The sequence below is a fragment of the Acinetobacter sp. 1125_18A genome (genome assembly GCF_052824985.1).
On sequence record NZ_VTDG01000004.1, the window covers coordinates 346,030 to 403,700 of the forward strand.

Here is a 57,671-nt window from a genome sequence, read left to right on the forward strand (position 1 = left end):
GAAACATCGATATCTGTTCTATAGGCATCCCAAGAACCAGCACTAGCACTTACAGAAGCTTTAAAGTCTTGTAATGGTTTTTTTCGAACCATATTAATACTAGCACTTGCAGAACCAGCACCAGTCATTAAACCATTTGCACCACGCACAATCTCTATTCTGTCAAAGAGTGCAGTGTCTTGACTTTGAAAAATACTAGAATATGAGTTCAGTAATTTCACACCATCTAATAAATAGTTGTCTACAGTTTGACCTCGTGCATAAATTGGTGAGTTATCTGAGCCAATATTTCCACCTTGATTAATTGTTAATCCAGCAGCTTGTGTTACGACATCAGTTAATTGTGTTAAGTTTTGATCCTCCATTTGCTGACGTGTGATTACACTGACTAATTGCGGTGTTTCTTTTAGGCTGAGTGCCAAGCCTGTTGATGCTGTGGTGGCTTTAGCAGTATATAAACCAGAGCCTTCAGTTGTAAGGCTATTGGTATTATTGGCAGATACAGTGATGGTAGGAAGTTGTGTAGAATTTTGTTCTTGACCATCAGATGGGTTCGGTGCTGCGAATATAGATCCATTTATTAAAAAAATAGATCCGCCCCAAAGTGCAGTTCGAATTGCAATTGCTAATGCATGTTTGCTTTGATGTTCCTTCATTAGATTCTCGTATGAGTCATATTCATGTACTTAGTCGTTTATGTTTTAAAAAAAGCTCATTTTTTATGATTTAAATGCTGGGCATGTTGTTGGATGTAACAACAGTAGAGAACAAGCGCGAATAGAGGAGAGCAACTATTTGTATGATCAATAGATCGATGTCATGTAAGTTTGAGATGGATTTTTAAATATGCCTAATTGGGTTTATATAATTGTTTTATTTAATGGGTTGTTTTATAAGTAAAAAATATTATGAATTAAAGGTTGTGTTATAAATACTGGAACAGGCAACAAAAGCTTGTTTCATATCTCGTTTTACTGTGGCTTCAGAAATATTAAGTTTTTCACCGATTGCGCGGTAGGTCATACCTTCCATTTGTGATAATAAAAAGACCTGTGCTACGCGTTCGGGTAGCCTTTCTAGTGTTTGATGAACTTGATACAAACTTTCTCGAATACATATTTCATGTTCTACAGATGGATAGCCATCCTGTGGTGTATGTATTAACGCATCTAAATATAAGTGTTCAACTTGTTGGTGGCGCCAATGATCAATAATTACATGTTTCGCAATTCCCAATAACCATGCTTTGGGTTCTTTAATATTTTCAAAACAGTAATTACTTTTTAATGCACGATAAAAAACCTCCTGACTAAGATCTTCAGAGTGATGATGGTTGTGAAGTTTATGTTTGAACCACAAAAGTAAAGTATTTTGATGGTCTTGATAAATATGATCAAACCATTGCTGCTTTTGTACGTTCAAATGCATAAGAGTTGCCTGTTTAAAAAGCGAACTACATGGAGTTTTGCTGGAGGAAGAAAGTGTTGAAAATAATGATAGTGATAATGATTATTAAATGCAATAATAAAGATTACAAAATGCAACATGATAATTAGCGAAGCTAACCTTTATTTATTCTTGATTATTAATGAGATGAACAATGGATATCTGTGAAATTTCACTTTAATTATTTCGCAATTGTAAATTTTGATCGTTCTGCGACTTTATGAATAAGAGTTTTTATGAGTAAGCCATCTGTAAATGTAAACCCCAAAAAAAGTTTTATTGGCCGTAAATTTAAATATTTAATTGGATTTATGCTGCTGATTATTTTCGGACTAGCAGGCTTCTATTGGAAAAAAACCTCATCCAAACCCGCAGAGGAATATAGCCAATGGAGTAAACCTGTACCCGTGCGAACTGTGCCAGTACAACGACAAGATTTACAGGTTGAAATCAAAGCAATTGGTACAGTCATTCCTACGCATATTGTGAATGTACAAAGTCAGGTTTCCGGGGTTCTACAGCAGATTTATTTTAAAGAAGGGCAAACCGTAAAAAAAGGTCAGCTCCTTGCACAAATTGATCCAGCGCCGTTTCAGGTCTCACTTGCACAGGCTGAAGGAACACGGCAGCAGAATTTAGCACAATTGCAAAATGCTGAAACAGAGTTGCAGCGTTATCAATTGCTGTTTAAACAAGATTCAATTGCAAAACAACAAGTAGAACAGCAATTGGCGCTGGTCAACCAGCTTAAAGGTCAAATACAGGCGAACAAGGCGCAAGTAGATGCTGCAAAACTACAGCTGTCTTATACTAAAATTTATGCGCCTATTGAGGGGCGGGTTGGATTTAGACAGAAAGATGCTGGTAACCTTATTCAAGCCAATGAAAGTGCTGGTTTAGTCAGTATTACTCAAGTTCATCCAATTTTTGTGCAATTTTCAGTGGCAGAAAACTATTTAGCAAATCTGCGTCAATCATTAAAAAATGGCGATAAAGTGTTGGTAACTGCTTGGGATAAAACAGAGCAAAAACAACTTGCGCTGGGGCATGTACAAGCAATAGATAATCAGATTGATATCAGTACAGGGACTTTAAAAATAAAAGCAATTTTTGATAATTATGATGATGCCTTATTCCCAAATCAGTTTGTCAATGTGCGTTTAAATACTCAAACCATTCAAAATGCAATCAGTATCCCGAGTGATGCTGTACAACATGGTGCAAAAGGCAGCTATGTTTATATTATCAATCCGCAAAACAAAGCCGAAATTCGCATGTTAAAACTGGGGATGACCTCGAATGGTCAAATTGAAGTTTTAGACGGATTAAAGGGGAGCGAGAAAGTAGTACTTGAAGGAATTGATCGTCTTTCGGAAGGCAAAGAAGTTCAAATTGTTGTAGAGAATCAACAGTCAATTTCTACGGCCAAGCCAACTGCTGGATAAATCATGAATATTTCACGGTTCTTTATTTTACGTCCAGTCGCAACCACATTATTGATGTTAGCACTGTTGTTGAGTGGCTTCTTGGTTTGGCGGTTGTTGCCTGTCTCTGCTTTGCCACAGGTCGATTATCCAATTATTCAAGTCTATACTTTTCAACCTGGCGCCAATCCCGATACAGTACAACGCACAATCACCGCACCACTCGAACGAGAAATGGGAAAAATTGCTGGTTTAAAGCAAATGTCTTCTAGTAGTTCAGTGGGGGCATCCGTTATTACCTTGCAGTTTGAACTGAGCGCAGAACTTGGTGTCGTTGAACAAGAAGTACAGTCAGCACTCAGTACCGCCAGCAGTAAATTACCCAATGATCTACCAGCACCACCGATTTACCGTAAAGTAAATCCTGCTGATGTTCCTGTGATTACCCTTGCCATCAGTTCAGAAACTTTACCTTTAACAACAGTCTACGACATGGTGGATACCCGAGTTGCACAAAAGCTTTCTCAGCTTTCAGGTGTCGGGATGGTCAGCCTTGCGGGGGGGCAACGTCCAGCAATACGCGTGCAAATGAATGCTACGGCACTTGCTGCCTATAAAATGAGTGCTGAGGATGTGCGTTCTGCAATTAATTCTGCCAATGCAAATCAACCCAAAGGCAGCTTTGATGGACCATATCGCACCACCATGTTGGATGCCAATGATCAGATTCGCTCGATTGCAGATTATGAAAATCTAATTTTACGTTGGAACAATGGCGCACCGATACGTCTTAGAGATGTGGCAAAAGTCATAGAAGGGAGCGAAGATCGCTATATGGCGGCTTGGGCAGACAGTCAAGCTGCAATCTTGGTTAATGTACAGCGCCAACCGAATGCCAATGTGATTCAAGTTGCAGATCAGATTAAGCAAATATTGCCTGAGCTACAAAAAAATCTGCCTGAAAATGTCAAAATTCGAGTGTTAACCGATCGAACTGAGAGTATTCGTAGCTCCATTGATGATGTGCAAAAAGAATTGGTTTTTGCCGTGTGCTTGGTGGTGATGGTGACTTTTTTATTTTTAAGAAATTTATCCGCTACGATTATTCCTAGTATTGCCGTACCACTGTCGATTATTGGTACTTTTGTCGTCATGTATTTTTTAGGCTTTTCTGTCAATAACCTGACTTTAATGGCACTCACCATTGCGACAGGTTTTGTAGTCGATGATGCAATTGTGATGTTGGAAAATATTGCACGACATCGTGAGGCAGGAGAAAGCTTATTACAAGCCGCACTTAAAGGATCTAAAGAAATCGGCTTTACCTTAATTTCCCTGACGATTTCACTGATTGCAGTATTAATCCCATTACTGTTTATGGGGGATGTGGTTGGGCGACTGTTCCATGAATTTGCTGTCACTTTAGCAGCAGCAATCGCAATTTCATTGGTGGTGTCGCTTACATTGACGCCAATGATGTGCGCATATTTATTAAAAAATGCCAAACATTCAACTTCTCACAGTCGCTGGAGTCTAGACCGAATTATCCAGCAATACGGTAAAGCTTTACAGTGGGTTTTTCGGCATCAAGTACTGACTCTTGCGGTGATGTTGAGTACCGTCATTTTAGCGGGTCTGCTGTATTGGATGATTCCCAAAGGCTTTTTCCCTGTACAGGACAGTGGTGTCATACAGGTGGTGACTGAAGCGCCTGATGATATTTCATTCCAAGCCATGAGTGAGCGTCAACAAACACTCGCGGGGCAGATCTTAAAAGATCCTGCTGTGGAAAGTTTGTCTTCATTTATTGGTATAGATGCCAATAATCCAAAACTAAGTAATGGACGTATTTTAATTAATCTAAAGCCGCATGCTGAAAGAGATCCTGTAGATCAAATTATGGCACGACTTAGAGGACAGTTCGCTCAAGTTGAAGGGATTCAAGGCTGGATGCAACCAGTACAAGAGCTGAGTATTGAAGATAAAATTAGTCGTACTCAATATCAACTGAGTATAAGCGCTGCTAAAACGACAGATTTAGCCGAATGGACTCCTATATTTGTTGATGCTTTACGACTACAACCTGAATTTGCACAAGTCACCAGTGAAGAGGGTGGACAAGGCTTACAAGCATTTATTGATGTCAATCGAGATGCCGCAGCACGTTTGGGTTTAAACATTGAAGATATCAGTTTAGCTTTACAAAATTTATTTGCGCAGCGCCAGATTGCAACTTTATACACGCAATCTAATCAATATCGTATTGTTTTAGAACTGGACCCAACATTCACTCAAGGTATAGATGCTTTAGGGCAAACCTATATTCATAATAAAAGTGGAGAGCCGATATTACTCAGTTCTGTTGCCAATATTGTGCAAAAACGCGTGCCTATTATTCTGCAACAGCAATCACAATTTCCAGCCAATGGGGTATCTTTTAATCTTGCATCAGGGGTCGCGCTCGGGGATGCGATCAAAGCGATTGATCGTGTACAACAGCGTCTAAATCTACCAACAGAAGTCAAAGTCAAACTGCAAGGTGCAGCTGCTGCTTATGAGAACTCGCAACAACATACGTTCTGGTTGGTGATTGCAGCAATAGTGACCATGTACATTGTGTTGGGCATTCTGTACGAAAGTTTTATTCACCCGATAACCATTCTTTCTACCTTGCCATCTGCAGCAATTGGTGCTTTGTTGGCACTGTTTATGGTTAATCGGCCGTTGGACATGATTGCCTTGATTGGGATCATTTTATTGATTGGTCTGGTCAAGAAAAATGGCATCATGATGGTGGATTTTGCTTTGGCTGCACAACGTAATGACGGATTGTCACCACAGAAAGCGATTTATCAAGCCGCACTGATGCGTTTTCGCCCAATTTTAATGACCACACTTGCGGCACTGGTTGGGGCAATTCCATTGATGCTTGCATCGGGTTCAGGGGCTGAATTACGTCAGCCTCTTGGGATCGTCATGGTGGGTGGTTTGATTTTAAGTCAAGTCCTCACGTTATTTACTACACCAGTGGTTTATTTATTTTTTGATCGTCTGCAATATTCATTGCAACATACCAATTCAGATTTATCTGTAGATGATTTACCCACAGATCATGATACGACAAGGAGAGAGTTTTGACCTTTCTCTCGACCTTTATTCACCGACCTGTTGCCAGTATTTTACTGGGAATCGCAATTGTATTATTGGGTATACTGGCCTATTTCCGCTTACCTGTAGCCGCGTTACCACAGGCAGATATCCCAACGATTGTGGTGCGAGCAAGTTTACCAGGTGCAAGTCCTGAAAGCATGTCTGCCACCGTGGCGACGCCATTAGAGCGTGCCATGATGGGCGTTTCAGGGGTAAAAGCGATTAATTCTTCAAGTAATCAAAGCGCAACCCAAGTGGTTTTGCATTTTGATTTAAATACTGACATCAATGAAGCCGCCAGAGCGGTCCAAGCTGCAATCAATGCTGCGATGTCACAGCTGCCTTCTGGAATGCCAAGCCCTCCTGAATATTTCAAGATCAATCCAAGTCAGAGTCCAATTTTTTATTTGGCATTGAGTTCAGAACATCTTTCTGCGGGCAAACTCTATGAAATTGCCAGCAATCAGCTGCAGCCAAATATTGCGCAAATTAATGGGGTTGGGGAAGTTGTCATTGACGGGGCATCTATGCCAGCTGTGCGAATTCAACTCAATCCAAATGCCTTGATTTCACAAGGGGTGTCTTTGGAGCAAGTTCGTGAAGCGATTGTAAAAAGTAATACAGTACAAGCCTTAGGGGTAATTGAAACTGAACAGTTACGTTGGCAAGTTGAGCTTCCAAGTCGTTTAAAAAAAGCGGATGATTTTGCCAATTTGATCATACATCAAAATGGTCAGACAGTTGTCCGTTTAAAAGATGTGGCTGAGGTACAGGATTCGGTCGAAAACCGTTATGTAAGTGGTTTTCACAATGGCAAACCAGCGGTTATTATTAAAATCAGCCGTCAACCCAATGCAAATACCGTTGCCACAATTGAAAAGATCAAAGAAAAACTACCAGAGTTAAGCAGATTAATTCCAGCAGATTCACAACTGACCACAGTGATGGATGGATCGGAAATTATTCGGGCGGGCTTAAATGAGGCAAGGGATACTTTATTATTTTCCATGCTTTTGGTGATTATTGTGGTCGCACTGATGTTAGGTCGTCTGCAAAGTGCTCTTGTTCCAAGTATTGCTTTGCTGGTGACTTTGATTGGCGCATGCAGCCTGGTTTATCTCGCTGGATTTTCATTGAATAACTTGTCAATTATGGCAGTCATTGTTGCGATTGGGCTCGTGGTTGATGATGCAATTGTGGTTTTAGAAAATATTGAACGTCATATAGAACAGGGTGAACAGCCTATACAGGCTGCCTTAAATGGTATTCGAGAAGTCGGTCTGACCTTGCTGGCAATGAATTTGGCTTTGGTGGTGATCTTTATTTCCGTGCTATTTATGGGAGGTGTAATCGAACGATTGTTTAGAGAGTTTTCTTTAACACTGATTTTTATTATTATTTTATCTGTATTTGTCTCCCTAGTCCTTACGCCAAGCTTATCTGCACGCTGTTTAAAACCATTAGAGAGTTATCAACATCAGGTTTTGTATCGCTATAGCCATCGCTTGATGCAGGGTTTGAGTCAGCTCTATTTGCATTCGCTGAAATGGATGATTAAACACGGTTATTTGGTCATTTTGCTATGGGGCGGTGCAATCGCTGCCTCCGTATATGTCTATCAAACATTACCCAAACGGGTATTACCTGAGCAAGATACCGGACGGGTTGAAGCTTTTATTCGAGGGGATGATGGCTTCTCCTTTCAAATTATGCAACCCAAAATCGCCACCTTTAGTGAAAGTGTATTAAAGGATCCCGCAGTCAAAGATGTGATTGGTACGTCTGGTGGTGCTGGCGGAATCACCAATTCTTTTTTAATGGTGAGTTTAAAACCCAAAGCAGAGCGAGATGGCAAATCTTCACATGAAATTGTAGATAGAATTAAAAAAAATGCCCCATGGCTGGCAGGTGCGATTTTTTCTGCACAAGTCAAACAGGAACTAGAATTGGATGATCCATTTTCAAGTGGAAGTGGGCAAGATTATTTGTTGTTACTGCAATCTGATGATGTTGCGTTGCTACGTCAGTGGGTGCCTAAAGTTGCTCAGGCAATGCAGAAGCTTCCAGAGTTAGAAGAAGTTGAAACCATGGGCGATGAAGGTGCCCAGCATGTGACTTTAGACATTGACCGTGAAGCAGCACGTCGTTTGGGTGTGGACATAGAAAATATTTCAAGTGTACTCAATAACTCATTTTCGCAGCGCCAAATTTCGACTATTTATGATCAAACCCAACAGTTTTATGTGGTGATGGAAGTCGATAAACACTTTACTGAACATCCTGAAGCGCTGGCAAATGTACGCATTCCAAACCAACAAGGGATTGCTGTACCACTCAGTAATTTTGCCACATGGTCTTATGGTATTACCAATGATCGGGTTTATCGACGCAACCAATATGCCGCAATGGGGATTGGTTATGTGGTTAAACAAGGCTATAGCTATGAACAAGCGGATGCAGCTATTCGTAGTGTTTTACCCGAAGTGATGTTACCCAATGAAATTTTTATCATGACAGATAAAGATGTCGAGGCGGAAAGTTTGCAGGCTGGTTTATCGACCCCGTTACTTGTCTGTGTGGTGATCTTACTTATTTATATCGTTCTTGGGGTTACCTATGAAAGTCTGATTCATCCATTGACGATTTTATCGACAGTACCCGCAGTGGCTTTGGGGGCTTTGTTGACCTTATGGTTATTTAATTTCCAATTCACCTTAATTGCACTTTTGGGCATGTTTTTATTGATCGGAATTGTTGTAAAAAATGCCATTCTTTTAATTGATTTTACTTTATTAGAAAGAAGAGCAGGCAAGACTGCATATCAGGCTATTTTGTCTGCCGCAGCTCTCCGTTTTCGTCCAATTCTGATGACCAATACCGCAGCGTTGCTCGGTGCAATTCCACTGGCACTTAGCTGGGGAGAAGGGGCAGAGTTACGTCAGCCTTTGGGTGTTGTCATTGTGGGTGGTTTAGCCTTGGGTCAATTATTGACGTTGTATACAACGCCTGTCTTGTATTTGGTGTTGGAAAAATGTGCTGAATCTTGTTTGAAATTGAAAAATAAATATGCACTTCATTGAGGTAAATAGGAAAATATAATGCAGAGTTTAATCGTTAAAAATGTCATGTGCCTTAGTGTGTTATTGATATTGACTGCATGCAATTCTACTGTTGTGTTGCATCCGCCTGAATATAAAGTGCCAGTCCTTCAAACGGATGATCATTATAAATATGCTGTTTTAAATTGGAAAAAAACCTCAAGCTTAGAAGTCAATGCCAACACTTGGTGGGAAATTTTTCAAGATCCTATTCTTAGTCAATTGATGCAACAATTGAATCAAGAAAATTTGAGTCTGAAACAAGCGGAAGCACGATATCAACAAGCCAATGCCTTACTTGAGCAGCAACGCGCTAACCGTTTGCCAAGTTTAAAGTTAAATGGTTCTGCACAACGTAGTGGAACAAAGGACAGTACGCCAAATAACCAATTTACAACGGGTGTTCAGGTCAGTTGGATTCCTGATTTATGGGGCAGGGTCGCCAAAGCAGTTGAAGGGCAACAGGCAAATTTAGAGGCTTCACAGGCTGACTTAGCTGCAGTTAAACTCAATCAACAATTATTGGGCACAGAAAGCTATTGGAATATCCGAGTACTGGATGCGCAGTTGGATGTTTTACGACAAACCCAACACAGTTATCAGCGTTCCGTCAAAATTTTAAATAACCAATATATTGCAGGGATGATCGCGAGAGCGGATGTGATACAGGCTGAAACGCAACTCAAGCAAGTGCAAATCCAGCAGATAGAAACCCAGCGAGAACGTGATTTACAAGAAAATATTTTAGCTGTGGTACAAGGTAAAACGGTTGCTCAATTTCAATTGGCCAAACAGAAACAGCACTTTCAAGTTCCAATATTACCAGCTCAGCTACCAAGTCGGATGCTTATCCAACGCCCTGATGTGATACGTGCTGAACGTGAATTGGCTGCAACACATGCCCAATTGGGCTTGGCTCAAACGGCATGGTTACCCGATCTCAGTATTGGTTTAACGGGTGAAGTAAATAGTCGTGTGTTGAGTCAACTGTTTCAAGCACCACAGTACTTGTGGTCGACTGGATTACAAACAACGGCATTGATATTTGACGGTGGAAAACGTAAGGCTGAGATTGCACAAGCACAAGCGAGTTATGCTGAAAAAGCAGCAGCGTATAGACAGGCTGTTTTAACGGGTTGGAAAGAGGTTGAAGACGCGCTTTTACAGTCATCCAGTTTTAAACAGCAACAATCTGAACAAGCTCAACTATTTAAACTTGCTTTAGAAAATGAACAAGTTGTAACTCGACGCTATAACGCTGGCTTAGTCAGTTATTTAGAAGTGATCACAGCACAGAATTTAACCTTACAGGCGGAACAGGCAACTTTACAGCTCAAGCAGTTGCAGTTAAAAAATACAGCCCAACTGATTGCAGCCTTAGGTGGAATCAGTTGAAGGCCCTATGTAAAACTTAAGTGAGTTGGCTTAAATCTTTGAATAGTGTATTTAAATCTTATTGATTTAAAAGCTTACATGCTTTTAAAAGTGTGTAAGCTAAGCTGTCTAAACTCTTGTTGTTAAAAATTTTATGTATTTAAAGATTGCCTATGATTCATCAAGTTTCATGTTGTTTTTTTATCATCATTTAAAACAAATAGCACCATTTTAGATGTATAGCAGGATTTAAAGCCTGATATGCACTATGAAAGCGCAAGTTAATACTTGTGATTTGTCGGACAATTTTATTGTTAAAGTGTTATTTGTGTCACATTTATGTGTATAATCAGCGAAATTTATACCCTGATTTGATTTTGAAATGGTAAAGCTTGTAACTTTTTTCGTGTTTAGTAGTGTGATATTTCTAGGCTATTTTTCTTATGTCGATTCGCAACAGAAAAAACAACAAGAAATGCAAAATATTATCAAAGATGCGAATTTAACCATTCGGAAAATTGAGTCTAATCCTAATAATCACAATCATTTAAAAGTAAGTAATACGGTGATTTGATTTACGTACTGTATATCCTTAAAGCACTAAACTTCTGAGTTCACATGAATTGGATGACTAAAAGCATCAGATTGATAAAATTATTTAAACTGTATGTTATAATTTGTAATATGTAATCGATAACGACCGTTAAACCTTCTAGAAAATGAAAGCTGCTAATCTGCAGCTTTTTTAATTCAAGTTTTTTATCGGAAATGTCATTTTGGTATGTTTATTGAATGCTGAATTATGGCCTTAATTGACGGCATTTAGCATTTTTTTTAAATGAACTCGATTTTATCAACGAATAGCTCAAACTTAACAGGGGCTCAACAATGACGAATCCAAATCCTTCAGCGGGTTTGCTTGAACGCTTATTTAAACTGAGCGAAAACAAAACAACGTTTAGAACCGAAATACTGGCAGGTTTAACGACATTTTTAACAATGTGCTACATCATCATTGTTAACCCATTGATTCTTTCAGAAACAGGTATGGATCATGGCGCCGTATTTGTGGCAACGTGTTTAGCCGCTGCGATTGGTTGTTTGGTCATGGGGGTTGTTGCAAACTATCCGATTGCACTTGCACCAGGTATGGGGCTGAATGCTTATTTTACCTATTCTGTTTGTTTAGGTATGGGCGTTGAATGGCAAACCGCTTTGGCTGCTGTATTTGTTTCCGGACTTGTCTTCATCGCAATTAGCATGTTTAAAATCCGTGAAGCCATTGTCAATGCGATTCCAATGTCATTGAAATTTGCAATCGGTGGTGGTATTGGATTATTCCTTGCACTGGTTGCATTGAAAAACTCAGGCATTATTGTTGCAAATCAAGCAACTTTGGTGGGTCTGGGGGATTTAAAACAACCTACAGTCTTACTGACTTTATTGGGTTTTTTCCTGATCGTGATTATGCACCACTATAAAATTCGTGGCGCAATTATTATCAGTATTTTAGCAATCACTGGTATTGCAACAGCTTTAGGTTTAAATGAATTTAAAGGGGTTGTTGGTTCGATTCCTTCTATTGCACCGACATTCATGCAAATGAATTTTGAAAACTTATTTACGGTAAGTTTAGTCGGCGTGATTTTCGTATTTTTCTTGGTTGATTTATTTGACTCAACCGGAACATTGGTCGGGGTTTCACATCGTGCTGGTTTATTGAAAGATGGTAAATTACCACGTTTGAAAAAAGCGCTATTTGCAGATTCTACTGCAATTGTTGCTGGTGCTGCTTTGGGTACATCATCAACAACGCCTTATATTGAGTCATCTGCGGGTGTTGCTGCAGGCGGTCGTACAGGTTTAACTGCAGTTGTTGTCGGTATTTTATTTTTAGCGTGTTTATTTTTAGCACCATTGGCTCAATCTGTTCCCGGATTTGCGACTGCTCCAGCATTATTATTTGTTGGTGTGTTGATGATTCAAGGTATCATCAATATTGAATGGGATGATATTACTGAAGCAGTTCCAGCATTTTTAACCATTGTATTTATGCCATTTGCTTATTCTATTGCAGACGGTATTGCAATGGGCTTTATCAGCTATGCATTGGTTAAATTATTTACAGGTAAAGCGAAAACAGTTCCATATATGGTTTGGATCATTGCTGTGCTCTGGGTGATTAAATTCGTTGCATTTGGTGGTTAATAAATTTAAATAAGAAAAGGGTGTAAACTCAAGTTTGCACCCTTTTTTGTTTTAATCAGATTGAAATGAATCCAAACGATTTGGATGATTGAAATTTAATTTAATAAGTTTGAGGAAAAACGTGAATAGATTAGAACTTATTCGTGCCTTACCTAAGGCGGAACTCCATGTACATATCGAAGGCACGTTTGAGCCTGAGTTGATGTTTGCAATAGCTCAGCGTAATCAAATTGATATCCCGTATAAATCTGTAGAAGAAGTCAAACAAGCGTATAACTTTCATAATCTACAGTCTTTCCTTGATATTTATTATGCAGGTGCAAATGTACTGATCAATGAACAAGACTTTTATGATTTAGCTTGGGCATATTTTGAAAAATGTGCAGAAGATAAAGTTGTACATACTGAAATGTTCTTTGATCCACAAACACATACTGACCGCGGGGTTGCCTTTGCAACGGTGATCAATGGTCTACAACGTGCATGCGATGATGCTCAAACAAAGTTGGGTATAAGCTCTCATTTGATCATGTGCTTCCTGCGTCACTTAAGTGAAGAAGCAGCATTTGAAACGTTAAAGCAAGCTTTGCCGTATAAAGATCAAATTATTGCTGTAGGTTTAGATTCAAGCGAAGTTGGGCATCCACCAGCTAAGTTTGAACGAGTTTTTGCTCAAGCACGCAAAGAAGGTTTCTTGGTGGTTGCGCATGCGGGAGAAGAAGGGCCTGCTGAATATGTTTGGGAAGCTTTAGATTTATTAAAAGTAAACCGTATTGACCACGGTGTACGTTCAGAAGAAGACCCAGCACTGATGCAACGTTTAATTGCAGAAAAGATGCCTTTGACTGTTTGCCCACTGAGCAATTTAAAATTGTGTGTGGTGGATGATATGGCACAACATAATATTCACCGTTTATTGCAAAAAGGTGTGCATGTGACTGTCAATTCAGATGACCCATCTTATTTTGGTGGCTATATGAATGATAATTTTATTTCGATTGCTGAAGCACTAGATCTTTCAAATACAGAGTTAAAGCAATTGGCAAAAAATTCATTTGAAGCGTCATTTATTTCAAATGAAGAAAAGCAAAAATGGAACAATCAAATTGATCAATTGGCTTAAATCAAGCTATATTCTTTAAGCATATAAAAGCAGTGTGTGAACACTGCTTTTTTTTTCATGAGGGAAATAGAATGAAATTTTTAACAACATGTTTAACCTTATTCATTATTTTACCTGTGACTGTTGCATGTGCAGACTCAAGCACAGAAACGATTACGCAGAAAATGCTAAAGCCTTTAATCGAACAGCAGTGTGCCAGTGAGTTAAAAGCGTCAAAGATTTGGCAAGCATCCTCATTTTTATGGACAGCTGCACAACAGCAACATGCACAGCAAAAAATCTGTGGCTGTGTCAGTGAGAATGCTTTGAACGATGTACCAGCTAAACAGCTGGTGATGGCAACTTTTAATGAAGCTGCAAAAAATAAGCTGATTCAACAAGCAGTGATGAATAGTTTAAAAGGTTGTGCAAAAGAAGCATTAAAGTAAAGATCTAGGATTTAAAGCGCCATAAATTTAAACCACAATAAAAATATAAAAAAAGCACACCGTTTTGATGTGCTTTTAATAGGCTTTTTAATCTGTATATGGTTAACCTTGTCCTGTCATACTTTTCAATACATTGTCTTTATCAATAAAATGATGTTTGAGCGCAGCGAGAACATGTCCGACAAGAAGTAAGCCAGCAGCCCATGAAATATAAATATGTAAAGGTTTAACAATCGCTGTTAAATCGGGATTATCTTGTACAAGTCTTGGAATCTCAAATAAGTACAATACAGGCACGGGATGACCAGCACTCCAGCTAAATAAACATCCTGTGATTGGCAATGCCAATAACATGAAATATAAACCCAAATGACCTAAATGAGCCAAAGTTTTCATCAATGGTGACATGGTTTCAGGTAGTTCAGGGGCAGGGTGAGTGTAACGCCAAAAGATACGGATAATCACCAAAAAGATAATCACCGATGCAATATTCTTATGTAGGGTAATGACATCGCCTTTAAACGGTCCATCGACATCATAGCTTAAAAAATTGCCACTATAAAAACCAATGACCCAAGCGGTAATAAAGATGATTGCCATAATCCAATGCAACCATTGTGCTGTCCTTGTATAGTATTGTGATTTTTGTTGCATGACACAGATTCCAATTTAATTTAGTGCTTATAATATGGATTTTATTAAAAGAAATCAGTTCTAAAAACTCAACGTATTGTTTTAAATTTGCAACGCTTAAAGCAATAATTGTGAAATATTTATCCATTTAGCGTCTAATGAGGTGATTATTCAAATTTTTAGTTTAATCCAAGTGTTAGTTTAGGCAAAATAGCCTAGCTTTATCTCATAAAAAGGAAAAAATTGTGAAAAAACGCGTTGTCTTTCTTGCTTCAATCGCTTTAGCTCTAACGGCTTGCGCGACCAATGATCCAACAGGTGCTGCAGCAGCGTCAACAACTCAGCAGTTAGGTGGTGTTGCGCTTAAAATCGCGATAAATGCGAAATGTACAACTGAACTGAATAATTTACCTGCTTGGAAGACTGCAACAAAAGTCATGACTGCAGACCAGAAAAACAATGTACAAAGTGAAATTTGTGGTTGTGTCAGTGAAAAGGCACCCCAAAGTGTTAGCACTGTAGATTTAGCAACAGCTGCTTTAGATCCTCAAGCGCGTGCTACGATTGTTTCAAATGTGGTGACAAAAACAATTAATGCATGTGTTGCAGAAGCGATGAGATAGTTGCATTAAAGCATCAAAGACATATGAATTTATTGATACAGTTTTTTGTATATTGATAAATTCATGGTCTTAGGACTGATGCTCTTTTCTTTAAATGGCGTCTTTCACGCTAAGCAAAATATTCTAAATTTTGATCAGTCGATTGAAGTTATGTAGAAAGAAAAGGGCTTTCGATCTGTCATCATCTCAAGATGATGATCTATGAACTCAGATAAAACCTGTTGAGCTTCTTTTAGGATAGGAAAGAAAATGTTAGTTGCTGGTGTAGATGAAGCAGGACGAGGTCCATTGGTTGGCTCTGTGGTTGCAGCTGCAGTTATTTTAGATCCAAACAACCCAATTCAAGGGTTAAATGATTCTAAAAAATTAACTGAAAAAAAACGTGAAAAGTTATTCATTGAGATTCAGGAAAAAGCGATTGCTTGGGCAATTGCTGAAGCAACACATCAAGAAATTGATGAGCTGAATATCTTGCAAGCTTCATTATTGGCGATGCGACGTGCTGTAGAGGCACTTAAAACGCGACCAGAACATGTGCTTGTAGATGGCAATAAAGTTCCTAAAGGCTTAAGCATGAGCTGTGATGCGGTCGTAGGCGGGGATGCTTTACATGCTGAGATTAGTGCGGCAAGTATTTTAGCCAAAGTAACGCGTGATCATGAAATGGTTGAGTTAGACAAGTTGTATCCGCAATTTGGTTTTGCTAAACATAAAGGTTATCCAACCAAAGCACACTTTGACGCCATCGCTGAACATGGGGTGATTGATCAACATCGCCGTAGCTATTCGCCAGTCAAAAAAGCACTGGGTCTTGAATAAAAGGGATGATGTTTTTTACTGATCAATAAAAATTTAAAGCGGCTTAAAAGCCGCTTTAGTTTCCAAAACCACTATAATCTTAACGATTATAGGTGTTTTGCGAATTATCATCTTCAAAAGAAGGTTGATAATCTTGATCAATATGTTGCAAATGCTCGTGCATAGCACGCTCATGTTGAATACGTTGATAAATTTCTTCGCGATGTACAGAAACTTCTTTTGGGGCATTTACACCAATACGAACTTGGTTGCCTTTAACACCAAGCACAGTAACACTGACTTGATCCCCAATCATCAAAGTTTCTCCGACACGGCGGGTCAGAATCAGCATGTTTATCTCCTTGCTTAAACGCTAAACCTGCGATGAATTTCTAAAAACTAGAAAACACAACTTTAAATAGCACCGATAATTTTAACAGAATAATGTGACAAATTTTTCATTTTCACATTGCTCTATTGAAATTTCTCTAAAACCTCAAAAACTAATATAACAGAGCCACTATAGAAAACACTATAGTGGCTCTGATTTTTTCTTGGTCAAAACAGCGAATAAGTTGCTATATTTGATCAAAAATTATGCACGCGCACTCGATTCGCCATGTTCACGGTCTAAACCGAAGGCTGTATGGAGTGAACGAACTGCAAGTTCTAAGTAATTTTCTTCAATAATCACAGAAATTTTGATTTCAGAAGTCGAGATCATCAAGATATTGATCCCTTCATCTGCAAGTGCAGTAAACATTTTACTTGCAACACCTGCATGAGAACGCATGCCAACGCCAACAATCGACACTTTAACAATGTCATCACGCGTAGCAACTTCACGCGCACCAATCGCTGTAGCCGTTTCTTCTAGGATTGCTTTGGCTTTTTTAAGTTCACCACGATTCACGGTAAAAGTGAAGTCAGTTGTGCCATCTTCTTCAACGTTTTGGATGATCATATCCACTTCAACGTTTGCAGCACCAATAGGCGATAAGATTTTAGACGCAATACCTGGTTCATCAGGTACACCTAAAATTGTTAATTTAGCTTCGTCACGGTTAAATGCGATACCAGAAATAATTGGCTGTTCCATATTGTCTTCCGCTTCAGTAGTGATTAGTGTTCCGACATTGTTTTTGAAATCTTCGTCGAATGCGCCATCATTGTCATTATCAAAACTTGATAATACGCGTAAAGGCACTTGGTATTTTCCTGCAAATTCAACAGAACGAATTTGCAATACTTTAGAACCGAGAGATGCCATTTCAAGCATTTCTTCAAATGAAATACGATCAACTTTTTTCGCTTTAGGTGCAACACGAGGATCAGTGGTATAAACCCCATCCACATCTGTGTAAATCTGACATTCATCTGCTTTTAATGCTGCAGCAAGTGCAACACCAGAAGTATCAGAACCGCCACGGCCTAAAGTTGTTGTATTGCCATCAATGTCGAAACCTTGGAAGCCTGCAACAACAATGACACGACCTGCATCCAAGTGATTTGTCATCACATCTGTATCAATAGATTCGATACGGGCTTTGGTAAACGCGCTGTCAGTTTTGATACCAACTTGACGACCTGTGAGTGACTTAGCTTCAACACCAATTGAATTGAGCGCCATTGCTAACATTGAAATCGTTACCTGTTCACCCGTAGACACCATTTGGTCTAGTTCACGAGGATCAGGGGTTTCGGTAATGGCTTTCGCTAAAGCCAATAAGCGGTTTGTTTCACCACTCATTGCGGATACAACCACTACAACCTTGTGGCCGTGGTCATGCCAACGCTTTACACGACGAGCAACATTTAAAATGCGCTCGGGAGTACCCATAGAAGTACCGCCATATTTTTGAACGATTAATGCCATAGTTGTTCCATATAAGCCATGACCCTAATCGGCATTAGGGTCAGTTACACAAAAGGTGAAGTATTATTTTTGAGCAAGCCAAGCAGTTAAATCTGCCATCACTTGTTCAAACTTCTCGTTTAGTGGCGCGCCACCTTGTGCTAAGTCAGGTTTACCACCACCTTTACCACCAAGCTCAGTTGCTAAGTGTTTGATGATGTCACCCGCTTTTAGATTTGCAGTGAAATCTTTAGCTACAGATGCGATAAGACTAACTTTGTCACCTTCTACAGCCGCAAGCACAATCACTGCATTATCTAATTTTGATTTGACACTGTCATGAAGATGACGAACAGACTTCGCATCTTGTCCTTGAACTGTGGCAATAAGTGTTTGGCGACCCGCAATTTCCGTCACTTGACTGATTAAATCAGAGGCTTGGAAATTCGCCAATTTTTGATTCAATTGCTCAATTTGTTTTTGCAATTGATGTGCTGTTTCTAGCGTTGATTGAACTTTTTCAACAGTTTGATCTTTCTGTGCTTTTAATAAATCGTTGATATGCAAAATGTCTGCATCAAATTTTTGAACGATTTCAAGCGCTTTGGTACCAGTAACAGCTTCAATACGACGAACACCTGCTGCAACACCACTTTCAGAGGTGATTTTAAACAGACCAATATCGCCAGTACGTTTTACATGGATACCACCACAAAGTTCGATAGAGAAATTTTTCTCATCTTGGATTGAACCCATAGAAAGTACACGAACTTCATCACCATATTTTTCACCGAACAACATCATTGCGCCTTTTTCTTTTGCAGCATCAATGTCTAAAAGTTCAGTAGAAACTGCGGTGTTTGCAATCACTTCACGGTTTACAATACGTTCAACCTGTTGAATTTGTTCAAATGTCACCGGTTGGTCATTGGCAAAGTCAAAACGTAAAATGTCAGAAGCGACCAAAGAACCTTTTTGTTGTACGTGCTCGCCCAATACTTGACGTAGAGCAGCATGTAAAAGGTGAGTTGCAGAGTGGTTGCGTGCAGTTGCTTCACGAAGATCTGCTTTTACAATTGCTTCAACATTTTGAGTCGCTTTTAGGCTTCCCATTGTCACGATACCTTGATGGACAAAAGCGCCACCAGATTTTTTAGTATCTTGAACTTCAAAAATACCAGTATCGTTTTTGAACAGACCTGTATCACCAATCTGACCACCACTTTCTGCATAGAACGGTGTTTGGTTCAATACGATTAGTGCTTCATCGCCTTCAACGACTTCATCAACTTGTACGCCATCTTTATAGATCGCAATTATTTGACCTTGACCTTGAATTGCTTCATAGCCATCAAATTGAGTTTCGCTATCTACTTTCACAATGCTGTTATAGTCAACAGCAAACTTGCCTGCATCACGTGCACGTTGACGTTGTGCAGCCATTTCAACTTCAAAACTAGCTTCGTCAATTTCCAGTTCGCGTTCACGTGCGATATCTGCGGTTAAATCAGCAGGGAAGCCATAAGTGTCGTAAAGTTTAAAGACGGTTTCGCCTGGAATGGTTTTACCTTTGAGGTTGGCTAATTCACCTTCAAGCAGTTTTAAACCTTGTTCAAGCGTTTTGGCAAACAATTCTTCTTCACGAATCAAAGCTGCTTCAATCACATTACGACGTTGTTCAAGCTCAGGATAAGCAGTGCCCATAGCATCGATTAATGGTTGCAACATCTTGTAGAAGAATGTACCCGTTGCGCCCATTTTATTACCATGACGTACTGCGCGACGAATAATACGACGCAATACATAACCACGACCTTCATTTGAAGGGTTAACGCCATCTGCGATCAGGAAGCAGCATGAGCGTGCATGGTCTGCGACCACTTTAAGTGAAGCAGAGTATTCAATAGGTTTATTGTTTGCTTGTGCGGTTGCAACCGCTTCAGATGTATCAACACCAATAATTTCAGCAGCAGACTTTAATAGGTCTTGGAACAGGTCAATTTCATAGTTTGAATTGACATGTTGTAAAACAGCAGAAATACGTTCCAAGCCCATGCCTGTATCTACAGATGGTGCAGGAAGATTATGCAGTACGCCATCAGCAGTACGGTTAAACTGCATGAAAACGTTGTTCCAGATTTCAATAAAACGGTCGCCATCTTCTTCTGGTGTGCCTGGTAAACCACCCCAAATATGATCGCCATGGTCAAAGAAAATTTCAGAACAAGGACCACATGGGCCAGTATCACCCATTGCCCAGAAGTTATCAGAAGCGTATTTTTCGCCTTTATTGTCACCAATACGGATAATACGATCTGCAGCTAAGCCAATTTCTTTGTTCCAAATGTCAAACGCTTCATCATCTGTATGATAAACAGTAGCATATAATTTATCTTTAGGTAGAGCTAACCATTCTTCACCAGTAAGGAAATCCCAAGCAAAACGAATCGCGTCACGCTTAAAGTAATCACCAAAAGAGAAGTTACCTAACATTTCAAAGAATGTATGGTGACGTGCTGTATAACCGACATTATCTAAGTCGTTGTGCTTACCGCCTGCACGGACACACTTTTGCGACGTTGTTGCGCGAACATAGTCACGTTTTTCTAATCCAAGGAAACAGTCTTTAAACTGGTTCATCCCTGCGTTGGTAAAAAGCAGAGTAGGGTCATTGGCAGGTACAAGTGAACTTGACGCGACACGTGTATGTCCTTGCGATTCAAAGTAGCGCAAAAATGCTTCACGTATTTCAGCAGTTGTCATAAAACGAGTACTCACAACCAAGTCACTCCTTAATTTTCGTATTGGCTAAAAGTGTGTTGCTGAGTCTGATTTTGGCGCTCAGTCACCACACGGGCTTATTTTTAAAAACGCCAAAGTATAACGGAAAATGTAGTGTCCACCAATGATTTTAAGGTGAATTATTGGTATTTCTATACATTTTCAACTTTCGTCTGGGGTAAATTTTGGTTGTATAAATTTAAAACATAGCCACATTGCCATTATCGGATTTAAGCTTGCTTAAAAAGGATCAATACTTAAAAAGTTATGATGCTGAAATTTATATACTTGACCATTAAATTTAAGCGTTTGTTGTTGCTTATATTGTTTTTTCACAGAAGTGCAGGTTTTATAGTTGGTTTTGGTCTGGTTTTTGGTTTCTTTTAAAATCATGTCCTGTAAGCCATGTGTCGTTTTATTTGATAAAATGAGAATAGTTCTGACCTCTGAATTACTATTCTCTGGACAGTTTCCAATTCGTTCATCGCCGCTATCATTCATACTGATACCGCCAATTTCTTTGATGGGTTGTCTAGGATTAACTTTAAATAAAGTTAAATTACTGTGACTATAAGTGAAACCACCTTGATGCGACGATGAAGTTTCAATACCCACGACATCAATATCAGTTAATGTTGAAAAACGGGTCGTATGGAGTTTTGCTCCATCATAATGATCTGCATCTGAGTAAAAAGTTTCTGGTGCTTTATACTTTTGCAGAATTTTATGCTGAGAAGAGTCAATTAAGTATAAATTTAGATCATGTTCCATTTCATCATAAGATTTATAAGCAATCGGTTGGCTAATGGCAATCAACTGAATTTTTTGTTGATTGTCTAAATGGATACAGCTTTGATATGTTTTGGCTTCAGTATTGGCAAAACGTGGGTTGGTTAGTTTAAATTTTTGAATTAAAGAATCTTGTAATTGTTCTGAGCAAGTTTGATAAGGTGCTGCAAAACTATTTCCAGCAATCAAAAGCAGTGCAGTGTTGAATACAATTTGTAATCTTTTCATGATCTAACCTTTTTAATTGCAAAATTTAATCAAATTCCAAAGTCTAAAAAATTAAGATGTTCAAAACGATATTTTTTCCCATCAAATTTCATGATATGACGTTGCTTTTTGACAATACGGTGGGTACTACAGTTTTTTTCGTTAAGTGTTATACGCTCTGTTTTTTCCGTTAATTGAATATCTGCTAAACCATGACTGTTCTGTTTTAAGGGGTGAAGTAAAATTTGAGTCTCAGTTTGTGCATTATTTTCACATAGAGACGGTCTTTTGCCAGCTGAGTAATTCGTCATAAATTTATCTAAAACCAATTGCATTTGTTGATTGCTGATTTTGAATAACTTTATTTCACGTATTGTATAGTCAATTCTACCTAAATGCCCATAGGTTAAGACCAATCCAATAACATGAGTATGGGGAGTTTTAGAGTAAGGATTGATATCAAATTTTAAATTTTCAAACTGATGGTTATCTGAAGAAATCTTCATGGGATAATGATAGTGATTTAGAATTTTTTCAGATGTGTTGTCAATCAAATAAAGATTTAAGTCGTAATCTGCATACCCAGACGGCATATGAAGTGGTTGACTAATTGCGATCAATTTCCGATTTTGATCCAGCTTTATACAGCGCTCAAATGTTGGATAGCGTGTATCTCTCTGTTCAGGGGAAATCAATTTAAGTTTATCAATAAATTGCAGAGTTTGTGTTTCGCTGCATCGTGAATAATTATTTTGAATATTCTTCTGTTGGGCATAACTGAAAGGAAGAAATATAAAAATACATATCGCAATACAGCAAAAATAAAATAGGCGCCGCATAAATGTCATTGTGAGCAAAGATGAATACATTTTTTTATCCAATGATGTTTTAAATTCTATTGTTTTCGAATTTTTTCTTGCTAAAGTCAGCTATATATTAACAGTAGTGATCATAAATCTTATACCATATAACTGATTATGGTAATTTGGCTGTAAAAGGACATCTGATGCAACGTGTGGCAATAAACGGATTCGGGCGAATTGGACGGAATGTATTACGCGCTTGGTTTGAAAATCCGAAAAACTTCCATTTTGAAATTGTTGCCATTAACGATATTGCAGATGTTGAAACGCTGGTTCATTTATTTAAATATGATACTACACATGGTCGCTTTGACGGTGCGGTGAATATCGCTCAAGAAAATGGACAGCTTTATATGTCGATTGACGCACGGCAAATTAAACAGAAAGTTCAAATTTTAAGACAAGCCAATCCTGAATTATTGCCTTGGGAAGCGCTTAACATTGATGTTGTTTTAGAATGTACAGGGCTGTTTCGTTCAAGAGCCGCTGCAACACAACATATAACAGCTGGTGCAAAACGCGTCATTATCGGTGCTGCACCTTTTGATACTGTTGATGCTGCCATTGTTTATGGGGTAAATCATCATGATGTTAAAGCTAGTGATCAAATTATTTCGGGTGTGTCATGTACCACACAAGCTTTAGTCCCTTTGGTCAAAATTATTGATGATGCATTTGGAATTGACAGCGCATTAATGACTGAAATTCATGCGGTCACAGCAGATCAATCTGTACTGGATCATGCACATCGAGATTTACGCCGCGCACGTGCCTCAGGACAAAATATTATTCCAACTACATCTTCTGCTTTGGGTGCATTAAAACAAGTCATGCCCAAAATGGAAAACCGTATTGATGGTTTTTCAATCCGTGTACCAACAATTAATGTTGCCGCCATTGATTTAACATTTATTGCTAAAGCGCCTGTAACAGCTCATTTAATTAACCAAACCTTAATTCAAGCAGCAAAATATGATTATGCTGAGATTATGTCTGTTACAGATGAGCAATTGGTTTCAAGTGACTTTAATCATTCACCTTATTCACTGATTGTTGATCTGACTCAAACTATGGTCGTGGGTCAACAGGCGAAAGTGTTTGCTTGGTATGATAACGAATGGGGCTATGCAAATCGCTTGTTAGATTTGTGTGAATCATTTTATTAATCTAGTATTTATCACTTAAAAATAACTTTAATGACTTGAGTTTAATCAAGACGAAGATTGACATGTTTTGTTGGGGGGAATGATGTTTTTCATATATTTGGTTATTGTGATTCTTTATCTGGCCTTGATGTTTGTGATTTGGCAAATGGGAAAGTTAAAGAAAGAAAACCTTGAATGGCTTAAGCATGTGCAGAATCATGAGCAACAGATCCATGCACAAGAGCAACATCTCAAACAAACCTTACAAATTATGCAAGATTTGGCTAAAAAAATGCATGTACAGCAGGAAGTTTTAGACAATACCTCAACACGTTTGACTCAAGTTGAGTTTCAAAATGCTGAATTAATTAAAATATTACAGCAAAATTCAAAACCTTAATTGAGGTTTTGAATTGCATCAAGTCAGGGATATTGGCTATTCAGATCACTTAAAGCATAAAGTATCTCAAAATCCCTGTTGCAATGATGCTGATCAGTACAGTGGGTAATAATGAAAAATAACAAGCTGCGAACAGTGTGATGATAATTGCAATCAAGTTGGCTGGTTGATCCGTAACAAAGTAGGGTGCAATCACTGATATCAAAACACAGCCGGGGATAACCTGTAAAATTCGCGTGGTTCTTTTGCTGAGGTGTTTATTTTTTAACAGTAAATAACCTAAGGTTCGAGTTAAGTAGGTTGTTAATCCCACACAAACAATGGCGATGAATGTCGTCATATGAATCATTCTTCATCTCCAATCAGTAAAAAAGCAGCGATAATTCCTGAAATAGAACCAATCAATACATACCAGCCTTTGGGTAGATAATAATAGGCCAGTGCGGCCGCGATCAGACTTATCAGCCAAGGCAGTGCGGGTTTAAAGCCTTTCCACATTCCGCGTAAAAGCACCAGAAAAACTGCGGGGAATGCCATGTCAAAACCAAACTTTGTGACATCACCAAGGAAAGAACCAATGCCGACTCCCATCGTGGTAAAAACCACCCACATAACATATAACGCAAAACAAAGGCCGATATAAAAAAACACACTAAATCCTGCATAGGGATTGCGAGGGTTTTGTTTGTGTGCATCCGTAATGCTAAGGGCCCAACTCTCATCACACATAAAAAACAATAATGGAAGGGCTTTGCGATTGGGCAAATGTCGAATATAGGGTGCTAAACTTGCACCCATTAAAATATGGCGACTGTTGACCAGAAAAGTGATCAGAATTAAAAACAACAATTGAGGTGGCTGCGTCCAGACTTCAATAATGGCGAACTCAGAACCACCAGCAAAATTGAGTCCTGTTAACAATGGAACTTCTAAGGCAGAAAATCCTTTTTGTGCTGCTTGTGTTCCTAAAACCAGTGCAAAAGGGATAATACCCAGTAGCATGGGAATAGAGGTTTTAAGCCCACGTACAAACTCTCTAAATTCAATTGAATAGGTCAGTTCAGTCGTAGTGTTCTTAAAACTTAACATGAGTCGCTCAATGGTCGCTAAAACAAGGTGATTTTTATTTTATGCCAAATGATTCGCTATATTTCGCTAAACTTGCTGCCTGTAAAATAATTTTTGCAATATTATTGCTGGAATATGTTATTTTTTGGTTTTATCTACTAGAAATAATTTTATGAAATTGGATCAGATAGATCGGCGTATTCTGTGTGCATTACAACGTAATGGAAAACTACAAAATAATGAATTGGCAGAACAGATAGGTTTATCCGCTTCACCTTGTTTAAGACGAGTAAAGCAACTGGAGGATGAGGGGATCATTGACCAATATGTTGCATTGGTCAATCCACACAAAGTAGATCTTAGTTTGACAGTCTTTGCACGAATTTGGTTAAAGAGTCAGGATGAACAAGCGGTCAATCGATTTATCGAAAGCATTATGAATATTTCTGAAATTGTTGAATGTCAACTTATGGCAGGAGATTGTGATTTTTTCTTACGTATTGTGGTTTCTGATTTAGAGGCATATCGTAAATTTCAAATTAATCATTTAAATAAAATTCCAGGGATCCAGAATGTCAAAACTGAAATCCCTTTACAGAAGATTAAACAGACCACAGCCTTACCACTGGATTAGTTTTTTTGATTCGCTTTCGAATAACTTTAAATATTTTATCGGCACTTGTTCAGTCAACCAAACCCCATTTTCAGCACAATAAAATTGGAAACCATCTTGGTGCATCTGTTTGGTGTCTAATATGAAAATGATGACTTTGCCATGTCGTTGTCCCACTTTCTGGGCTGTGACTAAATCAGCAGATAAATGTACGTGATGACGTTCACCTGAAATTAAGCCTTTTTCTAAAATACTGTCGACAAACCGAGTTGCTGTTCCATGAAAAAGTGTATCGGGTGGCGTAATAGCAACATACTCACGTTGAACCTGAGCACTAGAGTGACCTTGTACTGCGCGGATTTTGTTTTGATCAGGTGAAAGTTGGAAGCGTTTTTTATGACTGCTTTCAACGACCTCAATCAACTCTACCAGTTTAAGTGGTCTTCTGTGTTTGATCATTTGCTGTAAAAGGATGTGTACATCCGTCCAGCCTTCAGAATCGAGTTGGATTGCAATGGTTTCTGGTTGATGTCGAAGTACTAAACTTAGAAATTTACTATGTTCGCGTAATGTTTTTTCTGAAGATTTCATTTGTTATTCTTACATGATATGGATTTGGATATAAAATTAAGGCTGAGTTTCAATTGCTCTTACGACACTATCTACTGAATATTGTCCCCATTCAGAGAGTTGCTCGATAAATAGATTGATTGCATGACTATCAAAATGCGCAACCAGCATATAGCAAGCGGAACCACAGACTTTATAGCAACTTTCAATTGACTCAAATTGAGCGATAAATGCTTCAAACTGTTCAAATTCATTAGTCTGCATCATCACACGTATAAATTGTGTTGATTGGTTCTGTAGCGTAATCGTATATTTCTGAATTGTGCCTTCATCTTGCATTCGAGCAATGCGACTTCCTACAGCTTGGCCTGTACGGTGTACTAATTTTCCGATCTCTTTATTGCTTAACCGAGAATCAGTTTTTAGTATTTTTAAAATTTTGAGGTCAATTGGGTCATTTGGCAACATAGTGAATTGAACAAATTTTCAGTTTGAAAGTTTCTAATCGATTATTCTTTCATGAGTGACTGCAAATCGCCAGTTGTTTTGATTAATCTTATAAAAACATCAACACAAGGGTTAGGGAAACACCATGAGTCAAACAGCATTATTAGTGATAGATGTACAAAACGATTATTTTCCTCAAGGGAAGATGGAGTTGTTCTGTGCGGAACAGGCTTTAAAACATATCAATCGATTGGAAGATCTATTTATAAAGCGTGAGCAGCCGATTATTTATATTCAGCATATTGCCAATCAACCCAATGCTACATTTTTTGAAGCAGGAACGCAGGGTGTAGCACTACATTCGGGTTTACGTGTTAAGACCGATTCAATTGTGATTGAAAAACATTATCCCAATAGCTTTTTTCAAACCACTTTAAAAGCAGAATTAGAGCGACTCAATGTTGATAAATTGGTGATTAGTGGCATGATGACGCATATGTGTGTTGATGCGACGTCACGTGCAGCAGCAGAATTTGCTTATCAACCGACAATCATTGCAGACGCTACAGCGACGCGTCAATTGAGCTATTCAGGCAGAACAGTTGAAGCAGAAGATGTACAAACAGCCTGTTTGTCAGCCTTTCAAATGTTTTCACAAGTAGTCAGTATCGAGGACTATTTAAAATAGCTGAAAGAGTCAAAATAACAGGGAAGTACAGCGATTCGATTTTGTACTTCCCTTTAAATCTGAATAAAAATTTATTCTTGGTTTAAGAAACCTTCTTTGATTTTTTCAGGTAAACCTGTATGCCACCATGTATAAATGGAAGATTTTATTTCGTCATCTTGTTCAGGATCATTGAAAGGTTCATCATCTTCACGAATCAACTCATCGCCTTCAAATTTAAACCAGAATTCCCACGGGTCATCATCCCCACAACCCCAAGCCAGAGTGTGAATTTCAGGGAGTAATGCTTTTAAGAAAAGTAGGATTGCTTCGATAAACTCATCACCCGAAGAACCATGCACAAAATGGGCAACTGAATAGCCTGCAATAGTGTGTAATGATTCAGGACCCAAATCAAACTCAATATTGTCAACTGTATTTAAAAGATCTTCTGCAAGTTCTTGCCCCAATTGTGAATTGAGCTCAACTGCAACAGCAATAAATTTGTCTTGTTCACCGCGATGCTCTTGAAATAAACGGCCTAGCTTTTGCATGATTTCCGTATTTGGATGCGTGTAATATAAGTTGCTATGTAGTTCCATACTTCCCCAGTTTTTAGTATTTCAGTTGCTTTAAATAGATGCTGTTTTTCTAAACGAATAAATTATATTTTCAACAACGCAAATAGCAATCAACACTTGTGTGAAAAGTTAAATAAATACAAAGAATTGAAGTGGGGTAATGTGTAATAGATAGTTTTTTGCCTAAATTATGTATAAGTGGTCAAATTATCTAGGCATCAAAAGTTATTTTATTAATGCATGGCGCAGATGATCGTGCTAAAATAAGAGAAATCGGGTGTGTTCCCGATTTTTTTATGCGGATTACTTCCGCGCTGACAGGATTTAGGTTTACAACATGCCCATTTCAGAGACATGGTTATTACCTGATGGTGTAGCTGATGTATTACCAGAGCAAGCGCAAGTAATTGAAAAATTGCGCCGTGAAGCTTTAGATTTCCTCGCATCACGAGGTTATCAGCTGGTGTATACGCCATTCATCGAATACATCGAATCTCTTTCTTCTCTCTCCGAATCGAATCAAGATTTAGACTTAGCCACTTTTAAAGTCATCGACCAACTTTCAGGTCGTTTACTTGGTGTGCGTGCCGATATGACACCACAAGTGGCTCGTATTGATGCCCATGTACATCAAGTACAAGGTGTGGCGCGTTACTGCTATGCAGGAACTGTACTTCATACTAAACCACAAGGTTTTAATACCACGCGTGCACCACTTCAGTTAGGTGCAGAGTTATTTGGTTCAGACAGTATTGACGCAGACGTTGAAATGATCGACGTGATGCTCAATCTGCTTAATACCGCGGGTTTAGCTGATGGTATCCATCTTGATTTAGGGCATGTAGGACTGTTTAGAAGTCTGGTAAAACATGTGGGTTTAAACAAATCAACAGAAAGCCATTTATCTGATTTGTATCAGCGCAAAGCACTACCAGAACTTGCTGAATTCACTCAAGATTTAGAGTTTGGTTCTGATTTTTATGCTTTAGGTCGTTATGCAAGTGATCTGGATGCATTGCAAGCGAATATTAGCGCAGAAATTTTTGCTGATGAAGCATTTAAAAATGCTTTTGAGGTACTTAAAACAACATATACAGAAATTCAAGCACGTTGGCCAAAACTCAATATTGGTATCGATGTTGTAGAGCTTCGTTCGTACCATTACCACACTGGGTTAATGTATGCCGTGTATGCACCAAACCGTGCTGCACCGTTGGCACAAGGTGGTCGTTATGATGGTATTGGTGAACACTTTGGACGCGCGCGTCCTGCAACAGGCTTTTCTTGTGACTTGTATTCCTTAAGTGCGGGTCAACGTCAACAGATTGAAAAAGTAGTTGCACCGAAAGGTACCGAATCCACTTTGCTGGATGCGATTGCCGTAGCACGTCAACAAGGTTTAAGTGTAATTCAGTTATTGGGTAATGACGATTTAAACTCAGTTCCAAATGCAACCCACCAGATGGTGAATGTTGCCGGTGAGTGGAAAATCGAAACAATTTAAGTATCAGATTGAATGTTCATGTCATTCGATTTGGTTTTCTATTTTAACAGCATGATGTAATGAGGCTATTATGGGCAAAAGTGTTGTGGTACTCGGTACCCAATGGGGCGACGAAGGTAAAGGTAAAATCGTTGACCTGCTCACAGATCAAGCAGCTGCGGTAGTACGTTATCAAGGCGGACATAACGCAGGGCATACGCTCGTCGTTGGTGGTAAGAAAACAGTTCTTCACCTCATTCCATCAGGTATTTTACGTGAAAACGTACTTTGCTTAATTGGCAATGGTGTTGTACTTTCACCTGAAGCATTGATCAAAGAGATGGATATTCTTGAGAAAGAAGGCGTACCCGTTCGTGAACGTCTGCGTATTTCTCCAAACTGTCCGTTGATTCTTCCTCACCATATTGCACTTGATCAAGCGCGTGAGAAGAAACGTGGTAATGCGAAAATCGGTACAACGGGTCGTGGTATTGGTCCTGCTTATGAAGATAAAGTAGCTCGTCGTGCCATCCGTGTTGCGGATTTAGTTCGTGGTGGCGAACATCTTAAAGCACAGCTTGAAGAGCTTCTTGAATACCATAACTTCCAATTGACTCAATTCTTCGGTGTTGAAGCAGTTAAAGTTGAAGATGTATTGGCACTTTGTGATCAATGGCGCGAAGTGGTTAAGCCATTAGTTTTAGATGTGATTACAACATTGCATGACTATCGTAAAGGTGGTGCAAACATCATGTTTGAAGGTGCGCAAGGCTCACTTCTTGATGTCGATCATGGTACATATCCGTATGTAACTTCATCGAACACTACCGCTGGTGGGGTAAGTTCTGGTTCAGGTCTTGGTCCATTGCATCTTGACTATGTTTTGGGAATCACCAAAGCCTATACAACTCGTGTAGGTGCAGGTCCATTCCCAACTGAGCTTGTTTATGATGCTGCCAATGATGTTGGTGATGCAGTTGGTAAACATTTGGGTACTGTGGGTTCAGAATTCGGTGCGTCGACTGGTCGTCAGCGTCGTTGTGGTTGGTTTGATGCTGAAATCTTACGTCGTTCTGTAGATGTAAACTCATTATCAGGTATTTGCTTAACTAAACTTGATGTTTTAGATGGTTTGGAAGAAGTAAAAATCTGTATCGGTTATGAAGCTGCAGATTCAGGTTGTGTAGGTTCTACAGATGCGCTTGCATTTGAAACATTAAAACCAATTTATGAAACTATGCCTGGTTGGTCTGAGTCTACGTTTGGTGCGAAATCATTGGATCAATTGCCACAAAACGCAATTAACTATGTAAAACGTATTGAACAGTTGATTGAATGTCCTATCGACATCATTTCAACAGGTCCAGATCGTGATGAAACAATTGTGATGCGTCATCCATTTGATGCTTAATTGATTCAATCTTTAAAAAAGCTCCTACGGGAGCTTTTTTATTGTTGTTATTTTTAGGTGTTCTAAATAAAGTGTGATTATATTTTGATTTTTTTTGTAAAATACAACATAATTCAGTCGCTAAGAGCTGAGCTTCGTTTTGAAGCTTGCAATAAGATCTATGAAATTTGGTGAAAATAATGATTAACAAGAAACTATTACTAGGTTTAGGGTTGGCTATAGGCTTAACAGGGTGTACGACTGTTGCTGAATTAACGGGTAATGATTCTGCGACTTTAAACCTCAATGCCGCAGCAGATTATAAACTTCTTGTTGAAGATGCAAAGGCACAAAAAGCACTTGATACAACATCTGCAACATATAAACGAGTCAATGCTGTTTTCTTAAAGATGAAACCTTTTGCTGATCAAGCAAATCAAACGGGTCAAAAATTTGACTGGCAATTGAGCGTGCTTAAATCCAATGAACTCAATGCATTTGTCATGCCTGGCGGTAAGGTTGTGTTCTTTACAGGTATCGTCAATCAATTGAAACTGACTGATGCTGAAATTGCTGCCATTATGGGACATGAAATGACCCATGCCTTAGAAGAGCATTCTAAACGTGGTGCTGGCGCAACTGCAATTACAGATTTTGCTGTGAAAATGGGCAAAACTTATGCAGGCGATAAATTGGGCTCAGTCGGCACTCAAGCTTTAGATATCGGAAGTAAATATGGTGTAGGTTTGCCATATTCACGTAGTTTAGAGTCGTCTGCTGACCGTGGTGGATTAATGCTTATGGCGAAAGCTGGCTATAATCCTGAAGCAGCAATCAGCGTTTGGCAAAAAATGAACAAGATTGATGGTGGTAGTAATAATGGGGTACAGAAGTTCACTTCAACGCACCCATCAAATAACGACCGTATTTCAGATTTAAACAAAAACATGGTTGAAGCAAAGCAAATCTATCAATCTGTGATTAAAAAGTAATTTGATCGCAGAACGCTAAGCCCGATGTAAATCGGGCTTTTTATTTACAGCTAAAAAAGACTAAAGTCGATATCAATTAGACTAGGTTTTCAAGCTTAGCTTGTTAAAATGTATTTTTAGACACACATTGAGTTTGTAGGATGCAAAAGAATATATCGAGTATGATATTTTATTCTCTGATTTTCGCAATGGGCGGTGCTCCAACGATCGCAATGCTGATTATTCAGGCACAAACCAATGATCTGAATATCATCAATAATGCATTGGTTGGTTTGAGTGTGATGGTTGCATGTGTACTGGTTCCTATTATTTTGATCCAGAATGCATTTTTGTTTATCAAAAGAAATGATCAACATTTAGAACAAAAGATTATTCCATTGAAAACCATATATTTGACCCTGAATGTAATTTGTCTCATATATTGGTTGGCGATTCAATTTTTGTGATATGTCACTTACATAATTAATATGAATTAATGGATTTTATTGATTTATCCTTATGTAACATTTGCATATAATCCACAATGCTTTTATTTGTTCTCCATGGAGTTGATTATAATGAACAATAAATTAATGCTTAGTCTTTGTGCGGCGACTGCCATTTCAATTTCAGGGTGCTCAACTATCGCAGATATGGCAGGTGCTGATTCTGCAACGCTTAATTTAAATGCAACACAAGGCTTTAATAAAACAGTGCAAGAAGCACGTTTGAATAAGACTTTAGATACAACTTCTGCAACTTATAAAAAAGTAAATGCAGCATTTATTCGATTAAAACCTTTTGCTGATCAAATGAACCAAACGGGTCAAAGATTTGATTGGCAATTGGCGGTACTTAAGTCAGATGAAATCAATGCTTATGTTGCACCCGGTGGTAAAGTGGTTTTCTACACAGGGATTGTAAATCGACTTAGTCTATCTGAAGCTGAAGTTGCTGCGGTGATGGGCCACGAAATGACCCATGCTTTAGAAGAGCACTCGAAACAAAAATTAGGTGCGCAAGCGTTGACCAATCTTGCAGTTGGTATTGGTAAATCTTATGCAGGCAGTCAAATTGGTGAATTAGGCAATGCAGCGCTCGATTTGGGAAGTCAAGTCGGGGTAGGCTTACCATACTCACGTAGTTTAGAGAGTCGTGCGGATGAGGGTGGCTTAATGATGATGGCGAAAGCTGGCTATAATCCTCAAGCGGCAATTACCTTGTGGGAAAAAATGGCGAAACAGGGTGGAGGAAAAGGTTCTGCATTACTGTCAACACATCCATCTGATGTCAATCGTATCAATGCAATGAAAAAGAATTTACCTGCTGCAATGGCAGTTTATACTGCGCGAGGCGGAAGATAAGTTTTTTGATAAAACCTATCGAATAGAAAAGGATGCTTATGCATCCTTTTTCATTGAAAACAACGTAGAACAACGAGCGTTTCAAAAATAGCGTTTAAGGTGCAGGGTTTGGCTGCTGCTGATGAATCGCATCTATTTCCAATAAGATTTCTTCAGACAATTGGGTATCAAAGGCCTGAATATTCTCTTTCAGTTGGTCGAGCGTAGTCGCACCAATAATGGTACTACTCACAAAAAATTGTTGTTTAATAAATGCCAAAGCCAATTGGGTAAGGCTTAAACCATGTTTTTCTGCAAGCTGTGCATATTGTTCTGTCGCCCAATCGCTCTGTGGATTGCTATAGCGGCTAAAGCGAGAAAATAGTGTAATACGTCCTTTTTCAGGGCGTGCGCCGTGGCGATACTTGCCAGTTAAGTAACCAAAGGCCAAGGGTGAGTAAGCGAGTAAGCCAACGCCCTCGTGTTGTGCGATCTCAGACATCCCAATTTCATAAGTACGATTGAGTAGACTATAAGGATTTTGTACGCTCACTATTTTTTCTAAGCCCAATTGTTCAGCTAAATGTAAAAATTTTAAGGTACCCCAAGGTGTCTCATTGGATAAGCCAATATGACGAATACGCCCTTTTTTCACTTCTTTCGAGAGTGCTTCTAAGGTTTCAGCAAGTGGTGTAATGTCTTGTGTACGTGCCGCAAGCTGATTGCTGTAGCCTAACGTGCCAAAGAAGTTAACAGGGCGTTGTGGCCAATGCAGTTGATAAAGATCTATATAATCTGTTTGTAAGCGCTTGAGCGAGCTATCAATAGCACTACTGATCTCTGCTTCTATAAACTTGGTATGCCCGTCACGAATTTGACTGCCGCCTTGTTGGGGGCCTGCAATTTTGGTGGCGATAATGAGTTTGTCACGTTGACCGTTTTGAGCAATCCAATTCCCTATGATGCTTTCAGTCGATCCCTGTGTCTCTGGTTTAGGTGGTACCGGATACATTTCAGCAGTATCCCAGAAATGAATATTTTGATCGAGCGCATAAGCAAGTTGTTCAAATGCCTCATTTTGATTATTCTGTTCACCAAACGTCATGGTACCTAAACAAATTTCAGGGACCACAAGATCAGAATACCCTAAACGATTTGACTTCATTTCATGTCCTTCAAAATTAATATTCAGTATCTTATGAGAATAATAACGTAATTTAAATTTGATAACTAAGTGAAAGAATGTTTCTAATTATCAAAATAAGATAAAGTTATCTGATTTTTTTATAAAATGCTCATTTTAGCTTGGTCTTGTTTTATAACATGGTCATGAGAGCAGCTCACAGTAATTCTCTGTGTATTTATCGCAACATGAAAAAAGCAAACTCGGGAGTTTGCTTTTAAACTATATTTTAACTTTTTGACAATATTTGATATTTATCCCATTCAACATAATTCTTTAAGGAATTAAATTCTCAAATTTGTTCTTAAGCTTTATTCATCATCTGTGCTTAGTTCGTCTTCAGAAAAATTAGATTCTTCCAAAGATACATCAAATATAAGGATGGCTTTACCGTCGGTTTCGATCATGCCTTGTTCTTCAAGTGTTTTTAGAACACGACCAACCATTTCACGGGAACAACCCACGATACGACCAATTTCTTGGCGAGTAATGCGGATTTGGCGGCCGTTTGGCAAGATCATCGCTTCAGGCTGTGCTGAAAGATCTATTAAACAACGTGCAATACGACCAGATACATCAATAAATGCAAGGTCAGTTACTTTGCGTGTTGTATTTTTTAAACGACGAACAAGTTGTGCAAATACGGCATAACTTAAGTCAGGATATTGTTTACTAATTTCGTGGAAATTGTCATATGAAATTTCAGCAATTTCACATACGTCACGGGTTCTTACTTCCGCAGTACGTTGTGGATTCTGCTCAAATAATCCCATTTCCCCAAAAAAGTCCCCAGGATTCAAATATGCAACAACAATTTCACGTTCATCATCTTCACGTAAAATAATTGAAACTGAACCTTTTAAAATTAAATACAGTGATTTTGACTCTGAACCTGCATCAATAATCGTTGAGCGTTTTGGAAAACGATTGATGTGGGCTCTTTTGAGCAAAGCTTTGACTGACTCAGGTAGTTGACCAGGAGACAAAGCATCTGTACTAAGTTGTGCAAAATTAGAAGACATGCTTAAAAATTCCGAATTGGATAATAACTAGATCTGTTGATCTAAATTGAACTCGTCACGTAGAAGCAGTAGAGATGAAATTCCTTATCAACTCATTTTATGCTAGTGTACAGGTACCCCGTAAATTTATAGCTTTTTTTAGGTAGTTGCAATGCAAACTAGCGTTCATTGGTTAGAGAATGTTGCTTTCGAAGCAAAATCAGAAAGTGGTCATCAAATTGTGATGGATGGTTCTGCTGAATATGGTGGTGAAAACCGTGGACCACGTCCTATGGAACTCATATTAATGGGACTTGGTGGGTGTGCTTCATTCGATATTGTGACCATTTTAAAGAAATCTAGGCAAAATGTAACAAATGTTGTTTGTCAGCTCAAAGCGGATCGAGCAGACACGATTCCAGCTGTATTCACGAAGATACATTTACATTTTGTGGTAACAGGGCATGATGTAAAAGAGAAGCAAGTGGCTAAAGCTGTTGAATTATCAGCCGAAAAGTATTGCTCAGCAAGTAAAATGCTGTCCGATGGTGGTGTCGAAATCACCCATGATTTTGAAATTATTTCTGCAGAATAACTGACTTAATTAAAAAAAAGCCAATCAAAAGATTGGCTTTTTTTTAATGGGTTTTGACGACTTAAGTCGGTGACTTATCTGGTCAAAATTAAAAAAAATAAATTATTACAAAATGTGTATTTATTCAAAAATAAGCATTTTTGAAACAACCGTTCAACGGATTCTTAGCATTTTTCTTGCTAAATTAAGGTGATAAAAATAATTGTGGGTCAACTCTGGCATTATTTAAGCTCATTCCCCAGTGTAGATGTGGACCTGTTACTCGCCCTGTTTTACCCACCAATCCCAATAATTCACCTTGTTTCAAGATTTGGCCTTTTTCTACATTTATTTTACTGAGGTGGCAAAACATACTGATCAGACCTTGTCCGTGATCGATCATGACGGTATTCCCATTAAAGAAATAATTGCCTGTCGCAACCACTTTTCCCGCAGCTGGCGCAACAACTTTTTGTCCGATGGGGGCAGGGATATCTAAACCAGAATGTGGGGCACGTTCTTCACCATTGAAAAAACGCTTACGACCAAATGAATTACTAAATTTTCCTGCTGTAGGTCTGATGAATTTTGGAAAGTCTTTCCATTGTGCAGGGCTAAAAGAGCTGTAAACACTATTTTGTTCTTTCGCTTCTTGGCTATAACGATCAAGTTGTTCTTGATTTGGATTGACATAATCCTGATTTTTTACATTGAGGCGCTGCTCAGCGTATTTAAATGGCTTCACTTCAATATTAATTGGGCCAGTAGAGCTTTTTAATTGCAATGTACCCAGTGGTACTGAAAGCGGAATACCAAAAACAATATGGTTTACTGAATTTTCACCATCCACGATCAAGACAGGTTTGTCTTGGTAAGTGACATTTAACACGGTTTTAGGAACAGGAATAACCGCTATGCCACCTGCACGACGTGAGTCTTGAGGTAAGGCAAAGGATTGAGTTGCTATAATTAAGCTAGATAGTAGGAAAATTTTTTTGATTGAAGGCATAAATAACATACATGGTTTAATTTTTTGTAGTATCTCGCTTTTTGATTCAGATGCTCAAGCATGTGATTGTTAAATTATAAGTAGAGTATTTTTAAATCACTAATTTCATCAAGGCATCAAGCTTTAAAGATGGACCATACGAGCTTCACCTCGAAAATCATATGCCTAATTAATTAAGCATGTGATTATGATCGATCAATAAAGCCTTTGAAAACTAAAACTTAAAAACTAAGCTTTAAAAGCTAAAGTTTAAAATTAGGATTTATAAGGTTTAGCACGGCGCAGTTGATGCAATACTGAAACCAATAAATCAATTTCCTCAGTGGTATTATAAAACGCAAGAGAAGGGCGTACCGTACGTTCAACACCGAAACGGCGCAAGATCGGTTGGGCACAATGATGCCCAGTACGCACGGCGATACCATATTGATTGAGTACTTTCCCGACCTCTTCCGTTTCATAGCCTGCCAGTGTAAAAGACATCACACTGGCTTTATTTAATGCAGTACCAATCAGGCGTAGTCCAGAAACGCTTTGTAGTGCATGTTGACCATATTCAAGCAAGTCATGTTCATAACGTGCAATGTTATGGATTCCAATACTTTCTACGTATTCTAAAGCAGCACCTAAGCCAACAGCATCTGCAATATTCCCCGTACCTGCTTCAAATTTATTTGGTGCAGGTTGATAGACCACATTCTCAAACGTCACATCCTGAATCATATTTCCGCCGCCTTCCCATACAGGCATGCTATCAAGTAATTCAGACTTGGCATAAACAGCGCCAATACCCGTTGGGCCAAAAACTTTATGCCCAGAAAACACAAAGAAATCGGCATCTAAGGCAGTAACATTGGTGGGCATGTGCGAAACAGACTGAGCACCATCAATCAAAACTCGAACACCTGCTGCATGCGCCAATGCAATAATTTCTTGAGTAGGCGTTACAGTACCCAAGGCATTAGAAACCTGTGTAATCGAAACCAGTTTGGTTCTAGGATTGAGCAATTTTACAAATTCCTCAATCTGAATCTGACCAGTATCATCTACAGGAATTACACGGAGTTTTGCACCAGTTTCTTTACTGAGTTGGTACCAAGGCACAATATTGGCATGATGCTCAAGATGGGACACAATAATTTCGTCTCCCGCTTGAATATTCTGTTTACCCCACGATTTTGCGATTAAGTTGATGCCTTCTGTTGTACCTCGAACAAAGACGATATTTTTTGCTGAAGCGGCCCCAATAAAGCGAGCAACAACATCACGTGCATGCTCATAAGCATCACTGGCACGTGCTGCAAGTTCATGTGCTGCACGGTGAATATTCGAATTTTCATGTTGATAGAAATATGAAATTCGATCGATGACCGCCTGAGGTTTATGGGTGGTGGCTGCATTATCCAACCAAACCAATTGCTTACCATTTACACGCTCTTGTAGGATGGGAAAATCCCGACGGATTTGCAAAATATCAATGGGTTGATAGTTCTGAGCATTCGCTGGTATTTGCACATCTGAATGCGGACGAACAGCTTCAATGGAAGGTGATTGAAGAAAATAATAACCAGACGCTGCGGTTGCAGGTTTGTCGTTACGATCTTGTAATACACTTTTTAATTGCTGGTCATCAGTCACATGATAATCATCAAAAGCATATGGATTTTTAAGCACATCAGTTTGAGCCGCATTGGTATTGACTGTTTGGGCGCTGGTAACTTCAGGGTGAGGCAGATCCAAAAAGTAATAACTCGATTGAGCTTGATGTGGCGCAGTGGTTGTTAGGTTTGATGGTGCAGTCTGTTGTGTGATTTGTGTAGGATTCAAAGACAAATCTAGCTTTTGTCCGACAGCAAATGGATCAGGAGTATTTGCACCACCAACAATGGGCGAAGAAGATAGAATTCTACGCTCGGGATGGTCGGCGGTCGGTTCTACATAGTGATGTGTAGAATCCGGGTTTAAATTTGCCTGTTGCACAATGGCAGGTATGCGCCCAGACAATGCAGTAATCGGGTCTTTAGGCTGTGGTTGGTGACTAATACCTTGAGATCGTTGATCGGGTATATCAAAGTTAAAACCTTGTGGGTTTTGCTTGGGTAAAGCCAAAAAAAATTCAGCAGCCAATTGTGCAATGACAGATTCACTGATGGGTGCATCAGCAATATGATCAGAAGAAATATCTGGAGTAGGTTGATTACTTGTAAGTTGTTGGATAGTCATGGTACTTGTCTACCTCCACATCTTCGAGCACAGCGAGTGCATCATCTGTCAACACAGCAAGAGAACAATATAAGGAGATTAAGTAAGAGGCGATTGCATTACGATTGATGCCCATAAAGCGTACAGATAGGCCAGGTGCCTGTTCACCAGCAAGACCTGGTTGGAATAAGCCAACAACACCTTGACGCTTTTCACCAACGCGTAACAAGATGATTTTGGTTTTGCCGTCTTCAACTGGAATTTTATTTGAAGGAATCAGTGGAATACCGCGCCAAGTGATGAACTGTGAACCAAATAGGCTTACAGTTGGTGGTGGAACACCACGACGGGTACATTCACGTCCAAAAGCGGCAATCGCATCGGGATGTGCTAAGAAGAAGCCTGGTTCTTTCCAAACTTTACGCAGTAAATCATCAAAATCATCTGGTGTGGGTGCACCCGTCAAAGTGGAAATACGTTGCTCATCTGCAACACTAGCCAATAAGCCGTATTCAGGATTATTGATCAATTCACTTTCTTGACGTTCTTTAATGGTTTCAATGGTTAAACGTAACTGTTCTTTGATTTGATCGTGTGGACTACTATATAAGTCAGAAACACGGGTATGAATATCCAGTACAGTGGAAACACCATTTAAAAAATATTCACGTGGATTAACTTCATAGTCGACAAAAGTTTGTGGAAGTGTTGCTTCATCACGTTGTGTACAAGCCACCTGAATGTCATCGGTATTGCTGACTTTGTTGACCCGATAAATACCTGCTTCAACAGGGGTCCATTGCAATAAATGTGTCAGCCAACGAGGTGTAATAGTTGAGAGTTGAGGTACTGTTTTTGTCGCATTGGCAAGTTGACGGGCTGCTTGATCATTTAGCGCTTGGCGTGTGACTTCTTGGTTCTTAGCCATGTTTTAATCCTTGGTGGTATTTGAAATTAATTATTGATTACTCATTTGATTTAAAAATGCTGTTTTTTATCATCTCCAATAAAGTAAGAATTTTGCTATTGGTGTTTAATTGTGACGGGTATTTATTGCATTAATTTGATTCTAATTAAGAGCGTCTTTAATCATTCTCAACTGCTTATAAAAATGCATAAGGGGAATAAAGCAAAAGCTTTATTCCTGACGCCAAGGTAAGTTGTGGAAACGCCATCCATTGAAAGAACCACGATGATCATTTTCATCAAGGTCACCTTCAAAGCCTTGTTCAATATTGTAAATATTTTCAAAACCCGCATTAAAAGCCACATTTGCAGCGGCTGCGGAACGTTTGCCACTACGACAAAGCAGTAGAATAATCTTGTCTTTTCCAATTTTAGTTTCAAGTTCTTTGGCAAAGCGTGGATTGCGGTTTAGAGCAGTTCCTGTTGCCCAAGGAATATGAATGGTATCTTCTACATAGCCCACAAACTTACGTTCTTCGTTGGTACGTACGTCGACAATCACCACATGACCCGCTTTAAACAAAGCCCATGCTTCATGAGGTAAAATCGTCCCTGTAAATTCTAAATAATGATCTTCTACACGTTGTTTTGCTTGTTCAAAGATGTTTTCAATTTGAGCCGTTGTTAATTCGGTAAAGTGTTGTTGATTTAAACTCGTCATTTCAGTTGCCTTTCTTCAAACTTAGAATTACATCTAAGTCTTGATGTATCAGATGTATTGATAACAACTATAATGATTTTCTATATTCTATAAATTAATAAAAATTGAATTGCTTATTCTTATTTTGAAATAAGGTTTAAATGATTTTTAAAGATATCTTTATACGAAGAATGTTTATCTACAAGATTGCTAATAAAATAGTATCAAGGGTCTGCTAGCATTTCATATTATAGTTTGTGTTGTAGGTTAAAATGAGCATGAAGCGTATATGTCGTAACGCATGGGATAAGGAGAATAGCCAGCTTATTTCTGCGTTTTATAATGTAGGCTGAGATAATTTTAACGATAACCGAGAGTAAGAACAAAGCACTGCTTTGTTTGCAGTCTAAAGCGTAGTTGAGAGACTAGAGTGTTTTTTGCCGCTACTTCGTTACGAACTACCCATTTAGATGACTAAATTTCGTATTTCGTGCCTCGGATCGCCTAAAAAACACTCGTCGTCGCAAACATAAACGAATTGCCAACAGACCCTGTTCATTCAAAGTGAATAATAAAATTTCATGTTAAGCGCATGGATTGTGAAAGTCGTTTCAGTAGGTAAATATATGACCCAATGGAATATCCCCAATATTGTGGATGAGCTACAACAAGCTCGAAATGAATGGCGTACTCAACGTAAAAGCTTAAAAGACTTTGGCGGTAGGGAATTACCTTCAAAAGATGAAATTAAGAAAATTATGAATGATCTGTGTGGCATTTTGTTTCCAATGCGACTTGGACCACCTGACCTACGCCAACAAAGCGAAAATTTTTATATTGCACATGCACTTGAGAAAACTCTGCATTCATTATTGGAGCAAGTCAAACTTAATCTAACCTATGATTATAAATATAAAAAGCACAACGAAAATGCCGATGTGATTGAGGTATTGGCACAAAGTATCGTCAGTGAATTTGCACAAAAATTACCAGATCTACGCCGTATTTTAGATACAGATGTTATTGCGGCCTACGATGGTGATCCAGCTGCGCGAAGTGTCGATGAGGTTTTATTGTGTTATCCGGGTATTTTGGCAATTATTTACCACCGAATTGCACATGAGTTTTATAAAAAAGACTTGTCACTGTTGGCACGTTTAATTGCTGAGATTGCACATTCAAAAACTGGTATTGATATACATCCGGGTGCACAAGTCGATCAAGGTTTCTTTATTGATCATGGTACAGGTGTGGTGATTGGTGAAACCTGTATTATTGGTAAAAATGTGCGGATTTACCAAGCCGTAACGCTTGGCGCTAAACGTTTTGAAATTGATGATTCTGGGCGCTTACAGAAAGAATATGCACGTCACCCAATCGTTGAAGACAATGTGGTGATCTATGCAGGTGCAACCATTCTTGGGCGTATTACCATTGGTCAAGGCGCTGTGATCGGTGGGAATGTATGGATTACTCAAAGTGTCGCAGCGAATAGTGCGGTTTCTCAAAGTTCTGCAACAAAGTCAGAAGTGTAAATCTATAGAAAACTTAATGAATAAAGTGGGTTAGAGTTTTTATGAGGTTAAAACACTTCATTAATAAAGTGGAATGATGTAGTAAGTCTGATCAGTGGAGATGATCAGTTTATTTCTACTTTGATATATCCAAGCAGAGTCAATGGGCAGCTTAAATTGTTTATTTTGCCCATGCTGTTTGATTTCGAATACATCATAACCAATGGGCGTAAACCAAAATACATAATGATTTCCTGAGCCCTTAACATCATCAATACTTTGATATTTTAGATATTTGGCATTTACAGGTGATGATTCCGCTGGTTTTTTGCATTCAGACAGCCCTATTTCATTTTTTAACTGTGGCAGAAATTGAGAAAAATCATGACTATAGATATAACTTTGTGGTGTTTTTAAGAGCTGTGTTTCGGGATCAACCATTAAATAGCATTCTGCTTGGTATTCTTGTAGATAAAGCTTTAACTGTTGAATGAGCTTTAAATTAAAAGGTTCGGCAGGTTGAACACGATAATCATCTGGTGAAAAATCACGCTTTGGCTCTTCAGGCCTGTCTCTAAAAATATCTTTGAAATTTTCGATTACAGATTGCTGTTGTTGCTTAAGTTCTTCTTGAGCTTCTGCGGCTTCTTTGGCAGAAATATATTGAGGATCAAAATAAACCGTAGTGCCATATTCTACAACTTTCTTTTGATATGTCTTTTCCTGTACCATTTTCTCTAAAATTGTCTGAGAAAATGCAGTATAAGAAAATGAAGTCATGGCCGTTAAGTTTTGTGTCTGTGCATTGAACAAATAGGCTTGCATTGGATCATTCAGACCAGATTGAAAGGTTTTAATAGTGATGAGAAAGTGATTATGATTTAGCGCGAACATTTGATCGATAAATTGATTTGTTTGTGCAGTAATGAAATGAGGCTGAATCTGTTGATCATGATTTAAATCGTAAGTACATATTTTAAAGTTCTTTACAGGTTTTTGTTTCACATCACTTTCAGGGCAACTGTAGATGATAAAGTTTTCATTGATGGCTTTTCTATTTATATCATCAGACGTTTTAAACCATTTTAATTCTATGCCTGATATATTCGGTGTTAATTGCTGGATATGTTTGTGCGGAAATTCTTCACTATTTGGCGATTTGTAGCCACAGGCATACAGTGCAGATACTGCAATTAACACTGATAATGATTTACCGAAAGTCAACATTGTTCTTATACTAAAATCTCTCAATACTCCTTACTCTAAAGCATATCGTTGAAAATACAAACGCTTAAAAAACTAATCCTCTATATTTTTCCATCAGCTTACTTGAAAAATAACGTTTCAGCACAGATATTAATACTGAAATCTATTCCAAGTATTTTAGTAAGTTTTTGAAAAATATATAAATTAATTCATTATTGCTATTGAAATCGAAAAAAACGTTCCCATTTATTATTCAAGTACAAAATTTGTTGTGAGGAATAACAAGAATGCGATTTGAAAAATTTACGAACCGCCTGCAGCAAGCCTTATCTGATGCACAATCTCAGGCAATGGGTAATGATAATACCGCAATTGAGGGTATTCATATTCTTTCCGTTTTATTGGAAGAACCATCCAATCTAAGTCTGTTGCAACAGTCAGGCGCCAATCTACCTGAGTTAAAAACAAAACTGCAAAAAGCTTTAACTGATGCACCAAAAATTGGAACACCGACTGGAGATATCAATTTAAATCCAGAAGCTGTACGTGCGCTTAATTTGGCAGATAGTTTTGCTCAAAAAGCAGGAGATGAATTTTTATCTACTGATTGGGTGATCTTGGCACTTGCTGAAACAGGTGCAACCAAAACATTGTTAACCATTGTAGGTGTAACAACCGACAAACTACGCAAAGCAATTGAAAATATTCGAGGTGGCGAACAAGTTATGGCAAATAACCATGAAGATCAGCGAGATTCACTTAATAAATATACTGTAGATTTAACGGCACGTGCTGCGGAAGGCAAACTCGATCCTGTGATTGGTCGTGATGAAGAAATTCGTCGTACCATTCAAGTACTGTCACGTCGGACTAAAAATAATCCGGTATTGATTGGTGAACCAGGTGTAGGTAAAACAGCGATTGTTGAAGGTCTGGCACAGCGTATTATCAATGGTGAGGTGCCTGAAGGCTTAAAAGGTAAACGTGTTTTATCGTTAGACTTAGGCTCGTTGCTGGCTGGTGCAAAATACCGTGGTGAGTTTGAAGAACGTTTAAAAGCAGTACTCAAAGATCTGGCTAAATTTGATGGTGAAATCATCCTGTTTATTGATGAGCTGCATACGCTTGTCGGTGCGGGTAAAGGTGATGGTGCGATGGATGCAGGTAATATGTTAAAACCTGCATTGGCACGTGGTGAGTTACGTTGTGTGGGTGCAACAACTCTGGATGAGTATCGTCAATTTATTGAAAAAGATGCAGCTTTGGAACGTCGTTTCCAAAAAGTTCTGGTGGATGAACCAAGTGTTGAAGACACCATTGCAATTTTACGTGGTCTAAAAGACAAATATGCAACGCATCATGGTGTGCAAATTCTCGACTCTGCCATTATAGCTGCTGCGAAAATGTCACATCGCTATATTACAGACCGTCAATTGCCAGATAAGGCGATTGATTTGATTGATGAAGCAGCATCACGTATCAAAATGGAAATTGACTCAAAACCTGAGCCACTTGACCGTTTAGACCGCCGTTTAATTCAGTTGAAAATGCAATTGGAAGCGGTGAAAAAAGATGCAGATTCGGTCAGTAAAGCTGAAGTTGAGCATTTGGAAAAACAAATTGCAGATGTTGAAAAAGAATATAGTGATTTGGAAGAAATTTGGATTGCTGAAAAGCGTCTAGTCGATGGCACAAATCAGGCACAAATCGAACTTGATAAAGCACGTACTGCATTTGAAAAAGCGCAACGTGAAGGTGATTTGGCAGAAGCAAGTCGTTTGCAATATGGCGTGATTCCAGAGTTGCAAAAACGTTTGAATGAAGAAGAGGTTGCGGAAGTCAATGAAGAACCAAAACTGATTCGTACCAAAGTGACTGAAAATGAAATTGCAGAAGTGGTCAGTGCTGCAACCGGTATTCCTGTGTCAAAAATGCTACAAGGTGAGCGTGAGAAATTGCTTCATATGGAAGATTTCTTACACAACCGTGTGGTGGGACAGGATGAAGCTGTGGTTGCTGTCTCAAATGCAGTTCGTCGTTCACGTGCGGGCTTATCTGATCCAAATCGTCCAAGTGGTTCGTTCTTATTCCTTGGACCAACAGGGGTGGGTAAAACTGAGTTAACCAAGGCTTTAGGTAACTTCTTATTTGACAGTGATGATGCAATTATCCGTATCGATATGTCAGAGTTTATGGAAAAGCATTCGGTGAGCCGCTTGGTGGGTGCGCCTCCAGGTTATGTGGGTTATGAAGAAGGTGGTGTTTTAACTGAAGCAGTACGTCGCAAACCGTATAGTGTGGTGTTATTTGATGAAGTTGAAAAAGCCCATCCAGATGTATTCAACATCTTATTACAAGTGTTGGATGATGGTCGATTAACTGACTCACAAGGTCGTTTGATTGACTTTAAAAATACCGTGATTGTGATGACATCGAACTTAGGTTCAAGTGATGTACGTGAACTCGGTGAAGGTGCGAGTGATGAAGATGTTCGTTTAACGGTGATGAATGCTGTATCACAACATTTCCGTCCAGAGTTTATTAACCGTATCGATGAGTTGGTGGTGTTCCACTCGTTGAAAAAATCACAAATTCGTGGCATTGCGGATATTCAATTGGATCGTTTACGTTCACGTTTATCTGAACGAGACATTGGATTGAAAGTCGATGATCAGGCCTTTGATATTCTGATTGATGCTGGTTTTGATCCTGTATATGGTGCGCGTCCACTTAAACGTGCAATTCAACAACAGGTTGAAAATCCATTGGCTCAGCAAATCCTTGCTGGTCAATTTACAGCAGGTGATACCATCTTAATCAGTGCTGAAAATGGTCAACTTGATTTTGGTAAATTAAAATTAAGTTAATTTATCTAGCAGTATAACCGAAGCCAACTACCGTAAGGTGGTTGGCTTTTTTATTGGATAAGCATTTATATTTTTGCGTGTTATTTTGAATATAAGGTATGGCATTGCAAGTTTGAAGACTTTTAGCGTTCTACATATGTGTAAGCATTGGTGCAAGGGGGAAGTAATCTTGATGGATAGTACTTGTGAAAGGTAAATGAGGTCGATTGAGCAGCAGAATGACAGATTAATAATTTCTGCATTATATCGAAAACATTATATATCGCAGAATTAATGCAAAGGTTTAAAGCCTGTTTAATTCCCCCAATCAAGCATCCAGAGCTATAGGGATGCATAGATTTATAAACCATCCCAAACCAGCAATCGGCATAGCCTTGGCTCTTCATCATATTATTTTAATCATCAGATATTTATGCATGTTTATTTAGGTTTTACCTATTATCGGGTTTTTCATGAATTTATTGAAAAAACGGTCAAAAATTGATAGTTTTTCAATGAGGAATAATAAGAAAGGAAAAGTTGATCATGATGATCAAAGATAAGGACAAATCTGATTATTTAAAAATACTCGGTTTTCTCTTGATGGCATTTAGTTCGATAGAGGCATTGGCAGATAAATTAGATGATCAAGATCTTGCGGAGCAATCTGTAGGTGTGGTTAAACTGTCACCCATTATTATTAAAGCTGTCAAGGATAATGCACAACAACCTGTAGAAGAGCAAAATAATTTGCATAAACAAGTTGCTCAGGAAAGGTCAGACGATGCTAAAAAAGATGAAATTTATTCTACCGTATTAACTGATTTCGAGTGGCAGAAAAAAGACCCAGATCCAAATCAACCTGGGGATAAATATTTAAAGCCACTTGAAAAATATAGAATAATTGAGGTTGGTTATAATCCATATCAACGCCATTATGTGCGAATTACAACCCAAGATCGCGTTACACTTTATATAGGACATGAAATTGACCCCGTGGCTTATAAATAAGCCCGAGGTCTAGTATGATTAAACTGGGAAGTGTTTAATTTTCCATGCTCTATGGATTTTTTGATTACGTTTGAAATCTAAGCCAATCGTTTCATTGGTGATCTCTTGTACATCAAACATTGCATCGATTTCTTCATCCATCTCAAAACCACGGTAGTTATTTGAGAAATACAACGTGCCCTCTGTAGTTAGACGATTCATTGCACGTTTAAGTAAAGAAATATGGTCACGTTGCACGTCAAAAGTACCGTAGAATTTCTTTGAGTTTGAGAAGGTTGGTGGGTCAATAAAAATCATGTCATATTGTTCATGACCTTCTTTTAACCATTCAAAACAATCACTTGAGAAGAATTGATGCTGTTCATCTGGGTGATCAACCGTTAAGCCATTCAAGACAAAGTTTTCTTTAGACCAATTTAGATAAGTATTGGATAAGTCAACACTTGTCGTACTTGCAGCACCCCCTAAAGCAGCGTGTAGACTTGCTGTAGAGGTATAACTATACAGGTTCAGGAAATGTTTTCCTTTAGCTTCAGCTGCAATACGTAGACGCATTTGACGGTGATCTAGGAATAATCCAGTATCCAAATAATCAGTCAAGTTGATTAAAATTTTGGCTTTACCTTCTTGCACAATAAAACGTTTAGATGCAGTACTTTGTTTTGCGTACTGGGTTTTACCTTCTTGACGGGCACGGGTTTTGATAAAGATCGCATCACGACCTAAACCTGTTACGGCACGGATTGAAGCCAAAGCGAGGTTAAAACGTTTTTTGGCTTTTTCAGGGTCAATGGTTTTTGGTGGTGCGTATTCTTGAACATGTAAACGATCACCATACAAATCTACAGCGACATTAAAGTCTGGTAAATCTGCATCATAGAGACGTAAACAATAAATATCTTCTTTTACAGCCCATTTTTTCAAAGCTTGCATATTTTTTTGCAAGCGATTGGTAAAGTCTTCCGCACCTTCAATTTTTTCAAATTGTTGAGGTTGCCAATCTGCAAGGAAAGGTTTAACCACAGCTGCTGGCTTGATATCACCAAAACGGATATAAATTGGCAATTTACCATTCATTAAACGTAAGATTTGTGGATTATTAAATGCCAATACATCAGCTTGTTCAACAGCCGCTGCGATAACTGCAGCATGTTGATTGGGGAAATTCTTTTGTAGAAGTGCTGACAGACCCAGATATAAAGCTCGGTTAGATGCTTTTTCCCCTAAACGCTCACCATAGGGTGGGTTGGTGACAATAAATGAAGTTTTGCCTTCAGCTTGGAAATCAGGCCAATCTGCTAAAGTACGCTCTTCAATTTGGATTTGATCCAGTTGTTGCTCAAATCCAGCAGCAATAATATTTTGTTTGGTTGCTTTTACTGCTTCCCAATCTGCATCATAAGCATAGAATTTAGGTAAAGGTTGTTCTAAGGCAACTTTATGACGTTCAGCTGCTTCAGCTTTAATCGACATCCATAACTCATGATCATGTCCATTCCAGCCATTAAAGCCGAAACGGCGCACTAAACCAGGTGCACGATCAGTCAGGATCATCAATGATTCAATAATAAAGGTTCCTGAACCACACATTGGGTCAAGAATAATTTCTGGATTGCGTTGTTTAAGCTGTGCTTTTTGTAGGATAGCGGCGGCTAGGTTTTCTTTTATTGGGGCATCTGTCATAAAACGACGATAGCCACGCTTATGTAAAGAATCCCCAGATAAATCTAAACAATAGGTGTGTTCAGTTTTTCCAGCAAGCACATATAGGGTAATTTCAGGCTGTTTAATGTCGATACTTGGACGTTTACCTACAGCTTCCATGAAGGAATCAACCACACCATCTTTGACACGTAAAGTCGCAAACTGTGTATTGACTTTAATATCACGTTCTACGTGAAGACGAATTGCGAAAGTACTTTGTGGTGCAAAAATAAGTGACCAATCAAAATTGATCGCACCTTCATAAAGTTCTTCTGCAACGTCACGTGCATCATGGGTAAATTCAAGTTCATGAACATGAATCGGTGTTAGTACACGAGAAGCCAAACGTGACCACATACAAACACGGTATGCATCTTCGAGTTTGCCTTTAAAGATCAAACGTCCAGGAAATTTTTCAATATCTTGAATCCCTAAACCTTGAATTTCTTCTTGCAGTAAGGTTTCTAGTCCATCTGCACAGGTAACCCAATATGTAGAAAGACGTGGTTTCGAATTCATGAATATTTCCAAAGACATTAAAAAAGCAATCGCGTATTTTAGCGTATTTTGATGACGAAAACTTATAGAATGGCCTTTTAAGTCCGAAATTTTATAAAAAGTACCAAATTCAGTTAAAAATTTGGGTTTTTTGCTTGAAATATATTCAAATATCAATATGTAGATAAGATCAAATAACGAATTTAAAAAATGCTCAGTCTTATTGTTTCAATGTTTATTTTTTCGCTGTCTATGTCGATTTCACCAGGACCTGTGAATTTGACCATTTTAACTAGCAGTATGAATTATGGTGTAAAAGCAACTTTTGCATTTATTTCAGGGGCGACCATTGGTTTTACCTTGTTATTGGCATCAGTCTGTTTTGGTTTGTATCAAATGATTGTGATCTATCCTGTACTTCTTGATGTGATCACGATTTTAGGTACAGTTTTATTGCTGTGGATTGGACTCAATATTTTACGTGCAAAAGGGGCAGTTATCTCAAGTCAATCCCAAGATGAAGTAAAAATACCGACCTTTATACAGGGTGCGTTGATGCAATGGCTTAATCCCAAAGCATGGATTGCCGCAGTGGCGGGTACAGGGCTATTTTCAACGGGGCACATCCATGCTGTTTTATTGGTTTTTGTAGTGATTTATTTTGTCGTCTGTTATCTATCTTTATTACTGTGGGGGATTGCTGGTGAAAAGTTAGCAAGCTTTTTAAATACAGGAAATCGAGCACGTCTTTTTAATATCGTGATGGGGCTGTTATTGATTTTGATTTCATTGGAAATGTGTTGGCGCTATTTTTATCATTAAAATTTGATTTAACTTTCTTACATTCAATGTAAGGCTTAAACATGGATTTATTTTTACAATTGCACTGATGTATTGAACAGAATAATGTCGCCGATAATCATGATGTTTTAGTTGATCGGCTAGGTCAAATGACTAAAAAGCAAAAAAATCGAAATATTGAGCAAGGCTCTGAAATATTTGAAGTATTACTGATTTGCATCAAGTCATTGATCATAAATGAAGCTTATGTTTTTGTATGAACTTTTAGAAACTCTTGGTTATCCATTCATTTTTGTATTTTTGAATCATAGATGGTGATCCTATAGTGGGGCGACAGGGATGTCGCCGTTGGGCGGGGGTAAAGGACGTACCCCTCGCACGACGAAAGATTTTTGTCACTTTTCATCTCTGAAAAGTGAGGCATCGCCTACGCAAAGCTATTTAAACTTTGAATGTAAGGTGTGGCATTGCAAGATTTTTAGAATTAAACAATTTATTTTTCTCATGTAATTGATTTAATTTAAAATATTGATTAAGAGAAATTATATTCTCGTTTCTGAGTTTTTTGACAGGTTGAATATAGTTCATGATGAGCGCAAAGTGCATACGGGGCAATTTCTAGATCTATTTGAAGGTCCTCAATGTGTGGGGTGGGTTCTAGTCGGTAAGCGTTTAAATAGAGAATAATGTGTATACATTATTAATTCATTTTATAGTGTGATTTTGGTACATAATTTGCTTGATTATCCATCGTATTGGCTCAGAAATTTAATTGAATTTTAATGAATTAATAAATACGGGGATTTCTATGCAAGATCTTAACAACAGCAGATTTATTGCACATGCAGATGCGTTTTCCATCGGGGCATTAATCTTAACGCGATTAAGACGTGTGACAGGACGTGTGATTGATGTGATGTATTTAGTGGATAATAAAAGCTATGCACAGTATGTGATTGATATGTCATTGGCGACTCAAGATCCAGAATTAAATCGTCATGCCTTGCGCTTACAGCATTTATTAGAACAGGAACAACCAGCTTCCTCTGTGAATACAGTAACGACAACGCAAGTTGAACAAAGCGAGGACGCATATGTTTCTGGTGCAACAGAAGAAGAAATTTATCGAGCACAAGTTTCACATCACTATATTGGTGCATTGAGATAAGTGGGGGCAATAAGCTCTAGCTACAGCGCTAGAGCTTAATTGATATAGTGTGATTAAAATTAAAACTCATTTATAGTATTTTTAAGCTGAGGATAAGTTGTGAGACAATCACTTGAGTTATACGAAATTCAATGCAGAAATTAGCAAATATTTAAAAAACAACCAAATGATTTACGTGGGTACGGCTGATGAGTCGGCACAACAAACTGAGCTGCGATTAAGTCATTATCATCAAGCAAAGGCTGTTGTGTTTAAACTGTGGGTTGAACAGAAAAAATATAAAGAATTAATCTCCTGTGCACATGGGCGTTGGTATCCTTATGAGGATTTTACTCTGCCATTGGCACAATATTTTGCTGCTCAAAAGGATTTTCCACATTTAAAATTTCTTTGTGAACACGAGATCCGCTTTCGTTTAGAAGATACCTTAAAGTGCTTAAAACGTGTAAAAGAATATGATGTGACATTAACCAATATACAAATATCGGAATATCAATTGCATGATTTTGATTCACAAAAGTACCATCCAATAGCAGAATTACTTAAATGGCGTAATCAAGCCTTGCTGCGAATAGATGCTTATATTGAGCTGTTAAAAGATCAATCAGATATTGACTACATCAATATGATTCAGCAACTTCGAGAAAAATTGATGAACTTAACGCTCAAACCGGCAGACTTAAAGCAGATCAAATTTAAAATTTGATCGCTGACTTTTATGACTATTTGTCCAAAACTTCAACTGCCAAAGAAAAAGAAAATCTGTATAATACGTTAACTTAACCTCTAAGGAATCTCTCATGCACTTGGCGGCATTGCATACACCGAGTCAGATTCAACTCAATAATGACGGAAACTTAAAGCATTTCCTGACCATCGAAGGCCTTTCTAAAGCAACCCTCACCAAAATTCTAGATACTGCCCATTCCTTTATAAATGATCAAAATCAACTGATAACGACACCACTTTTAGAAGGTCGTACAGTGATGAACTTATTCTTTGAAAATTCGACACGTACACGAACTACTTTTGAAGCGGCTGCAAAACGCTTATCTGCAAATGTATTGAATATTGATATTGCACGATCAAGTACTTCAAAAGGGGAAACATTGCGCGATACTCTATGGAACCTCGAAGCGATGGCAGCAGATATTTTTGTTGTGCGCCACTCTTCATCAGGCGCAGCGCATTTTATTGCTGAAACAGTTTGTCCGCATGTTGCAATCATCAATGCTGGAGATGGGCGTCATGCTCATCCAACTCAAGCAATGTTAGATATGTTAACCATTCGCCGTGAAACGAAAAAGAATTTTGAAGACATTAGCCTGGCGATTATTGGTGATATTAAGCATTCGCGTGTGGCACGTTCAGATATCGCAGCGTTACAGACTTTAGGTTGTAAAGATATCCGTGTGATTGCACCGAATACTTTGCTTCCGTGTGGTTTTGATGAATATGGTGAAGGCGTTCGCTTGTTCAATAAAATGGATGAAGGCATTAAAGACTGTGACGTGATCATTACTTTACGTATTCAAAATGAACGTATTGATTCACCAGCTTTGTCGTCACAAGCTGAATTTTACAAAATGTATGGTTTAAATAAAGATCGGCTTGCCATGGCTAAACCTGATTGTATTGTTATGCATCCGGGACCTATGAACCGCGGTGTAGAGATTGATTCTAGTATTGCTGATGGTGCGCAGTCGGTAATTTTGCATCAAGTGACCAATGGTATTGCAGTGCGAATGGCTGTTTTGGCTTTGGCAATGCAAGGTCAGTTGCAAGAGAAAGGTTTGTTAGAAGCAATTGCAGTTTAAGGTTAAGGATAAAGTCATGAGTAGTGTAAAAATTGAAAATGTACGTGTCTTAGACCCAATCAAAAAAATTGACACTGTACAAACGGTTTATGTTGAACATGGAAAAATAGTCGAATCATCTGCCAATGTCGTAGATACAATTGACGGACAAGGAAAATGGTTGATACCGACCATGGTGGATTTGTGTGCACGATTACGTGAACCAGGTCAGCAACAGCATGGTACCTTGAAGTCAGAAGGTAAAGCGGCACGTGAAAATGGTATTTTGCATGTATTTACCCCACCTGATTCAAAGCCGATCGTGCAAGACAATGGTGCTTTGATTCATGGACTTGTAGAAAAAGCCATGTTAGATGGTGGTATTCATTTACAAGTGATTGGTGCGCAAACCCAAGGTTTAAATGGTAAACAACCCGCAAATATGGCAGGTTTAAAAAAGGGTGGTTGTACTGCCGTTTCAAACGCCTATGCTACTTTTAAAGACGATGATGTAGTTCTGCGTACCTTGGAATATGCGGCTGGTTTAGACATGACCGTGGTGTTTTATCCAGAAGAACACCAGATCGCTAAAGATGGTTGTGTGCATGAGGGATTTATTGCCTCACGCCAAGGTTTACCGATGATTCCAGCACTGGCTGAAACAATTGCTATTGCGAAATACCTATTGATGATTGAAGCGACAAGCGTCAAAGCGCACTTTGGTTTGCTTTCAAGTGGTGCATCTGTAGAGTTGATTAAAATTGCAAAAAACAAAGGTTTGCCTGTGACGGCAGATGTTGCAATGCATCAATTGCATTTAACAGAACACTTGATTGATGGTTTTAATTCTTTGGCACATGTGCGCCCACCATTGCGTGCTGAAAAAGACAAAGAATTACTGCGCCAAGGTGTCAAAGATGGAGTGATTGATGCGATTTGTACCCATCATGAACCTTTGAGTGGTTCTGCGAAATTAGCGCCTTTTGCCGAGACTTTACCCGGTATTAGCGCATTTGATACCTATGTCTCTTTTGGGGTGCAATTGGTTCGTGAAGGTTTGTTTGAACCTTTAGAATGGGTTGAAAAAGTTACGCTTGCTCCTGCAAAAGTGGCCAATATGACGGATCGTTGGGTCAAAGAATCGGGTTGGGCATTGGTTGATCCAGATCTAGAATGGATTGTTAGCAATGACAGTATTTTATCTCATGGAAAAAATACGCCATTAATCAATCAAAAAATGGTCGGTAAAGTGCTACAAACGTTTACTGCCTAAGCTGTAAAATTTACATAAGCGCAAAAATTGAAACAAAAAGCCAGCATAAGCTGGCTTTTCAAATAGATATTGAACACGCTGTGCTACAAAAAGCTATTATAACTATTAGAATTTAATCACTAGAATAAAAAATGATCAATAAAATGATTTTTAATGTGACAAATACAACAATGAAATCGGAGTGTCCAAAATTATGAATATTATTGAGCTTCTAAAAGAACGGGTGACCACAAAAGTTTTACAGGGTGATCTTCAGTTTCAAGATGAAAAAATCGGTGCTTTAAGTGCCTTTTATCCCATTCTCCTCTCAGTTTTAAAATCAAAACCAGAACTTATTAATACACTTCAACAAAATCTAAATCCTCGCTTAGGCGATATTTTCAGTCACCAACCAGAAACGGTGGCGCATTTTTTAGGACTGGTTGCGGGCAATGCACCGACCCAAGAAATTGAAACCACATTAAACCATTCCATTGCTCCGACTTTATCATTGCTTGCAGATCAAGCAGGTTCAGATGGTAAGCATGAAATTTTTGATTTTATCAAAGCGCAATGGAACAATATTCAAGATGCTTTGCCAGCTTGGGCAACAGGATTATTTGCCACACTGGGCTTAAGTGTAGGCGGTCTTGGTTTCGCAGCCACAACGCAAGCTGCACCCGTGGCTGAGGCTGTTATCCCCCCTGTAGAACCTGTGGCACCGATACCTGTACAAAGTGTATCTCCAACACCAGTACCTCTTGATACGTCTACAATCACAACAAATTCGATCCAAGATGAACCTAAAAAATCCAATTGGTTATTGCCAATTATCGCTTTGTTGGTGATTGCAGGATTGGCCGCATTGTTATTTAAACAATGCAGTAGCAAACCGCCTGCTGGGGGGGATCCAGTAAGCAGTGGAGCTTCACAAGCTGTTGCTGATTTGCAAGCCGCTGAACTGCAAATTTCTACAGATGCTGAAGGTAAATTAGCAAGTTGTCAGGCACAATCGAGCAGTCAATCTTTATTAGACAGTTTAAAAACCAGTATTGCCTCAGTGTTTGGTCAAACCGATCATTGTCAACTTACAGCCAGCAGTGCTTATGCCGCTGATTTGCCAGATCAAAATGCTGTAGATCAGGTGTTGGCTAAAATTAAAGGCATTCCAAATATTTCACTGGCTTGGATCGGTGATCAACTTACCATTCAAACAGCAGATTTAGCGCAAGCACAAAAATTGGCAGATGAGTTAAAAGCTATTGTTCCTAACCTACACATTTCTGCACAGCAAACAGCCGATGCAAATGCAGCTCCAACCAGTAGTGCTGCAAATGTAGATACAAGTAATTCACAAGCAGACCAAGCACTTTCAAGCATTCAGGCAGATAAAGCCAATGTAAATGATATTGCCGCTGCATTGAATTTACAGGTGATTAATTTTGCGACAGGTTCTTCTGGTATTCCAGAAGCCAATAAAGCGATTTTGGATAAGGCGGCGAATTTGTTAAAACAATTACCAGATGCAAAACTTGTGGTTAAAGGCTATACCGATAATGTTGGAAATGCGGACTCAAACAAAAAATTATCTGAAAAACGTGCAAAATCCGTTGTTGCATATTTGGTTGAAAAGGGCGTACATACTTCGCAGTTAACTGCTGAAGGACATGGTCAAGACAATCCAATTGCAGATAATTCAACCAAAGAAGGGCAATTTAAAAACCGCCGTATTGAGTTTGAAGTACTTGGTGCAACGACGCCATAATCTTTTTGAGCGGTATGTTCGGTGTTAAAACAGGCATAAATTGTATAAAAAGCTTCTGAATATCCAGAAGCTTTTTATTTTTTACTCGAAAATTCTTCAATTATTTGGTTAAATGACCCACATAAAAATATGATCGGATAAACAATGAATAAATCATTAAACCCATTATTTATGATTGCTGCGATTTCGAGTACCTTAATGCTGTCAGGCTGTGATTACTTCAAAAAGAAAAAAGATGAAGGTAATTCTGAACTAGCAGAGTGGAGTTGTACCAATCAAGATAATATCAATCAAATTCAAAAATATTTGAAAGATGAGTATTTGCGTGAAGTCGCAGACAATATTAAAAATTCTGGTTATGAAGCTGACCAAGCACTACTTCAGAAAATTAACAATGCTTTAAAGTTTGAAGTGAAGAATGTTCGTACGATTACTGAAGATTCGTCTAAAACCAATCAACTGGAATGTGAAAGTCAGTTAGTGGTTCAATTCCCGAAAGGCTTACAACAGCGTGCTGAAAATTCATATGCAGAATTTGGGCAAGATTGTGAGGAGGGATGTGAGGGTGATGGGTATCGCAGCATACGTGAGTATATCGAAGCTGGTGAATCTAAATTGGTATTGGCCAATGATCAGCTGAAAGGCAAGTTTAATTATAATGTTGTGAAAACAGACAAAGATGGTTTAACCCTTGATGTGCTTAATCAGGATGCTGTTATCCAAGGGGTAACTTTTGTTACTGTAAAAGCGGTGCAATACGCAGCATATATGAAAGAAAATAAAGATATGCGTGAACGTGAGCAAGTCAACCAAATTGAAAATGCAGAGCAAACAGCGCTTGCACAAAAAGCCATGGATATCCGTAAAAAAGAGCTAGATGAAGAAAAGCTCAAACAAGTTGATCGTTTAAACCAGAGCTGGGATAGTTTGAGTGATGAACAAAAAGAACAATTTAAGCAAGATCAAACAGAATGGTTTGAAAAACGTGATGTTGACTGTAAAGTCATTTCACAGAAAAGTTTTGGTGATATTCCAGACAGTGAAATTGAAACCTATC

General features: G+C 38.6%; 50 protein-coding genes (2 of these 50 only partly in view). 29 read left to right on the forward strand and 21 right to left on the reverse strand.

Annotated elements, in window-relative coordinates; translation table 11 throughout:
- On the reverse strand, positions 1-656 hold the 5' end (the start) of the coding sequence (locus tag FY049_RS09750) for a TonB-dependent siderophore receptor (protein ID WP_446083636.1). The gene continues 1,579 nt to the left of window position 1, outside the view; only the first 656 of its 2,235 coding nucleotides appear in the window; the start codon lies at positions 654-656; the stop codon falls past the left edge of the window.
- A gap of 250 nt (positions 657-906) precedes the next feature.
- Positions 907-1,428 carry an RNA polymerase sigma factor gene (locus tag FY049_RS09755; protein WP_154129983.1) on the reverse strand — a complete coding sequence of 174 codons (522 nt, stop codon included), beginning with the start codon at positions 1,426-1,428 and terminating at the stop codon, positions 907-909.
- A gap of 254 nt (positions 1,429-1,682) precedes the next feature.
- Between FY049_RS09755 and FY049_RS09760 the strand changes: the two genes are divergently transcribed.
- The 7 genes from FY049_RS09760 to FY049_RS09790 all read left to right on the forward strand — a co-directional run bounded on the left by FY049_RS09760 (position 1,683) and on the right by FY049_RS09790 (position 14,251).
- A complete protein-coding gene (locus FY049_RS09760) occupies positions 1,683-2,891 on the forward strand; it encodes an efflux RND transporter periplasmic adaptor subunit (protein WP_446083637.1) in 1,209 nt (402 codons plus the stop codon).
- A 3-nt stretch (positions 2,892-2,894) separates the two neighbouring features.
- Positions 2,895-6,008 (forward strand): multidrug efflux RND transporter permease subunit, encoded by a 3,114-nt coding sequence (locus FY049_RS09765; RefSeq protein ID WP_446083638.1) that lies wholly within the window; start codon positions 2,895-2,897, stop codon positions 6,006-6,008.
- The gene (locus tag FY049_RS09770; RefSeq protein ID WP_446083639.1) at positions 6,005-9,100 is read left to right on the forward strand and encodes an efflux RND transporter permease subunit; all 3,096 of its coding nucleotides are present in this window, start codon (positions 6,005-6,007) and stop codon (positions 9,098-9,100) included. Before FY049_RS09765 ends, FY049_RS09770 begins: the two co-directional genes overlap by 4 nt.
- An 18-nt stretch (positions 9,101-9,118) precedes the next feature.
- Complete coding sequence (locus FY049_RS09775) at positions 9,119-10,513, forward strand: efflux transporter outer membrane subunit (protein WP_446083640.1); 1,395 nt, start codon at positions 9,119-9,121, stop codon at positions 10,511-10,513.
- Positions 10,514-11,380: 867 nt separating this feature from the next.
- A complete protein-coding gene (locus tag FY049_RS09780) occupies positions 11,381-12,700 on the forward strand; it encodes an NCS2 family permease (protein WP_004721188.1) in 1,320 nt (439 codons plus the stop codon).
- A 121-nt stretch (positions 12,701-12,821) separates the two neighbouring features.
- Positions 12,822-13,823, forward strand: coding sequence for an adenosine deaminase (locus FY049_RS09785; RefSeq protein ID WP_446083641.1), 1,002 nt, complete (start codon positions 12,822-12,824; stop codon positions 13,821-13,823).
- 71 nt (positions 13,824-13,894) lie between these two features.
- Positions 13,895-14,251: a hypothetical protein gene (locus FY049_RS09790; RefSeq protein WP_004721183.1), complete on the forward strand. Its 357-nt coding sequence runs from the start codon at positions 13,895-13,897 to the stop codon at positions 14,249-14,251.
- A gap of 102 nt (positions 14,252-14,353) precedes the next feature.
- On the opposite strand, the gene FY049_RS09795 is transcribed toward FY049_RS09790, so the two are convergent.
- A complete protein-coding gene (locus tag FY049_RS09795; RefSeq protein ID WP_446083642.1) occupies positions 14,354-14,905 on the reverse strand; it encodes a cytochrome b in 552 nt (183 codons plus the stop codon).
- A 224-nt stretch (positions 14,906-15,129) separates the two neighbouring features.
- Between FY049_RS09795 and FY049_RS09800 the strand changes: the two genes are divergently transcribed.
- Positions 15,130-15,507: a hypothetical protein gene (locus FY049_RS09800; protein WP_004721179.1), complete on the forward strand. Its 378-nt coding sequence runs from the start codon at positions 15,130-15,132 to the stop codon at positions 15,505-15,507.
- A gap of 249 nt (positions 15,508-15,756) precedes the next feature.
- Positions 15,757-16,326, forward strand: a complete 570-nt coding sequence (gene rnhB, locus FY049_RS09805; RefSeq protein WP_056510505.1) for a ribonuclease HII — start codon at positions 15,757-15,759, stop codon at positions 16,324-16,326.
- Positions 16,327-16,405: 79 nt separating this feature from the next.
- On the opposite strand, the gene csrA is transcribed toward rnhB, so the two are convergent.
- The 5 genes from csrA to FY049_RS09830 all read right to left on the reverse strand — a co-directional run bounded on the left by csrA (position 16,406) and on the right by FY049_RS09830 (position 22,806).
- Complete coding sequence (csrA, locus tag FY049_RS09810; RefSeq protein WP_004721174.1) at positions 16,406-16,657, reverse strand: carbon storage regulator CsrA; 252 nt, start codon at positions 16,655-16,657, stop codon at positions 16,406-16,408.
- A 243-nt stretch (positions 16,658-16,900) separates the two neighbouring features.
- Complete coding sequence (locus tag FY049_RS09815) at positions 16,901-18,181, reverse strand: aspartate kinase (protein WP_004721171.1); 1,281 nt, start codon at positions 18,179-18,181, stop codon at positions 16,901-16,903.
- A gap of 63 nt (positions 18,182-18,244) precedes the next feature.
- Entirely contained in the window at positions 18,245-20,938 is a 2,694-nt protein-coding gene (gene alaS, locus FY049_RS09820) for an alanine--tRNA ligase (RefSeq protein WP_446083643.1), read from the reverse strand.
- Positions 20,939-21,181: 243 nt separating this feature from the next.
- Positions 21,182-21,958, reverse strand: coding sequence for a hypothetical protein (locus FY049_RS09825; protein ID WP_446083644.1), 777 nt, complete (start codon positions 21,956-21,958; stop codon positions 21,182-21,184).
- A gap of 29 nt (positions 21,959-21,987) precedes the next feature.
- On the reverse strand, positions 21,988-22,806 hold the full coding sequence (locus FY049_RS09830; protein WP_446083645.1) for a hypothetical protein: 819 nt from the start codon (positions 22,804-22,806) through the stop codon (positions 21,988-21,990).
- 137 nt (positions 22,807-22,943) lie between these two features.
- Here FY049_RS09830 and FY049_RS09835 point away from each other — a divergent pair, with 137 nt between their 5' ends.
- The gene (locus FY049_RS09835) at positions 22,944-23,966 is read left to right on the forward strand and encodes a type I glyceraldehyde-3-phosphate dehydrogenase (RefSeq protein ID WP_446083646.1); all 1,023 of its coding nucleotides are present in this window, start codon (positions 22,944-22,946) and stop codon (positions 23,964-23,966) included.
- 82 nt (positions 23,967-24,048) lie between these two features.
- Complete coding sequence (locus tag FY049_RS09840; protein ID WP_446083647.1) at positions 24,049-24,345, forward strand: hypothetical protein; 297 nt, start codon at positions 24,049-24,051, stop codon at positions 24,343-24,345.
- A gap of 49 nt (positions 24,346-24,394) precedes the next feature.
- On the opposite strand, the gene FY049_RS09845 is transcribed toward FY049_RS09840, so the two are convergent.
- Both FY049_RS09845 and FY049_RS09850 read right to left on the reverse strand, forming a co-directional pair.
- Positions 24,395-24,694, reverse strand: coding sequence for an AzlD family protein (locus FY049_RS09845; protein WP_446083648.1), 300 nt, complete (start codon positions 24,692-24,694; stop codon positions 24,395-24,397).
- On the reverse strand, positions 24,691-25,434 hold the full coding sequence (locus FY049_RS09850) for an AzlC family ABC transporter permease (protein ID WP_105712859.1): 744 nt from the start codon (positions 25,432-25,434) through the stop codon (positions 24,691-24,693). Before FY049_RS09850 ends, FY049_RS09845 begins: the two co-directional genes overlap by 4 nt.
- Positions 25,435-25,591: 157 nt before the next feature.
- On the opposite strand from FY049_RS09850, the gene FY049_RS09855 reads away from it, so the two are divergent.
- Positions 25,592-26,047 (forward strand): Lrp/AsnC family transcriptional regulator, encoded by a 456-nt coding sequence (locus FY049_RS09855; protein WP_034614550.1) that lies wholly within the window; start codon positions 25,592-25,594, stop codon positions 26,045-26,047.
- On the opposite strand, the gene FY049_RS09860 is transcribed toward FY049_RS09855, so the two are convergent.
- Together FY049_RS09860 and FY049_RS09865 are read right to left on the reverse strand one after the other, a co-directional pair.
- Positions 26,033-26,617: an RNA 2'-phosphotransferase gene (locus FY049_RS09860; RefSeq protein ID WP_446083649.1), complete on the reverse strand. Its 585-nt coding sequence runs from the start codon at positions 26,615-26,617 to the stop codon at positions 26,033-26,035. The two genes, FY049_RS09855 and FY049_RS09860, sit on opposite strands and share 15 nt — an antisense overlap.
- Before the next feature lie 36 nt (positions 26,618-26,653).
- Positions 26,654-27,064: an Lrp/AsnC family transcriptional regulator gene (locus tag FY049_RS09865; RefSeq protein WP_234623015.1), complete on the reverse strand. Its 411-nt coding sequence runs from the start codon at positions 27,062-27,064 to the stop codon at positions 26,654-26,656.
- 124 nt (positions 27,065-27,188) lie between these two features.
- Between FY049_RS09865 and FY049_RS09870 the strand changes: the two genes are divergently transcribed.
- Entirely contained in the window at positions 27,189-27,731 is a 543-nt protein-coding gene (locus FY049_RS09870) for a cysteine hydrolase family protein (protein ID WP_151957695.1), read from the forward strand.
- 71 nt (positions 27,732-27,802) lie between these two features.
- On the opposite strand, the gene FY049_RS09875 is transcribed toward FY049_RS09870, so the two are convergent.
- Entirely contained in the window at positions 27,803-28,312 is a 510-nt protein-coding gene (locus FY049_RS09875; protein WP_336953129.1) for a hypothetical protein, read from the reverse strand.
- 316 nt (positions 28,313-28,628) lie between these two features.
- On the opposite strand from FY049_RS09875, the gene FY049_RS09880 reads away from it, so the two are divergent.
- The 5 genes from FY049_RS09880 (at position 28,629) to FY049_RS09900 (ending at position 33,499) form a co-directional block, all read left to right on the forward strand.
- Entirely contained in the window at positions 28,629-29,795 is a 1,167-nt protein-coding gene (locus tag FY049_RS09880; protein WP_004820956.1) for an ATP phosphoribosyltransferase regulatory subunit, read from the forward strand.
- A gap of 70 nt (positions 29,796-29,865) precedes the next feature.
- Positions 29,866-31,185 (forward strand): adenylosuccinate synthase, encoded by a 1,320-nt coding sequence (locus tag FY049_RS09885; protein ID WP_446083650.1) that lies wholly within the window; start codon positions 29,866-29,868, stop codon positions 31,183-31,185.
- A 179-nt stretch (positions 31,186-31,364) separates the two neighbouring features.
- Positions 31,365-32,156 carry a M48 family metallopeptidase gene (locus FY049_RS09890; RefSeq protein WP_004820958.1) on the forward strand — a complete coding sequence of 264 codons (792 nt, stop codon included), beginning with the start codon at positions 31,365-31,367 and terminating at the stop codon, positions 32,154-32,156.
- Positions 32,157-32,296: 140 nt separating this feature from the next.
- A complete protein-coding gene (locus tag FY049_RS09895) occupies positions 32,297-32,602 on the forward strand; it encodes a hypothetical protein (RefSeq protein WP_446083651.1) in 306 nt (101 codons plus the stop codon).
- 111 nt (positions 32,603-32,713) lie between these two features.
- Positions 32,714-33,499, forward strand: a complete 786-nt coding sequence (locus tag FY049_RS09900; RefSeq protein WP_446083652.1) for a M48 family metallopeptidase — start codon at positions 32,714-32,716, stop codon at positions 33,497-33,499.
- A 94-nt stretch (positions 33,500-33,593) separates the two neighbouring features.
- Here the strand turns inward: FY049_RS09900 and FY049_RS09905 are convergent, their stop codons facing one another.
- Both FY049_RS09905 and crp read right to left on the reverse strand, forming a co-directional pair.
- Positions 33,594-34,643 carry an NADP(H)-dependent aldo-keto reductase gene (locus FY049_RS09905; protein WP_262779879.1) on the reverse strand — a complete coding sequence of 350 codons (1,050 nt, stop codon included), beginning with the start codon at positions 34,641-34,643 and terminating at the stop codon, positions 33,594-33,596.
- A gap of 329 nt (positions 34,644-34,972) precedes the next feature.
- Positions 34,973-35,683 (reverse strand): cAMP-activated global transcriptional regulator CRP, encoded by a 711-nt coding sequence (gene crp / locus FY049_RS09910; protein WP_004721139.1) that lies wholly within the window; start codon positions 35,681-35,683, stop codon positions 34,973-34,975.
- A 151-nt stretch (positions 35,684-35,834) separates the two neighbouring features.
- On the opposite strand from crp, the gene FY049_RS09915 reads away from it, so the two are divergent.
- Positions 35,835-36,257, forward strand: coding sequence for an OsmC family protein (locus FY049_RS09915; protein ID WP_004721138.1), 423 nt, complete (start codon positions 35,835-35,837; stop codon positions 36,255-36,257).
- 184 nt (positions 36,258-36,441) lie between these two features.
- Here FY049_RS09915 and FY049_RS09920 read toward each other — a convergent pair whose 3' ends face one another.
- The 4 genes from FY049_RS09920 to FY049_RS09935 form a co-directional block, all read right to left on the reverse strand.
- Positions 36,442-37,254, reverse strand: coding sequence for a peptidoglycan DD-metalloendopeptidase family protein (locus FY049_RS09920; RefSeq protein ID WP_209826322.1), 813 nt, complete (start codon positions 37,252-37,254; stop codon positions 36,442-36,444).
- A gap of 246 nt (positions 37,255-37,500) precedes the next feature.
- Positions 37,501-39,468 carry a family 2A encapsulin nanocompartment cargo protein cysteine desulfurase gene (locus tag FY049_RS09925; RefSeq protein WP_446083653.1) on the reverse strand — a complete coding sequence of 656 codons (1,968 nt, stop codon included), beginning with the start codon at positions 39,466-39,468 and terminating at the stop codon, positions 37,501-37,503.
- A complete protein-coding gene (locus tag FY049_RS09930; RefSeq protein WP_004721119.1) occupies positions 39,443-40,375 on the reverse strand; it encodes a family 2A encapsulin nanocompartment shell protein in 933 nt (310 codons plus the stop codon). The genes FY049_RS09925 and FY049_RS09930 overlap by 26 nt, the downstream gene beginning before the upstream one ends.
- Positions 40,376-40,585: 210 nt before the next feature.
- Positions 40,586-41,074: a rhodanese-like domain-containing protein gene (locus tag FY049_RS09935; protein ID WP_004721117.1), complete on the reverse strand. Its 489-nt coding sequence runs from the start codon at positions 41,072-41,074 to the stop codon at positions 40,586-40,588.
- Positions 41,075-41,679: 605 nt separating this feature from the next.
- Here FY049_RS09935 and epsC point away from each other — a divergent pair.
- Complete coding sequence (epsC, locus tag FY049_RS09940; protein WP_004820985.1) at positions 41,680-42,588, forward strand: serine O-acetyltransferase EpsC; 909 nt, start codon at positions 41,680-41,682, stop codon at positions 42,586-42,588.
- 60 nt (positions 42,589-42,648) lie between these two features.
- Here the strand turns inward: epsC and FY049_RS09945 are convergent, their stop codons facing one another.
- A complete protein-coding gene (locus FY049_RS09945; RefSeq protein WP_446083654.1) occupies positions 42,649-43,794 on the reverse strand; it encodes a hypothetical protein in 1,146 nt (381 codons plus the stop codon).
- Positions 43,795-44,060: 266 nt separating this feature from the next.
- Between FY049_RS09945 and clpB the strand changes: the two genes are divergently transcribed.
- A complete protein-coding gene (gene clpB, locus FY049_RS09950; protein ID WP_446083655.1) occupies positions 44,061-46,640 on the forward strand; it encodes an ATP-dependent chaperone ClpB in 2,580 nt (859 codons plus the stop codon).
- Positions 46,641-47,165: 525 nt separating this feature from the next.
- The gene (locus FY049_RS09955; protein WP_446083656.1) at positions 47,166-47,630 is read left to right on the forward strand and encodes a hypothetical protein; all 465 of its coding nucleotides are present in this window, start codon (positions 47,166-47,168) and stop codon (positions 47,628-47,630) included.
- Between the two features lie 18 nt (positions 47,631-47,648).
- Here FY049_RS09955 and rlmKL read toward each other — a convergent pair whose 3' ends face one another.
- A complete protein-coding gene (rlmKL, locus tag FY049_RS09960; RefSeq protein WP_004721106.1) occupies positions 47,649-49,853 on the reverse strand; it encodes a bifunctional 23S rRNA (guanine(2069)-N(7))-methyltransferase RlmK/23S rRNA (guanine(2445)-N(2))-methyltransferase RlmL in 2,205 nt (734 codons plus the stop codon).
- Positions 49,854-50,042: 189 nt separating this feature from the next.
- Here rlmKL and FY049_RS09965 point away from each other — a divergent pair, with 189 nt between their 5' ends.
- From FY049_RS09965 to FY049_RS09995, 7 genes are all read left to right on the forward strand, one after another.
- A complete protein-coding gene (locus FY049_RS09965) occupies positions 50,043-50,654 on the forward strand; it encodes a LysE family translocator (protein WP_234623893.1) in 612 nt (203 codons plus the stop codon).
- Positions 50,655-51,441: 787 nt separating this feature from the next.
- On the forward strand, positions 51,442-51,801 hold the full coding sequence (locus FY049_RS09970) for a hypothetical protein (RefSeq protein ID WP_034612908.1): 360 nt from the start codon (positions 51,442-51,444) through the stop codon (positions 51,799-51,801).
- A gap of 112 nt (positions 51,802-51,913) precedes the next feature.
- Positions 51,914-52,507 carry a hypothetical protein gene (locus tag FY049_RS09975; RefSeq protein WP_446083657.1) on the forward strand — a complete coding sequence of 198 codons (594 nt, stop codon included), beginning with the start codon at positions 51,914-51,916 and terminating at the stop codon, positions 52,505-52,507.
- A gap of 94 nt (positions 52,508-52,601) precedes the next feature.
- Positions 52,602-53,618 carry an aspartate carbamoyltransferase catalytic subunit gene (locus FY049_RS09980; RefSeq protein ID WP_004721095.1) on the forward strand — a complete coding sequence of 339 codons (1,017 nt, stop codon included), beginning with the start codon at positions 52,602-52,604 and terminating at the stop codon, positions 53,616-53,618.
- 16 nt (positions 53,619-53,634) lie between these two features.
- Positions 53,635-54,870, forward strand: a complete 1,236-nt coding sequence (locus FY049_RS09985; protein ID WP_056510562.1) for a dihydroorotase — start codon at positions 53,635-53,637, stop codon at positions 54,868-54,870.
- Between the two features lie 193 nt (positions 54,871-55,063).
- Positions 55,064-56,614 carry an OmpA family protein gene (locus tag FY049_RS09990; protein ID WP_262779904.1) on the forward strand — a complete coding sequence of 517 codons (1,551 nt, stop codon included), beginning with the start codon at positions 55,064-55,066 and terminating at the stop codon, positions 56,612-56,614.
- Positions 56,615-56,758: 144 nt separating this feature from the next.
- A protein-coding gene (locus FY049_RS09995; RefSeq protein ID WP_419278946.1) for a DUF1311 domain-containing protein crosses the window boundary here: on the forward strand, positions 56,759-57,671 show its 5' portion. The gene runs 122 nt beyond the window's last position; the window shows 913 of its 1,035 coding nt (coding positions 1-913); the start codon lies at positions 56,759-56,761; its stop codon lies beyond the right edge, outside the window.

Excerpts from the sequence above, each read along its gene's own strand:
- FY049_RS09930 (WP_004721119.1), bottom strand. The coding sequence starts at position 40,375 with ATGGCTAAGAACCAAGAAGTCACACGCCAAGCGCTAAATGATCAAGCA.
- FY049_RS09825 (WP_446083644.1), bottom strand. The coding sequence starts at position 21,958 with ATGAAAAGATTACAAATTGTATTCAACACTGCACTGCTTTTGATTGCT.
- FY049_RS09835 (WP_446083646.1), top strand. The coding sequence starts at position 22,944 with ATGCAACGTGTGGCAATAAACGGATTCGGGCGAATTGGACGGAATGTA.
- crp (WP_004721139.1), bottom strand. The coding sequence starts at position 35,683 with ATGTCTTCTAATTTTGCACAACTTAGTACAGATGCTTTGTCTCCTGGT.
- FY049_RS09985 (WP_056510562.1), top strand. The coding sequence starts at position 53,635 with ATGAGTAGTGTAAAAATTGAAAATGTACGTGTCTTAGACCCAATCAAA.
- csrA (WP_004721174.1), bottom strand. The coding sequence starts at position 16,657 with ATGCTGATTCTGACCCGCCGTGTCGGAGAAACTTTGATGATTGGGGAT.
- FY049_RS09755 (WP_154129983.1), bottom strand. The coding sequence starts at position 1,428 with ATGCATTTGAACGTACAAAAGCAGCAATGGTTTGATCATATTTATCAA.
- FY049_RS09775 (WP_446083640.1), top strand. The coding sequence starts at position 9,119 with ATGCAGAGTTTAATCGTTAAAAATGTCATGTGCCTTAGTGTGTTATTG.
- FY049_RS09795 (WP_446083642.1), bottom strand. The coding sequence starts at position 14,905 with ATGCAACAAAAATCACAATACTATACAAGGACAGCACAATGGTTGCAT.
- FY049_RS09935 (WP_004721117.1), bottom strand. The coding sequence starts at position 41,074 with ATGACGAGTTTAAATCAACAACACTTTACCGAATTAACAACGGCTCAA.
- FY049_RS09860 (WP_446083649.1), bottom strand. The coding sequence starts at position 26,617 with ATGAAATCTTCAGAAAAAACATTACGCGAACATAGTAAATTTCTAAGT.
- FY049_RS09765 (WP_446083638.1), top strand. The coding sequence starts at position 2,895 with ATGAATATTTCACGGTTCTTTATTTTACGTCCAGTCGCAACCACATTA.
- FY049_RS09945 (WP_446083654.1), bottom strand. The coding sequence starts at position 43,794 with ATGTTGACTTTCGGTAAATCATTATCAGTGTTAATTGCAGTATCTGCA.
- rnhB (WP_056510505.1), top strand. The coding sequence starts at position 15,757 with ATGTTAGTTGCTGGTGTAGATGAAGCAGGACGAGGTCCATTGGTTGGC.
- FY049_RS09900 (WP_446083652.1), top strand. The coding sequence starts at position 32,714 with ATGAACAATAAATTAATGCTTAGTCTTTGTGCGGCGACTGCCATTTCA.
- FY049_RS09980 (WP_004721095.1), top strand. The coding sequence starts at position 52,602 with ATGCACTTGGCGGCATTGCATACACCGAGTCAGATTCAACTCAATAAT.
- FY049_RS09970 (WP_034612908.1), top strand. The coding sequence starts at position 51,442 with ATGCAAGATCTTAACAACAGCAGATTTATTGCACATGCAGATGCGTTT.
- FY049_RS09815 (WP_004721171.1), bottom strand. The coding sequence starts at position 18,181 with ATGGCATTAATCGTTCAAAAATATGGCGGTACTTCTATGGGTACTCCC.
- FY049_RS09990 (WP_262779904.1), top strand. The coding sequence starts at position 55,064 with ATGAATATTATTGAGCTTCTAAAAGAACGGGTGACCACAAAAGTTTTA.
- FY049_RS09880 (WP_004820956.1), top strand. The coding sequence starts at position 28,629 with ATGCCCATTTCAGAGACATGGTTATTACCTGATGGTGTAGCTGATGTA.
- FY049_RS09955 (WP_446083656.1), top strand. The coding sequence starts at position 47,166 with ATGATGATCAAAGATAAGGACAAATCTGATTATTTAAAAATACTCGGT.
- FY049_RS09850 (WP_105712859.1), bottom strand. The coding sequence starts at position 25,434 with ATGTTAAGTTTTAAGAACACTACGACTGAACTGACCTATTCAATTGAA.
- FY049_RS09840 (WP_446083647.1), top strand. The coding sequence starts at position 24,049 with ATGTTTTTCATATATTTGGTTATTGTGATTCTTTATCTGGCCTTGATG.
- FY049_RS09845 (WP_446083648.1), bottom strand. The coding sequence starts at position 24,694 with ATGATTCATATGACGACATTCATCGCCATTGTTTGTGTGGGATTAACA.
- FY049_RS09790 (WP_004721183.1), top strand. The coding sequence starts at position 13,895 with ATGAAATTTTTAACAACATGTTTAACCTTATTCATTATTTTACCTGTG.
- clpB (WP_446083655.1), top strand. The coding sequence starts at position 44,061 with ATGCGATTTGAAAAATTTACGAACCGCCTGCAGCAAGCCTTATCTGAT.
- FY049_RS09890 (WP_004820958.1), top strand. The coding sequence starts at position 31,365 with ATGATTAACAAGAAACTATTACTAGGTTTAGGGTTGGCTATAGGCTTA.
- FY049_RS09920 (WP_209826322.1), bottom strand. The coding sequence starts at position 37,254 with ATGTTATTTATGCCTTCAATCAAAAAAATTTTCCTACTATCTAGCTTA.
- FY049_RS09865 (WP_234623015.1), bottom strand. The coding sequence starts at position 27,064 with ATGTTGCCAAATGACCCAATTGACCTCAAAATTTTAAAAATACTAAAA.
- FY049_RS09895 (WP_446083651.1), top strand. The coding sequence starts at position 32,297 with ATGCAAAAGAATATATCGAGTATGATATTTTATTCTCTGATTTTCGCA.
- FY049_RS09965 (WP_234623893.1), top strand. The coding sequence starts at position 50,043 with ATGCTCAGTCTTATTGTTTCAATGTTTATTTTTTCGCTGTCTATGTCG.
- FY049_RS09870 (WP_151957695.1), top strand. The coding sequence starts at position 27,189 with ATGAGTCAAACAGCATTATTAGTGATAGATGTACAAAACGATTATTTT.
- rlmKL (WP_004721106.1), bottom strand. The coding sequence starts at position 49,853 with ATGAATTCGAAACCACGTCTTTCTACATATTGGGTTACCTGTGCAGAT.
- epsC (WP_004820985.1), top strand. The coding sequence starts at position 41,680 with ATGACCCAATGGAATATCCCCAATATTGTGGATGAGCTACAACAAGCT.
- FY049_RS09905 (WP_262779879.1), bottom strand. The coding sequence starts at position 34,643 with ATGAAGTCAAATCGTTTAGGGTATTCTGATCTTGTGGTCCCTGAAATT.
- FY049_RS09915 (WP_004721138.1), top strand. The coding sequence starts at position 35,835 with ATGCAAACTAGCGTTCATTGGTTAGAGAATGTTGCTTTCGAAGCAAAA.
- FY049_RS09830 (WP_446083645.1), bottom strand. The coding sequence starts at position 22,806 with ATGTATTCATCTTTGCTCACAATGACATTTATGCGGCGCCTATTTTAT.
- FY049_RS09925 (WP_446083653.1), bottom strand. The coding sequence starts at position 39,468 with ATGACTATCCAACAACTTACAAGTAATCAACCTACTCCAGATATTTCT.
- FY049_RS09875 (WP_336953129.1), bottom strand. The coding sequence starts at position 28,312 with ATGGAACTACATAGCAACTTATATTACACGCATCCAAATACGGAAATC.
- FY049_RS09885 (WP_446083650.1), top strand. The coding sequence starts at position 29,866 with ATGGGCAAAAGTGTTGTGGTACTCGGTACCCAATGGGGCGACGAAGGT.
- FY049_RS09760 (WP_446083637.1), top strand. The coding sequence starts at position 1,683 with ATGAGTAAGCCATCTGTAAATGTAAACCCCAAAAAAAGTTTTATTGGC.
- FY049_RS09780 (WP_004721188.1), top strand. The coding sequence starts at position 11,381 with ATGACGAATCCAAATCCTTCAGCGGGTTTGCTTGAACGCTTATTTAAA.